This is a genomic window from Paenibacillus sp. PSB04 (assembly GCF_025809195.1).
Classification (GTDB): domain Bacteria; phylum Bacillota; class Bacilli; order Paenibacillales; family Paenibacillaceae; genus Paenibacillus_AQ; species Paenibacillus_AQ favisporus.
Genome location: NZ_CP081301.1, coordinates 6129684 through 6187354, shown reverse-complemented (window position 1 = coordinate 6187354; position 57671 = coordinate 6129684). Strand labels below are relative to the sequence as shown.

Sequence of the window (57671 nt, the reverse complement as noted above, 5' to 3'; positions counted from 1 at the left end):
CAGCGTTTGGAAGGAGATCGGATTCAATTCGATCGTGTATCTGGCGGCGATCGCAGGGATCAACCCCAGCCTATATGAGGCGGCATCCATCGACGGAGCGGGAAGGGTCAAGCAGGTGTTTATGATCACAATCCCGTCCATTATGCCGGTGGTCGTCATCTTTATGATCCTGGCGATTGGCAATCTGCTGAGCGCCGGCTTTGAAGACATTCTCCTGCTTGGAGCAAATCCGGTGCTGCGTGATGTGGCCAGCGTCATCGATACCTATGTGTACCGGGTGGGCATCACCAACCAGCGCTACTCGTACGCCACGGCGGTTGGCTTGTTCAAGGCTGTGATCAGCGTCGGCCTGCTGACCTTTGCCAACTACTTTGCCCGCAGGTCGGGAAACAGCTTGTGGTAAGCGCGGGAGACACCGCAGGAAACAGGGAGGCTGCAGTATTGTGAAATATACAAGTACCGGTGACCGGATCATGATGGTCTTCATTTATTTGCTGCTTATTTTACTGGGATTCAGCACATTCTACCCGTTCTGGAACGGACTGGTCATTTCGCTGAACAACGGCATGGACACGGCACTCGGCGGAATCACGTTCTGGCCGCGGGTATGGTCGCTGGAAAATTACCGGGTCGTCTTTCAGGATGACCGGATTGCCAACGCGTTTTTGATCAGCGTGCTCCGGACGGTCGTCGGCACCATTCTGTCGGTGCTGTGCACCGCCATCTTCGCCTACGGCATGACGAAGAAGGAACTGATCGGCCGCAAGTTTTACATGCTGATGTGCGTTGTGACGATGTATTTCGGCGGCGGGCTCATTCCGACGTTTCTCGTCGTCCGCGGTCTGGGCTTGATGAATTCGTTCTGGGTGTTTATCATCCCGGGTCTGATCAGCGTATGGAACATGATCATCTTTCGGACGTTTTTCATGGGGCTTCCCGGAGGCCTGGAGGAATCGGCCAAAATCGACGGCTGCGGCAACTGGGCTACTTTTTTCCGGATCATCCTGCCGCTGTCGGGACCGGTCATCGCCACGCTCGGGCTGTTCACCGCGGTCGCTCATTGGAATGAGTGGTTTCTGCCCAGCATTTACATCACCAACGAGAAGCTGCTGCCGATCCAATCCATGCTTCAGCAGATCTTGAGCACGAATATTATGACCGAGCAGATGTCCAAGCTGGACTCGGCTGCCCAGAGCAGGCTCGAAACGATGAAAAGCGTGACGACCAAGTCGCTTTCAATGGCGACGATGATGGTGGCGACGCTGCCGATTATCGCCGTGTACCCGTTTGTGCAGAAGTATTTCGTGAAGGGCGTCATGGTGGGATCGTTGAAGGAGTAGGGTTTGGAGCGATTGCTGCTTTGAACATAAATTTGACAATAGGGAAAAGGGGTTATCACGCATGAAAAGTTGGAGAAGATCGCTGCTCGTGGCCTTGGTGTTCCTGTGCACGACAGCCACGGCATTGGCGGGCTGTTCAGGCGGCGGCGGAGAGAAAACGGCCGACGGCGCTGCACCGAAGGCGGAGAACAAAACCGAAACGAAAGAAGGAAGCGGCAGCGCTTCGGAGCTCTTCCAGCTCGGCAGCGCGCCCGTCGACTTTACGTTCTACGGCCACTATGACTGGTATACGATGCCGACCTGGGGCGGGGACGTTGCGAGCAAATGGATTCAGGATAACAAAAAGGTCAATGTCACGGCCATCAACTCCGGCGGCAATGCGGCCCAAAAGCTCAACACGATGATCGCGTCCAAAGAGCTGCCTGACGTGATCTGGATGGAGCGCGGCGCCGATGTGGAGCGGCTGCGTGCGGCAGGCATGCTGGTGCCTTATGACGACTATCTGGACAAATATCCGAATTTGAAAAAATGGGCCGGTGACTCTACGCTCAACATGCTCCGCTCAAGCGACGGCAAGCTGTACCAATTCCCGAACTGGTATACCTCGCAGCCTGCGGGCAATGCCGGATACCTGATGAACAGCAAGGTGTACAAAGAGCTTGGTTCGCCAAAGCTGGAGACAACTGTCGATCTGTATAACTACCTGAAGAGCGTGAAGGCCAAGTATCCGAACATGGTGCCGTTCGAGCCGGATTTGGCCAAGGACGGGCAGGGGCTTGATATTTTGTACGGGGCGTTCGGGGAAGACCATCCGCCGGTGTATTTGAAAGAGAGAGCCGTGCCGGTCGACAATAAGCTGACGTCTATTTTCCAGGATCCCGTCTACCGCGAGTCCATGCAGTTTGCCTCCAAGCTGTTCCGCGAAAAGCTGATGGCCCAGGACGCATTAACCCAAACGAAAGACCAGATTCTTGAAAAAGCGTACAACGGCCGTTTTGCCATCGCAGCCGGAGCGAGCCCGACGGAATACGGCAGCAAGGGCGACGTGGAGCTCAAGAAAAAGGATCCGACCTCCGGCTACGAAATGATCTGGCCAGTGCATAAGGAAGGGCTGGACAAAAACAAGATTTGGACGGGAACCTACAATCAGCTGGGCTGGAACGTGGCCGTCATTACGAAGTCCGCCAAGGATCCTGAGAAAATCTTTGCGTTCCTTGACTGGCTGACCGGAGAGGAAGGAAGCCGGGTCATCATGTGGGGACCTGAGGGAACGCTGTGGCAGGGCACGGATGAAGAAGGATATCCGGTCTTTACCGACACATACACTAACGACATCCAAAAGCGCAGCGATATTATGGATGCGACGGTGAATCTCCAGTGGAACGGCAATACCGTCTATATCGACAAGTCGAAGATGAAATTCGAGAAGACGCTCCCGCCGGAAAAACAGAATTGGGAGAGCCGTTACCAATCCGAAATTACGTGGAAAACGCAGTATAACGCCACCGCCTTCGTCAACCTGAGCCCGATGCCGGATACCGAAGAAGGCATCATTCAGCAGAGCGTAGACGAAATCTTCTCCGAATCCCGTGCCAAAGCGCTGTACGCGAAGAGCGACGACGAGGTGCTGGCGATTCTGGACCAGGCGCAGAAGGACGCAGTGGCGGTCGGATACGACAAACTGCTCGAATACAAGACGCAAAAATGGCAGGAGAACCTGAAAAAAATCGGCGGTCAATAATCTAAATCTAGCATGTTCTAGTATAATGATACTAATTCTTCTATTCGCGAGGATGCCGTCCCGACCCGGGGCGGCTGCTCGCTTCTCCAGCGTCCGGGGCGTATTCAGGGTAGACGGCATGATCGCGTGGGACGGATGAACGGCTGTTTGTCTGGAGCCGGGATCTGACCATAGTATTCATTTTAATGATCAGGAGATGAGCTCATGTACAAGGTGTTGATCGTGGATGACGAGATTCTTGATCTGGAGGGTATGCGCTCTTTTATTCCTTGGGCAGAACTGAGGCTGGAAGTGACAGGCGCGGTGAACAATGGGTTTGACGCCTTGGCACTGCTGGAATGCCAGCCGGTCGATATTTTAGTAACAGACGTACATATGCCTAGCATGACAGGCCTGGAGCTGGCCAGAAAGGCACGGGAGTTCGCGGGCCGGCTTCGGGTCATTTTCGTGAGCGGTTACCAGGATTTTCACTATGTCAAAGAGGCGATTGCCCTGAATGCGTTCAGCTACGTGCTGAAGCCGATGGACGATACGGAGCTGACCGATGCGCTGCGCACCGTCGTGCAGCAGCTTGATCAGGAGAAACGGCGGCAGCAGAACGAACAGGCTTACCGGGAAATCGCCAAAAACGACTATCTATTGAAGCTTCTTGAAGGAGCGGAAGCCGAAGAGGCTGCCGGGGTGCTGCAGGAAAGCTACGGGTTTGACCGTTTAGGATGGCCGGTGCGTGCGGCTGCCGTCGAGCTGGACGACCTCAGCTGGAAGCTCGACCCGATGCCGGAACACCGCCAGCAGGAATGGTTCAACCGATTTTACGATTCGCTGGTTCCGCTGCTCACCGAGGCCCGGATCCGGCATGTGTGCAAAACTTCGCGACGGCGGATTTTCGTGCTGATCGAGGACGGGGTGGACTTACAAGCGCTGTCGGCTCTGGCAGATCGGATTCAAGAGCTGCATCCCTTCTCCGTCACGGTGGGCGTAGGAGAAGAAGCGATAAATCTTACCGGGCTGCGCCGTTCTTATGGTGAAGCCTTGGAGGCGCTGTCGTGCAAGCTGATTGCCGGCAAGGGCCGGGTCATCCGCTATGGGGAACTGAAATGGGACGATGCCCTTGAGCAGCCTTCCCAAACCGCCCTGCCGTTAGAGCCGCTGTATACCGCAGTAGTGAACTTCGATCTCGTCACGATCAGCGACGAAATCGACCGGCTGTTCGCCGCTGCGGCCGGGATGAGATCGAAGCTGAAAATCCAATATTTCGTCATGCACATCCTGCTTGGGCTCGAGCATCACCTCCGGGCGATCAACGAGAGCCTTGCGAACGCCCTTCAAGAGGAAACGGGAGGCAGTCCGGATGTGATGCTGCAGCTCGAGACGATCGACGATATCCGTTCCTGGCTGCGAAAACGGCTCTTTGCCGCCGCAGAGGTTATTCAGCGCCGTAAGCAGAAGAAAAGCTCGAAGCTCGTTGACGAAATGATCCGGTACGTGAAAGAGCAGCTGCACGAAAATGTGACGCTGAAGGAGGTCGCCGACCACCTGTGCTTTTCCCCAAACTATTTGGGAACGCTCTTCAAGGAAGTGATGGGCACGAATTTCAGCGAATACGTCATTCACCTGCGGATGGAGAAAGCGGGCGAGCTCCTCAGGGATCCAAGAGTGAAGGTCTACGAAGTGGCCGACCGGGTCGGGTACCGGTATATGCCCTATTTCAGCCGGCAATTTAAAGAAGTGTTCGGCATGACGCCGGGCCAGTTCCGGAGAAACGTATAATGAGGCGCGCGGCAATGAGGCCGCCAGGCGGGAAGCTGTTCCTGCCTTTTGGCGTCAAACTGTTTATCTCCTATTTGGTGCTGATCATCGTGCCGATTTTTATGTTCGGTTATATCGCCAATACAATCCTCGTCAACTCCTACCGCGAGCAAATGAACACGAATTTGACCGGGACGCTGAAGCAGATTCGCGACAACATCGCCTATAAAATGGAGGACACGCAGCGGCTGTCGGACTTGCTGTATTTTGACGAAAGCATGCCCTTGGAGCTGATGCGATACGAGGAGGGCTGGGTCAGCTACCAGACGACAAAAAAGCTCCTGATTCCGAAGTTCCGCCAGGTCACGGATTCGAGCAACCTGCGGATCTGGATGAGCATTTATTTAAAAAACGAAACGCTGCCAGAAATCTACAACGCCGACCCGCCAGGAACGGACCCTTTGACCAGGGGCAATCATTGGGATTTGTACCATTTGAACCGGATTGAGAACAAACCGTGGTACGCTGATTTTCCTCCGGAGGAATACGGCAAAACCGTCGTGTGGCGGCAGGTGGAAGACGATGACATGTTCGGGAGGATCTCGCTGCTGCGGCGGCTGGTCGATACCCGCGATCCGATGAAGCTGGAGACGATCGGGTTTATCCGGATCAGCGTGTATTTGTCCGAAATTTTCCGGAGCGTCGATGCGGGCAAAATCGGCAGCGGCAGCATGCTGTCGGTCAGCGGGGAGGGCGGCCGGCGAATGTTCGCTTCCGGCGAAAGCGGTCTGCTGCTGGCTTCCGAACCCGGGAGCAAGGCGGAATTCGATCTAGGCCGCTATACGATGCTGGAGGAAACGCTGCCGGAGCTCGGCTGGAATCTGGCGGCCTACGTACCGAACAGCGTGATAGAGAAGGACACGCGCAAGGTGAACCTGCTTACGCTGATCATTTGTCTGCTCAGCGTAGGCCTGATCTCCATTGTCGCCTACGGGGTGTCCCGCTTCTTTTCCAGGCGGGTGTCCAAGGTCGTATCAGTGCTGCAGCGGTTTCAGCAGGGGGATTTTCACAAGCGGATCCATTACCGGGGAAACGACGAGTTTACGATCATCGCCAGCTCGCTGAACAAACTGGGCGAGCAGACGGAGCATTTGATCCAGGAAGTGTACGTCACGAATTTAAAGAAAAAGGAAGCGGAGCTCGAGACGCTGCAGGCCCAGATTAACCCGCACTTCCTGTATAATACGCTCTCATCGATCAGCCGGCTGGCCAAGTTCGGGCAAGTGGATAAGCAGCACCAGATGGTGATGAACCTGGCGAAGTTTTACCGGCTGTCGCTGAATGAAGGGCAGACCGTCATTTCGATTTATCACGAAATCGAGCAGGCGCAGGCATACATCGATATCCAGCAGGTCAAGTACGGTGAGCGGATGGAGGTTCATTTTGACATCGACCCGCAGATCGTCAGGTTTATGACGGTCAAGCTGATTCTTCAGCCGTTCATCGAGAACGCGCTGCAGCATGCCTGGCGCGGGGACCGGATTTATATCCGGGTTGTCGGGCGGATGGATGCCGGGACCGGCTCGATCGTTTTCCAGATCATCGACGACGGCAGCGGGATGACACGGGAGCGGGTGGAGGAACTGTCCGGCTCAGGCTCAGGCCCGGGTGCAGGCGCGGCCGGGTCAGGCACCTCGCAGCAGCGCAAAGGTTACGGCATCCGGAACGTAAACGACCGGATCAAGCTGTATTTCGGCAGCGATTACGGCGTCTCCCTGTACAGCCGGCCGGGGATCGGAACCTGCGTGACGATCCGGATTCCGGTGCAGCCGCGCAGCCGGGGTGAACAACGGCAGAACGGTCATGACCATATCGGGAGGACCGGATGAGCTGGAGAGCGCAAGGGGAGAGAAGCAGTTGAGGAAGCCGAAGCTGTAATAGTCTTCCATAGCAGCCGTAAGCCGTACGGGGATGAGGGCGGAGCCGGATAAGCGCAGCCCCGAAACGACCGCGCAGGGGGAGTGGGGCTGCAACATCATATGCGTCCATAATCCGCCGAACAGGAAGTGGTAATAGACTGGTTACTTAGTGTAGGCTCATGGCATTAAAAAGGGAGCGATCCGATCACGGATTCGCTCCCTTTTAGTGTTTTTCGTTTACGTTCTTTCACGGCAACCCCATGCTGGTCACATGGCGGCAGGATGACTACAGTCGAGAATCGCAGAATGCTCTGTATGACGTCGCCCGGCGAATTACACCGGTGAAGGCGCCTGAACCGGCGGCTGTGCCTTGATCCCGCTGTCCGGGGCAGGCGCGGCTGCACCCGAGCCCTGCTGAAGCTGATACATTTGATAGTATCTGCCGCCGAGCTTCATCAGCTCGTCATGGCTGCCCTTCTCGACAATCTCGCCCCGGTGCAGCACCAGAATCTGATCGGCGCTGCGGATGGTCGAGAGACGGTGCGCGATGATGAACGTCGTACGGCCCTTCTTCAGCACCTCCAGCGCGGATTGGATCAGGCTCTCCGTCTCGGTATCGATGTTGGCCGTGGCCTCATCGAGGATGAGGATCGCCGGATCGAAGGCGAGCGCGCGCGCAAACGAGATCAGCTGGCGCTGCCCCGCCGAGAGCGTGCTGCCCTTCTCGACGACGGGCTCATCGAAGCCCTGCGGCAGATGCGCCAGGATCCGCTCGGCGCCAACATCGCGCAGCGCCTTTTCAACTTGCTCGCGCGAAATTTTGGCGTCGCCCAGGCTGACGTTCGAGGCGATCGTACCTGTGAAGAGGTACGGATCCTGCAGCACGATGCCCATATGATGGCGCAGCCACTGCTTCGGCAGTGCGGTCACTTCCTGGCCGTCGATGGTGATCGTCCCTTTTTGCGGGTCATAGAACCGGAACAGCAGGTTGATAATCGAGCTTTTGCCGGAACCGGTATGGCCGACCAAAGCGACCGTCTGCCCCTGCTTCGCTTCAAAATTGATGTTTTTCAAGACGTAATGGTCGTCCTTGTAGGCAAAGGAGACGTTCTTGAACTCGACGTTGCCTTTGTAACGCGGCATGCTTCCGTCCGTCACGTCTTCGCCCGGCTCATCCATCAGCGTAAATACGCGGCCTGCCGAGACCATGGAAGAATCCAGGGCGGCGAGCTGATTGACCATCCCGGTGATCGGCTGGAACAGGCGCCCCAGCACGTCGACGAAGGCGTACAGCACGCCGAGCGACACGGCGCTGCCTCCGGTCAGCGTGCCAAAGCCGAAGTACCAGAGGATCACGGCAAAGGAAAAGCTGCGCAGCACGTTGACCAGATTGTGTGTCGTTAATGCGTTCAAATTGAGCATTTTGTTCTGATGCTTCATATAGTCGTCGTTCAAGGCTTCAAACTCTTCGGACGTCTGCTTCTGCCGGCGGAATACGCGGATAATGGACATCCCTTGAATGGACTCATTGATGATGGCGTTAATTTCGCTTAAGCGCGACCGGATGATCGTGTTGTACTTGGTCGCGAATTTCCGGTAGAGCACGATCCATACGATCAGCAGCGGGACGACGAACAAGCAGACGAGGCCGAGCCGGACGTCCAGCAGGAACAAGGCGATATACACCCCGGTAATGTAGATGATCCCCGAGCTGAAGTTCGACAGCACCGCAACGAACAGGTCCTTGACCGCTTCGGTGTCATTGGTGATGCGGGAAACCACCTTGCCGGCAGGCAGTGTATCGAAGAAATACACCGGCAGCCGCTGCATGTGCGCATAGACGTCGGTCCGCAGCTTCTGGATGACTTTATTGGCGGAAGACTGCAGCCAGTACGTTTTGCCGAATTCCGTAAAGATGCTGATCACCAAGAAAATGCAGTACAGTCCGACGAGTTTCAAAATACCCGGTATTTCCAGCTTGTAGAAGGAATACAGCTCACTCGCGGACAGCTTGGCGGCAGGATAGGTCTCCACAGCGCCGCCGCGGCTGATCGTCAGCTGTCCGTTCTCGAATTTGCGCTCTCCGTCCGGATTGGCTACCGGCTGGCTGACAAAATAAAAGTCCCGTCCGGTTTGCAGCAGCCGGACCTCCTGGCCCTTGGCTTCTCCTTCCCCGAAGCGGTCGCCGCGCTTGTAATAATGGCCGTTATAGGATACGGCGTTTTCAGATGATGTCGTTTCAAAATACGGCTTTTCAATACCCAGCATATGATCGTCGATCATCGTCTTGGCGATAAACGGGCCGGCAAGCTCGGCGCCGACGCCGATCGCCAGGGCGATGATGGCCGCGATAAAGATGCCTTTGGCGCATAGGGCGTACTGGAACAGCCGCTTGCCTACGCTAGCTTTAGAATTCATAGGTTTACACCTCATTTTTAAGTGGACAAATTGTTTTCGACCTGCTGCCGTTCAAACTGCTCGCGGTACCAGCCGCCTTTGGAGAGCAGCTGCGCGTGGGTTCCTTGTTCAACGATGGCTCCTTCATCCAGCACCACGATCCAATCCGCATGTTCGATGGCGGACAGGCGGTGCGTGGAGATCAGCGTCGTTTTGCCGGAGCGCTGCTTGCGGATATTTTCGATGATCCGCGCCTCGGTCCGGGCGTCGACCGCGGAGAGGGCGTCATCGAGAATCAAGATCTCCGGATCGGAGATGAACGCTCTGGCCAGCGATACGCGCTGCTTCTGGCCGCCGGAAAGGGATACGCCTTTCTCGCCGACGAGGGTGTCAAGTCCGGCTGCGAGCGTGTGCAAGTCGTTATCAAACGCAGCTGTCGCGATTGCTTCCATAATGATGTCGTCTTCGGCCTGGAATTTGCCGAACTGGATATTTTGCCGGACCGATTTAGAGAACAGGATTTGTTCCTGCGGAACATAGCCGATCCAGCTGTGAAGCTGGTTTTGGGTAATGCGCTCGATCGGAACCTCCGAGATCAGAATATCGCCTGTTCCCGTCGGATACTCGTGCAGCAGCTGCTTCAAGAGCGTCGACTTACCGCTGCCGGTGCGTCCCACGACGCCGAGCGTCTGGCCCTTATGCAAGGTCAGGTTAATGTGCTTCAGATTGTCGACCGATGAGGTCGGATACCGGAACGTGACATCCCGCAGCTCAATCGTGTCGGGGCGCTCCACCCGAACCGGATCGGGCGCATCCTGAACGTCCGGCACGACCGATAACGTCTCATTGACCCGGTCGAGGGAGGCGCTGCCCCGTTGCATGACATTGATCAGCTCACCGATTGCAAACATCGGCCAGATCATCATCCCAAGGTACATATTGAACGATACGAGATCCCCCAGGGTAATTTGATTTTTAAAAACGAGATAAATGCCGAAAGCCAGGCCGATCACGTAGCTTGCGCCTACGCACAAGCGGATGGTCGGCTCGAACAGGGCGTCCAGCTTGGCGACCCGCATGTTTTTGCGGTACACATCGTCCGTAATTTCCTTGAACCGGCGCTGGTCCTCACGCTCCTGAACGTACGCCCGAATGACGCGCACCCCGGCGACCGACTCCAGCACCTGGTCGTTCATGTCGCCGAATGCGTCCTGCGCGGCCGTATACCGTTCGTGAATGACCTTGCCGTAAATTTTCATGGCCAAGGCGATAAAAGGCAGCGGCAGGATGGCGGCGAGCGTCAGCTTCCAGCTGATGAGAAAGCCCATCGCCAGCAGCACGACGCTGAGGTACACCGTCGAGTCTGTCATCACAAGCATGCCGAAGCCCGCCGTGTTGGCGACAGAGCGCAGGTCGTTGGTGGCTCTGGCCATCAAATCACCCGTCCGGTTCCGTTCGAAGAACGGAGGGACCATACGCAGCAGCTGGTTCATGTAGCGGGAACGCAGGATGCGCTCCACGAGGTTAGCGCCGCCGAACAGCTTGTGCATCCATATGTAGGTGATGATGTAAATCACGGTGAGCGTACCGAGAATCAGCACAATATACCGTGTCAGCGAAGTCCAAGTAATCGAACCGCGGACGATTTCGTCGATGGCGCTTCCGAGAAAACGCGGGGGAAACAGCTCGCCGATTCCGCAGAGGATCAGCATAATCAAACCGATCAGGTAACGCTTCTTTTCCTGGCGGAAAAACCAGCCCAGGTTTTTAAGTACGGAAAACAAAACTTTCACTTCCTCTCATGTCTAAAATGCCGGCAGTTCTTGCTTGCGGAGTTCATGGAAAATTAAAAAAGGCATACCATCCGTATACGGACGATATGCCTAGCAATCCTACATTTATCATGCGTACGGTTGAGTGTGAGCAGCCGTACCGCGGAAGGTTAATATTCAATGGCTCCAAGTGGCACGATTTCATCGCGCTCCTTAAGAAGGCCTCACCAGCAGGGCTGCTCCAGTATTCAATTGATAAAGATCTTGATGATGGTTGCGTGGATGGAAATTTATCATATTGAACACAGAACTCACCCTTTCTTGTTGATGTTGGTCTTGAGCCCGAGCAGGGAGCACTTACGTATCAAGGAAACGACCTTGCCGGGTTCATTTGGGAATAAATTGAAAACGGATCTCGTATGCAGAAAATTTTATCATCGCGTCAAGAGAGCTGTCAATTTATATTTTCAGGAATCAGCAAAAAAATGTTATGATGTACTTATGAACATACAGATTAGAGAGAGGGAGTGAAACCAGATGGAACTGCGGATCAGCCCAGACGCTGCACGCTGGTACAAACGAGAATTGAATTTGGCAGAGGGCGCGGCGCTTCGCTTTTTTCCCCGCTACAGCTCGGGCGGCGGACTGCATCCCGGATTTTCGCTCGGCATTTCCGTGGAGAACCCGGAGCATCCGGTGCTGAAGGAAGAGCTTGAGGGCGTCACCTTTTTTATAGAGGAACAGGACACCTGGTATCTGCAAGGATACGATCTGGTCGTCAATTATTTGGCAGCTTACGATGACATTGAATATGTATATGAAGCGGAGCGGGAACATAACACTTCCGCCACTTCATAATGATGTTGAACCGGCCGCACTCGCTAAACCAAGCGAATGCGGCTTTTTTTATTGCAAGCTGCAAGGCATGGCGCCATTCACGTCACTTCTTGGAGAAGCCGGAGGGGAAGGCGATCATGCGGTATTCATAGCGGCCGACCTCCAACCGGCCTGCGGTGACACGCTCGCCGCTCAGCTTGTCGAATCCTTCGCGAGGCAGGGTTACGCTCCCGCCTTCCCCGTTCATGTTGACGATGACCCATAACTCCTCCGTCTCCGATTCACGCGGCGCCACGATCGTGCCGGTCGTCACTTCCGCCATCCATGTTACGTTCGCTTCTTTCCCGTAATGGATCAGCATCCGCTCCAGCATCTCGCTGCCTTCGCCTCCTGCAGGCAGCGTGCCGAGCAGCACGATTCTGCCTTGCCCCCGCTTCATTTCCGTCAGGAAGGACAAGCCCGGCGATGGACCGCCGATGAGCGTGCCGACGCTTTTCGCCTCCGCAGGATATCTTCCCGGACGACCTCGCCGCTCCACAACTACGGTTAAAAAGCCGCGCCGTGATAAAGCTTATTCATCATTTGCGTTCCACTCCATTCCGCTGTATGGTTACCAACCCCACTTTAGAAAGGTGGCGCGGTGAAGTAATCGGATATTTTTCAGCGCGAATATCGCGGTATAACACTCTTTTGCCGGCTTTGCACTTTTTTAAAACATGCCGTAAACACGCGCTACAGGAGTCTTCAAAAATGTCTCATTGCCGGAAAAGAAAGTGCTGACTCATAATTAGGCCACAACGCTCGCGAGGCGATGAACACATATGGAGGTGGAAAGCGATGGAGCAGGCGACGGCCCAAGGGAATCTTCCGCAAGCGTCCAAGCCGGTGGTTTACCGCACGAGCATCGCGGCCAGGCTGCGCAGGGACAAATGGCTATACCTGTTAATGCTCCCCGGCTTGCTTTATTTTTTGATATTCAAATATGTGCCCATGTGGGGCGTGCTGCTGGCCTTCCAAAACTATCAGCCATTCACCGGGTTCTGGAAAAGCGAATGGGTGGGCTTCGAGCACTTCCGCCTGTTCTTTGAAAACCCCGAGTTTTTTATGCTGCTGCGCAATACGCTGCTGCTGTCGTTCTACAATCTGGTTTTCTTCTTCCCGGCTCCGATCATATTGGCGCTCCTGCTGAACGAAGTCAGGCTCGCGTTCTTCAAGCGGACCATTCAAACGATGATCTACGTTCCGCATTTTATTTCGATGGTTATCGTGGCGAGCTTGACTTACGTGTTTCTGACGACGGAGGGCGGCACCGTCAATGAGCTGCTCTTCCAATATACGGGCAACAAAATCCAGTTTCTGTCCGATCCGTCATGGTTCAGGCCGATGATCATCCTGCAAACGATCTGGAAGGAATGCGGCTGGGGAACGATTATTTTCCTGGCGGCACTGGCGGCCGTCGACGTGGAGCAGTACGAGGCGGCGACGATCGACGGAGCGAACCGCTGGCGGCAAATTTGGCATGTGACGCTGCCGGCGATCCGCAGCACGATCGTGATCCTGCTGATCCTGCGGATGGGCAGCGTGCTGGATAACGGCTTTGAGCAAATCTATTTGATGCTGAATCCGCTCAACCGCACGGTGGGCGAAGTGTTCGACACTTACGTGTACGCGATGGGTATTACGCAGGGCGCGTTCAGCTACAGTACGGCTGTCGGGCTGTTCAAATCGATCGTTGGCGTCACGCTCGTGCTCGGCACGAACTGGCTGGCGAAAAAATTCGGCGAGTCCGGACTGTACTAACCCATTCAGAAAGGGGAAATCCATCCATGGCCAAGCAATACAGGACCGCGGCCGGCGCTACGTTTGACGTGGCTAACTATATCGTCCTAACGCTGTTCGGGCTGGCCGCTGTGCTTCCTTTCGTCTACGTCATCGCGGGTTCCTTCGCCTCGGACGCGGAGCTGACGCAGAGGGCGGTGTTTTTTATCCCGAAAACCTTTACCTTAGCGGCTTATGAGTTTATCTTTTCAACGGGCACGATCGTCAAAAGCATCGGCGTTTCCATTTACGTTACCGTTATCGGTACGCTCGTCAATCTGTTTTTTACGGTCACGATGGCCTATTCCTTGGCCAAGAGAGGACTTTACGGCCGCAATCTGGTACTGAATCTCGTCATCTTCTCCATGCTGTTCGGCGGAGGGATGATTCCGACATACCTGGTCGTCAAGGAGCTGCACCTGCTCGATTCGCTGTGGGCGCTCATGCTGCCTGGTGCAATCAGCGCGTTTAACCTGATCATCGTCAAAAACTTTTTTCAGGAGATTCCGAAGGAAATTGAGGAAGCGGGCCGCATCGACGGCTGCTCCGAGCTGGGCCTGTTATGGCGGATCGTGCTGCCGCTTTCGATGCCCGTTCTCGCCACCTTCACCCTGTTTTACGCCGTGGGGCATTGGAACGATTTCTTTGCAGCGCTGCTGTATATTAACGATCCGGAAAAATGGCCGCTGCAGGTCATGCTGCGCCAGATCGTCCTGCTGTCACAGGCGGCTGCGGGCGATTTGAACTCGATGGACCCGAATTTTGTGAAACCGCCGGACCAATCGATCAAAATGGCCGTCATCGTCGTCGGCACGATTCCGATTCTGTGCGTGTATCCGTTCCTGCAAAAGCACTTCGCCAAAGGAGTTCTGCTGGGCTCGGTCAAAGGTTAAAGGTAAAAGTCAGGCTGTTCACCGTGTGATCCCGCCGAAATGCTCCGGAATTTATACACATCAGCACTGATTTTTCGCTTGGAGCCCGGGCGGTTTTGCAATATGATCTAACGTTAAAGGGAGGCTATTTTCGTGAAGAAAAAGAATAAGCAAGCGAAACGCGTGTCCACATTTCTTATTTTAAGCACGGTTTGCGCCGCAGCGCTCGCAGGCTGCTCATCCGGCAGCGGCGGCAGCAGCGAGGGCGCCTCGGGCGGCTCGTCCACAGCTCCTTCTGCAAACGCTTCCGCGGAGGCGGAGAAGCCGCTTAAGCTGAACATTATGCTCCCGATTTTTAAAACGAACTATCCGAAGGATGACAGCCCCGTCGCCGCCGAGCTCGAGAAGCTGACGAACACGGACATCCATTTCGAATGGGTGCCGAACGCTTCATACGGCGATAAATTCAACATTACGCTTGCTTCCGGAAATCTGCCGAAAATTATTTACGTGCCCGATTCGAAAGGTCCGAGCTTCGTGAGCGCCGTAAAATCAGGGGCTTTTTGGGACCTGACCGACAAGCTGAAAAATTATCCGAACCTCAGTCAGGCCAATGAAGTCATTCTGAACAACTCCTCGATTAACGGCAAAACGTACGGGATTTACCGCGGGCGCGAGCTCGGCCGTAACGGTGTATATTACCGCCAGGATTGGCTGGAGAAGGTGGGCCTGCAGCAGCCGAAAACGATCGACGATTTCTATAATATGCTGAAGGCATTTAAGGAGAAGGATCCGGACGGCAACGGCAAGGACGACACGTACGGTCTGGTGATGGTCAAATGGACGGCAGGCTGGGGAGCCGGTTTCGACCAGATCAAGCTGTGGTTCGGTGCGCCAAACGTGTGGGGCGAAAAGGACGGCAAGCTGGTGCCGGAATTCGAATACGACGAATATTTCGAAGCGCTCAAGTTTATGAAAAAGCTGTACGACGAGAAGCTCGTCAATCAGGATTTCGCCGTGATGGATTCGGCCAAGTGGACGGATCCGCTGGTCAATGGCCAAGCCGGCGCCATTATCGACGTCGTGGACGGAGCGGCCCGCGCCGACGACAAAATTCATGCCGCGCTAAAAGACGCGGGCAAAGAAGATTCCAGGGAGCAGTACGTGGACGTGTTCGGGGCCGTCACCGGTCCGGACGGACAAATTCATACGCTGCCGACTTCCGGTTTTGCCGGCCTGCTGGCCATCCCGAAATCAAGTGTAAAGAGCGAAGAAGAGGTCGACCGTATCCTGAAGTTTCTCGACCAGCTGAACGAACCGGACCTGCAGACGCTGACCAGCTTCGGGCTTGAAGGCAAACATTACAAGAAGATCGACGACAAGACGCTGGAGAGAAGCTCGGACTCGGTGCTGCTCGAGTCGGAAGTCGAAGGGCTGAATCAGATGGTGCCGTACATTCCGGAAGGCAAAGGGCTCCAGGTGGCCCAAACGCCGCTTCGCTTGAAGCAGACGGAGGTTCAATTGAAAAACCGGGACACGATCGTCGCCAATCCGGCGGAGCCGTTCATTTCCGAAGTGTACGCGCAAAAAGGGCAGCAGCTTGGCAACATCATTAACGATGCCCGGATCAAATTTATCGTCGGCCAGATCGACGAGAAGGGCTGGCGCGATGCGATCGAGCTGTGGAAAAAATCGGGCGGCGACGATTATGTGAAAGAAATCAACGAGCTGTACGCCGCCTCGAAGTCCTGACCGGCCCCAGCGTAAGTGACCAGTGCGGCTGTCCCAAGAGACGGCCGCCTGGGATACATAGGTCGAGCAGTGGTCGGCGGAGGCTGATTTCACAGCAACAAGCAGAAAGCCCCACGTCGTGGGGTTATTTCCGTATCCCCGGTTATTTGAACGATTTTCTCGGATTTCATGCTGGACATACCCGTGGTGCTGAGGTTACTGTTTTCTAAAGGTTTTTTTATGTATGGTTAATTGTATACGCTTACATATTTGAGGGGCATAAGGCTCGCCATAAAGGCGGGGACGACAAATTTTGGATATGGTTGGTGAGCTGACGATGAATGGATGGAAGTCGCTAATGGCCCGCTTATCTGGCGGTGGATCGGGCAGTTTTTACAGAAAAAGCCTGATTATGTTCTTGGTTGTGGCTGGCATCCCCGGAATCATCACCGGGATTCTTGTGTACTCCATGGCTGGCGGGAGGCTGGAGAAAGAACTGCTGAAGCTCCATAATGACCAGATCGAACAGCGGTCGCTGAACATGGATAAGCAGCTGTCCAACCTGGAAATGATGCTGGCGCACTGGGCGTTTGACTCGCGCTTTGATGAATCGCTGAGGGGCCACGACTTCGTGCGCGACTTTGAAAAAACGCGCGACATCACGAACACGCTGCTGGTGATGCAGGGCTCCAATACGATGATCCATAACGTCAGCCTTTATTTGCGCGGAGACCAGCCGATATTGTTTTATCCGGAATACTCAGCCTTGAATGACCGGCAGCTCATCTCCCGGTACGAACGTCTGATGGATGCGGGGAAGACGACGTATTGGACACAGCAGGCGCTTGACCCTGATCAGCAGGAAAAGCGGGAATTGACGTTTGTGCATCTCATCCCGGGGGGCAGCTCAAATCCGCTCGGGGCTTTGGTGGTCAGGCTGGACAACGATCAAGTCGCGGAGGTGCTGAGGACGTTGACTCCTTATGCTGACGGAGAGAACTTTCTGATGGAAGCGGGCGGCGGCCTCTACGTTTCCGCTAACGGCAACCGGATGGATTCGCCTTTTGTCAAGGCGGTCCGCGGTGAAGTGGAATCCGAGGGGAAGGCCCGAGGGTCCTTTCTCTTTGAATGGAACGGCAAAACCTATGCGGTCACGTACGGTTATTTCGCACGAATCATGGACAACTGGCTGTACGTGTCGGCTTCGCCGATTACGAACATTACGGCCCCGGTCGTGCTGATATCCAAAGTCATTCTGGTCGTCAGCGCAAGTGCTCTCCTGCTGGCGGTGCTGCTGGCGTGGCTCGCCTCGAAGCGGATGTATTCGCCGGTCAAACGGCTGATGGCGAATTTGCAGCCGCACGCTTCCTTAGCGGGAATGGGCAGCGTCGACGAATTTGCCATCATCGAGCGGCAGTGGCAGCACTTAAGTCGGGAGAGCCGGGAGCTGAACGCCAAGCTGCTCGAGCAGCTGCCCCACGTGAAGGAGAGCTTTCTCCATCAGCTGCTGCAGGGGTATTTGTACGCCTATTCGGAGGAGGATCTGCGCTCGCGTATGGAACGGTACAGATGGCAGGTGCACGGCAAGCAGTTCGTCGTGCTGTACGTTCACTTGACGGGCATCGCTGCCATGGAGGGGAAATTCAAGTTCGGGGACGAGGGACTGGTCACTTTTGCATCAGTCAACATGATTGAAGAGCTGGCAGCCGCCCATTTCGAGCAGAGCAGCACGATCAATTTCCACGATCTCGGATCGGGCGTGCTGCTGATCCTGCCAGAAGGCGAGCCGTGTGCAGAGCCGATCAAGGTGTTCAGCGAGGAGCTGACGCAAGCGGTCAACCGGCTGCTCAACATGCGCGTCACCATCGCCGTCAGCCGGACCATGAACCGCATCAGCGACATTCCGCTCGCCTTCGAAGGGGTGAAGCATGCCGCAAGCTTCCGCAACTTCGAGCATGACAATCAGATCATCGAGATGGAACAGCTGAACTACGAAGACGGGGCCGAGCCTCCGTATCCGTTTACGCTGGAGCGGGAGTTCCTGCAGGCGCTTCGCACTGGACAGGAAGCGGATGCCCGGGCTCTGCTCGCCGATTTTCAGGATGCGCTGTCTGTACAAGGAGCGAAGGCGATCGATGTCCAGCAGGGAATGCTCCATCTGCTCGGATCCGTACAGCACGCGATCCTTGTATCCGGCATCCAGCCGAACCGGCTGTTCAAAGGCGCCAACTTGTATGAGCAGCTCTCGCAGATGAAAGAGCCGGCCGCCTTCCGGGACTGGTTCGAGGCGAAGGTCATCGCTCCGTTCATGCAGGAGATGACGAACCGGTCGGACTGCCAGGTCAAACAGCTGATGGAGCAGGCGATGATCTACATGCAGCAGAACTACATGCTCGATATTTCGCTCGATAACTGCGCCGACCATATCGGCACGAATCCTTTTTTTCTGAGCAAGTCGTTTAAGCGGGTTACCGGCAAAAACTTTATCGATTATCTGACCGAGCTGCGCCTGGAAAAAGCGAAGGAGCTGCTGCGGGAATCGGAGCTGAAGATCAACACCGTCGCCGAGCAGGTCGGCTACCAGCACAGCTATTTTAACCGGATCTTCAAAAAGCTTGAAGGAATGACGCCAACCCGCTACCGTGAGCTGAGCCGGGCGGAGTAGGCGTCAGCGATACAGTTACGGAAGAAGCCGACAGCGGTTCAACAGGAAACCGCTGCCGGCTTTTTATGCTGCTGCCAGTTTGCGGAATCCCGCCAAGCACACTATTCAGGATGCATTCCCCGGTTGCCCGCCCTCCTGCAAGAATGTGCAAGCCGGGTGAAAACGTGCAATGCTGCCGCATCGGGCCCGCCAAGAAAGTGTCATTGCCGGGAAAACGGCCGTTCTCTACACTGAAGGCGTGATGACAAAAGCGGAAGCAAACGAATTGCCAAAAGGAGATGAGTCCATGAACGAAACCGGAGTAAACGTACGTTGGCTGAAGGACGCCCCGACGGTTCCGGCCGGGGTAACCTGGGGGATGCCGTGGAAGGAAGGAGAGCTGCGGAGAGAAGAGCCGCTGGCGCTGCAGGCTCAAGAGGGTGGTGAAGCTCCCACCCTGCAGAGCTGGCCGGCCGCGTATTGGCCGGACGGCAGTGTCAAATGGACGGCGCATGCGGCCGTTTTTCCCGCGGGAGCACCCTCTAGGTATGCCGTCGAGAAAGGGGGAGCAGGACAAGCGGCATCAGCACTTTCGTTGTCCGTTAACGAGACGGATGAAGGCATCCATGTGGACACGGGAGTTTTTTCTTTTCATATTCCGAAGAGCGGCAGCCGGATTATAGGCAGCATACACCGGGGCGGAATTCTCGTCTGCTCCGGCGGCGAACTGGTCGCCATCAAGGAAGGCGTGAGCGAGCTGACCGGCGTACGCACGATCCGGGAGGAGCGGTATCAATCCCGGATTTATTTAGCGAAGGTGGAGCAGGCTGGTCTGGTGAGAGCGGTCGTCAAGCTGACGGGCCGGCACCGCGCTGTGAACGGGACCGGGGAGTGGCTGCCGTTTTCGCTGCGGCTATACGCTTACGCGGGGCTGGAGTCCATCCGGATCGTGCACACGTTTTTTTACGACGGCAATCCGAACGAAGACTTCGTGAAGGGGCTCGGCATCCGTTTCGCGCTGCCGATGCGGGAGATGCTCTATAACCGCCACGTCCGGTTCGCCGGCGATACCGGCTTTTTGAGCGAATCGCCGAAGACGCTGCATACGCGCCGGACGAAAGGCAAATATATGGAGCTGTTCAAGCGTCAGCTGGATGGCCATACGCTCACCGGCGAACAAATGGACGACGCTTATTTTATGAATCTGCTGGACGAATCGGCTTGCTGGGACGGCTTTAAGGTGGCACAGCTCTCGGCCGATCATTACCGGATGGTCAAGCGGACGCAGCCCGGCTGCAGCTGGGTCAAAGCCGCCGAAGGCCGCAGAGCACGAGGCGTCGCCTACGTCGGCGGTCCAGGTGGGGGGCTGGCGCTGGCCATGCGCCATTTTTGGCAAAAGCACCCCGCCGGCATGGAAGCGCACGGGCTGACGGGAGAAGAGGCGCAGCTGACCGCCTGGTTTTGGTCGCCGGAAGCTCCTGCCATGGACGTGCGCCATTACGATACGAAGCCGCATGTCGAATCGTCGTACGAAGGCGCAGAGGAGATGAGGGCGACCCCTTACGGCGTCGCGAACACGAGCGAGCTGACGATCTGGTGCTGCGAATCGACCCCTTCGCCGGCGGAGCTGGAGGCTTACGCAGCGTATAACGAATCACCTCCGCAGCTTGCGTGCGACCCTGACTACCTGCACAGCCAGGGCGCATTCGGCATTTGGAGCCTGCCGGACCGGGGGACGCCGGTCAAAGCACGTCTGGAAGAGAGGCTGGACGGCATCATCGCATTCTACCAAAGGGAGGTGGAACAGCGGCGCTGGTACGGGTTCTGGGATTACGGCGATTTCATGCACAGCTACGATCCGGCCCGCCACGTCTGGAACTACGACCTGGGCGGCTGCGCATGGCAGAATACGGAGCTGGTTCCGAACATGTGGCTGTGGCTGATGTTTTTGCGCTCGGGACGCGAAGATATTTTCCGGATGGCGGAAGCGATGACGCGGCATACGAGCGAGGTCGACGTATACCATTTCGGCGAATACGCCGGTCTCGGCTCACGGCACAACGTCGTCCATTGGGGCTGCGGCTGCAAGGAAGCCCGGATCGGTATGGCCGGCCTGCACCGGTACTACTACTATTTGACGGGGGACGAACGGATCGGAGACATGATGGACGAGGCGAAGGACGCCGATTATACGACTGTTCACATCGACCCGATGCGGGCCTATTTTCCGAAAGACGAGCACAAGACGCATATCCGGGTCGGCCCGGACTGGGCAGCCTTCAGTTCAAACTGGATGACCCGCTGGGAGCGGCAGAAGGATTCATTCTACCGCGATAAGCTGCTGACCGGCATTGCATGCATCAAGCAGGCCAATTACGGCCTGATTTCCGGCCCGACCTACGGCTACGATCCGCAAACCGGCGTGCTGACGCCGATGGGTGACGACAACTGGGGCCGCCATTTGGCCCTCTGCATGGGAGCGCCGCAGGTGTGGTTCGAGCTGTCCGCCATGCTGAAGGATGAAGAGTGGAACGAAATGATGGCCGATTTCGGTATTTTTTATAACCTCTCACAGGAAGAAAAGGACCAGATCACAGGCGGGGTCATCAGCACGCAGCGGTTTGAGCATCCGGTGCTGACATTGGCGCTTGTTGCGTATGGGGCATGGTACCGGAAGGACAAACGGACGGCTGATTTTGCCTGGTCGACACTGCTTGGGCACCGGTTTGCCTGTACGGACCTTGAGAAAGACGCCGCAGCCGTCACTTATGTTAACGAGCTGCGCGAGTTTGAATGGATGAACACGAACGAGGCGTCGCAGTGGTCGCTGAACACGATCATCAGCCTGGCGCTGATCCCTGACGCTCTGCCGGAGGAGGCGGTATTGGCCGGGCAGAAAGCTCAGGTATGACGCTCGATGAGGAGGCCATTCCGGCCTCCTTGGGAAGGAGGTAAGCACATTCGATGCAAACGGATCCATCGACCGGGAGCGGGAACACACAGGACACCCGCAGCCCGCTTATTCCTGAAGGGTGGCACAGGATTTACAACAATTCGCTCGCGAAGCCGGAGCATGCTGCCGGGTTTCGCATGGAGGGAGAGGCTGCCGTCACGTTTCCTTTGGGCCGGATGCGGCTCGAGAGTGTGCTGGACGAGGCCGAGGGGCAGCGCGCCAATTTTGTGCTGTGGTGCCCGGAGGATTTTCCGGCGGAGGCCGCCATGTCCTGGGATTTTTGGCCGGTGCGCGAGCCGGGCCTAGCGATCATGTTTTTCAGCGCAAGCGGCAGGGAGGGCATGGATTTGTTCGACCCTTCGTTCAAGCCGCGAACGGGAGAATACGATCAGTATCATCATGGCGATATGAACACCTTTCACGTGTCTTACTTCCGGAGGAAATGGACGGAGGAGCGAAGGTTTCAGACATGCAATTTGCGCAAAAGCTACGGCTTTCATCTGGTCGCGCAAGGGGCCGACCCGATTCCAGGCGTGATGGATACGGCCGGCCCTTACCGGATGCTGATCGTCAAGGAGGGGAGGCGCATTACCTTTGCCGTCAACGATCTCCCCTTGTTTGTGTGGGAAGACGACGGAGTATCCTACGGACCGCCGCTTGGAGGCGGCAAGCTCGGTTTCCGCCAGATGGCGCCGCTGATTGCCGAGTATGCCAATTTAACCGTTTATGCCAAAAGCGATCCTTAACCGGCGTATCCTGATAGATCAGGCCGCTGGATGCCTATGGATTCGGCTTTGTGGAGAGCTGTCCGTAAAAATGGGGGCACCCCAAATCCAGACAAAACAAAAACTCCTTTCCGCCTGGAAAGGAGTTTTTGCTGCTGATCGAGACTTTATTAAATGTGCTGCGTATAGTTATCGGTTTCCACCGCAAACTGAAAATCCTCGATATCAAAAACATGCACAGGCACAGCAGCCTCGACGATCCGCTGGATCAGCTCGATCTGATCGGTGAGCACCGGGGCTTCCTCCCGCTGCGAGGACAGCAGCAGCTCCGTCTCTACCGGGTCGAACAGCTCGCCATAGGGAGCGGTGTCCATCGCGTTGATGACCGTAATCCGCGCCGATTCGCCAAGGAGGATCGAAGGACTCTTGGCCCAAGGCATATGGAGCGCTTTCTGAATTTTTTTCTTGTTCAGCGGTTCCTCGAAATAGGCGGTCAGCTCCTTGATTCTGGCCTTCACGTACCTGTCATCCTCCGCAGAGCTCATCAGCGGCTCGTCGCTGTCCTGAAGCTCATACAGCTCCAGCAGGCTGGTATAAGGCACGATATATTCAACCGGGACGCTCGTCTGGAGCAATTCTCCATAGATCGCCACCATGACCGCTTCTGTAACGAATTGTCTAGACATCAAGAACCTCCTGAATCCTAAGTATCTAACCCAAGCTGACCTTGCCGGGATAATGTATAATGATCGATACAGGAACAAAGTCCGATCTTACATTTAAGGATATCTAATCATTGAAGGGGGGAAATGTCAACTCATGAGCGTCAGGAAAAGGCAATTCAGCCCCGATCGGACTGATTATGGCCGCTGCTTTCCCGCCAGACGGAGAGGAGTGCTTCGGTTTGCCGCATGCCGCGGCCGGGTGGATGGGTTCCGCGCCAAGCAGCGGATGCGGCTGACCTGAACAAGGTATGATATAAGAGGCGCCCGGACTGCCGGCGCATATTCGCCTCTACCCACGCCATTAGCCTGATTGACAGCCAGAAAGGAGAGGGAATGTTTTTTGGAATACTGGAAAGCTTATTACCGGTTTGTTAAACCTTATACGAAATGGATTATTTGTACGCTGATCATCGGCATGATCAAATTCGGCATCCCTTTGACGCTGCCGATGATTCTCAAATATGTAGTGGATGACCTGCTGCTTAACCCGAAAATGACGGTATCGGAGCAGGTTACCCGGCTGTTTCTCATTTTAGGGGGCGCGCTCGTCCTGTTTATTATCGTGCGGGGGCCGGTCGAATATTTACGGCAGTATTTTGCCCAACTGATCACGAGCCGGATTTTGTTCGACATGCGGAACCGCCTGTATGCGCACCTTCAGCGCCTGTCGCTCCGCTACTACCAGAATACAAAGGTAGGCGAGGCCATCTCTCGTTTTATCAACGACGTGGAGCAGACGAAAAATATCGTTGAGGTCGGCATGATGAACATTTGGCTGGACATGTTCACGCTGCTGATAGTGCTGGGGGTGATGCTGTACCTGAACCCGGTGCTGACCCTGGTGTCCATCGCCATTCTTCCGCTTTACGGGATCGCGGTCAATGTGTTGTATAAGCGTCTCAAGAAGCTCACCAAGGACCGTTCTCAGGCGCTTGCCGGCATTCAGGCGTATTTGCATGAACGGATTCAGGGGATTTCCGTGATCCGCAGCTTTACCCTCGAGCGCTTCGATCATAAGCAGTTTACGGGCATCAACCAGAATTTCCTGAACAAAGCGCTGGCGCAGACGAGATGGAACGCGCTGACGTTCTCGATTATCAACACACTGACGGATATCGCCCCGCTGCTTGTGATCGGGTACGGCGGCTACCGGGTGATCCATCATGATTTGACCCTGGGCACGTTTGTCGCCTTTTTCGGCTATCTGGACAGGCTGTATGCGCCCCTCAAGCGTTTGATCAACTCATCCTCGGTGCTGACGCAGGCCTCCGCCTCGCTGGAAAGAGTGATGGAATTGCTGAAGGAGCCGTACGATATTGTCGATGCGCCGGACGCGAAAACCCTTCAGGGGCCGGTTCAGCATATTTCGTTTGACGAGGTGTGGTTTAAATACAATGAGGGCAGCGACTGGGTGCTCAAGGATATCAGCCTCGAAATCAAGCACGGGCAGACCGTCGCTTTCGTCGGTATGAGTGGAGGCGGCAAATCCAGCCTCATTTCGCTGATCCCGAGATTTTATGACATTCAGCAGGGCAGCGTGTCCATTAACGGGCAGGATATCCGGAAGCTGACCCTTGAAAGCCTGCGGGGTTCAATCGGTATGGTGCTGCAGGATAACTTCCTGTTCAGCGGGTCGGTGAAGGACAACATTCTGATTGGCAACCCCGAGGCGAGCATGGACGAGATTCAAGCGGCTGCGGTTTCGGCCAACGCCCATGACTTTATCATGAATCTGCCGGATGGGTATGAGACGGAAGTCGGGGAACGGGGCGTCAAGCTGTCCGGGGGGCAGAAGCAGCGCCTGGCCATCGCCCGCGTTTTTTTGAAAAATCCAGAAATTCTAGTGCTGGACGAGGCAACCTCCGCACTGGACCTGGAGTCCGAGCATCTCATTCAGCAGGCACTGCAATCGCTGGCTTCAAACCGGACGACGCTGATCGTCGCCCATCGGCTCTCCACGATCACCCACGCGGACCAAATTGTCGTGATGGAGCACGGGATGATTACGGAGCAGGGAACGCATGCCGAACTGATGGCTTTGGACGGAAGTTATGCACGGCTGTATAATGTGCAGCACCTGGAGGTTTAAACAAAAAAAGAAGAAACCCGTGTCTTCAAAAGACCGGGTCTCTTAACATTCGGAAGAGGCGTCCATAGCGGGCGCCTCTTTTTTAACTTTTGCCGATCAGCAGGGACAGCAGCCCGGCCGCAATCAAAGGCCCTACCGGGACGCCCTTGAACAAGGCGACGCCAAGTACCGTTCCGACGAGCAGGCCGGCGACGATGGTCGGATTGGCCGACATCAGGGAGGCACCGCGGCCGCCAAGATAAGCGACCAGCATCCCGATGGCGATCGCCAGCAGGGACTTCCAGTTCAGAAAGGAGCTTCCGAGCATTTGCAGGCTCATTTTTCCGCTGGCCACCGGTGTCATGACGCCGATGGTCAGGATAATGATGCCCAGTGTCAGCCCGTACTTCTCCAGCCAGGGAAACGCCTGCTGTAAATGCAGCACCCGCAGCAGCAGCAGGATGGTCATCGCCACGGTGATGGTCGTGTTGCTGCTGATTATGCCGAGGGCAGCGAGAATCAGCAGGATCAGTGATGTAAAATCCGTACGGAACATCTCCTTTCATTGGCAGCCGAAAGTACGCCTTTTTTTGATGTATATGACGACGCGGACTGTCTGCTGTGAAAATTGTTATTGATGAGAAGCCCGAACAGCGGCGATATGCTCGGCAATCAGCCCGCCGTGCTTTCGGCCGGTTTCGATAAAGACCTCGTTCGCATTGCGGCCGGACGCGATGACGCCTGCCACGTAAAGTCCGGGCACATTGCTCTCCATCGTTTCCGGGTTAAACAGCGGCTTCTCCATATCCCCGTCCAGTTCGACGCCGCAGGAAGCAAGCAGCTTCCGGTCCGGCCGGAATCCGGTTAAGGCAAGCACAAAATCGTTATCGATTTCGGTCGTATGCCCGTCTTTATCCTGGATGGTGATGGACGACTCCCGAATTTCGGTGACCTTGGATTGCACGTGAACCTCTATTTTCCCCTTTTTCACCATCGCTTCAAACACCGGGCGCACCCACGGCTTGATGTTCTCGGAAACCTCTTCGCCCCGGTAGACCATATGGATGTTCGCCCCAACGCGAATCAGTTCCATGGCCGCGTCAACCGCCGAGTTGCTGCCGCCGATGATCGCCACATTCATCCCCGTATAGGGATGGGCTTCACGGAAGTAATGCGTAACTTTATCCAGATCTTCCCCCGGTATGCCAATATAATTCGGGTGGTCGAAATAACCGGTTGAAATCACGACGTTTCTGGCTTCGTATTGATGTTTTTGTCCGCTGCGGTCAACGGTATGTACCACAAAGGAATGATCCGGCTGCCGTTCCACAGACAGCGCTTCTTCGTACTGGGAGATGGACAAGTCGTAATGATCCGCTACCTTGCGGTAGTAGGACAGGGCTTCGTACCGAAAAGGCTTCTCGTTCGGGGAAGGGAACGGAACATCACCGATCTCCAGCAGCTCCGCCGTACTGAAAAACTGCATGTGGGTCGGATACAGGTAAATGGAGTGGACCAAGCAGTGCTTTTCAATAATATGTGTCGATAGTCCGCGGCGTCCGCATTCGATGGCGGCCGATAGTCCGCATGGACCGGCTCCGATAATAATGACGTCTTGCATGAATTTCTCCTCCTCTGTCTATAAACCACTCACGTTTAATCGTATCGCAAATTTCCGGTAAAAACCACCATGGACAGCCAATAGAGGTCCGTACAAGACGGCATGCGGCTGATCTTTTTAGGTGAACAGGCTGCAAAGATAGTGTTTTTTACATATGCCGTTGACAAATTCGTTTGATCGACATAATATTAGATACATATTAAATTAGATGTTTATTAAAAATATGATTTCGGTATTTCGGCTGGTTCTCTGGCTTGATGGCCAGGAGATCATTTGCAGCCCGGTTCCTTCCGGAAAGCGCTCGGTATATTTTACCCAACCTTTCACGGGATTTATCAAAGGAGGTCCGGCCGAACATCGAATGAGCAATGAAGGGAGCTGACATGTATATGAGTAAAGCAGACGAAATGCAGAAGGGAACCTCCGATCCGGTGAACGAGGCCATGAAGGCGGCAGTGTTGAGAAACTTTTTTGCGGCGGACGGGAGGCTGGCGCAAATACCAGCCCAGTACAAGAAGAAATTGATCGCCATGCAGCATCTGGTGGAGAAGCTTGAGCCGGGGCGCCGTTATACAGAGAAAGAAATCAACGCGTTTATACAGCAGTTTCATGATGATTACGCAACGATCCGGCGCGAGTTTATCATTCACCGGTACATGTCTCGGGATAACGACATTTATGAAATGAACCCCCGGGAACAATGGACGAAGTGGGAGCAGGTTTGATCCCGCCTGGAAATTAAGGCTTGACATGAAACAAGCATTCCGTATATGATGGCAGCAAATGACAGGAAAGGAGACGATATAAAATGATGAAGAGCATTGTATGGAACTGGACCACTCTAACATTTTATATATGGTCTCCTTTGACGGCTGGATAATCGATCGGATTTGAGGACTCACGTCTGATCATACGGCATTTCATCAGCAGGCATGGTTTCATGTTTGCCGAATAAGCCGCGGAGACCTACATGGGTTGCCGCGGCTTTTTTGCGTTCGGTAACGTTTCGGTATGGCATCACAGATTTTGGTATGCCTTTTTCCGGACGTTTCGGTTTGCGCATAAAAGGGAAATGCTCTCTGATTGATTCAGAAGTCATGCCCCCGGAGCCTAAGCTTCGGGGGCTTTTTGTCATTCATTCACAAATTGGAGGGATTTTTACTTGAATTTAGAGCATTATGGATGGAATACGAATTGGCAGCAGAAATGGCTGCAGCGAGATCGCAAACAGCACGTTCCTGGCCGCATCGTCAGCGACTTCGGTCAAATGTACCGGGTCTGGACCTCAGCCGGGGAAGTATGGGGAGAAGTATCGGGCAGGCTGAAGCATGAGCATCAGGACCGGAGCGAGCTGCCGGCTGTAGGCGACTGGGTGGAAGTTCAGGAGCTGGAGCAGGAGGAGCGGGTGATCATCCACAGCGTCTTGGAACGTAAAACCTGTATCTCCCGGCAGGCCGCAGGGGTCGCTACCGTTAATGAGCAGGTCATCGCCTCCAACGTCGATACGCTGTTCCTGGTCAGCTCGCTCAATGACGATTTTAACGTCAGGCGAATGGAAAGGTATTTGATCATGGCCTGGAACAGCGGCGTGACCCCGGTTATACTGCTCAGCAAGGCCGATCTATGCCCGGACGCGGAGCTGAAGGTCGCTGAGATGGAAGGGGCGGCGCCGGGGGTGCCGGTTCACGCCATCAGCGCGCTGGAAGATATGGGACGGGACATCGTCTCCGCTTACTTGGGAGAAGGGATCACCGTGGCGCTGACCGGCTCATCCGGCTGCGGCAAATCGACCATCGTCAACTGGTTGGCCGAAGCCGGCGTGCAGAAGACTCAAGGGATCCGCGAAGATGACAGCCGCGGGCGCCATACGACGACGCACCGCCAGCTGTTCCTGCTGCCCCAAGGGGGCATCATGGCCGATACGCCCGGCATGCGGGAACTGCGGCTGTTCGAAGACGAAGGAGGCCTGGCCCAAGCGTTTTCCGACATCGAGGAGATCGGCGGCCGATGCCGCTTTGCGGACTGCAAGCATGAAGGCGAGGCGGGATGCGCCGTCCGGGAAGCGGTGGAAGCAGGCGTACTGGAGGAGCGGCGGCTGTCCAATTACCATAAGACGCAGCGGGAGCTGAAGTTTCAAGCGGTAAAAGAAGCACGAAGCAGACGCAAGGCTGATCCGAAGGGGCGGGGATCCAAAAGTGGTGCCCCGCGCAAATCCTCATCCTATTGGACGAAGCAGCTGATGGATGAATAAAGCAACAAAAACCACGATGGATACCATCGTGGTTTTTTGGGCTGGAGATCGTTGTCCAGCTTCAGTGCAAATCATTTTATAAGCAGATAAGCAGGATTAGAAGTTCTTGGCGGCTTCGACAGCTTTGGCTACACCGGCTTCAACCAATGCGGCAGCCTGATCCGGAAGCTGGTTATGGCCTTCCACGATAATGGTCGTTACATCTTTGATCCCGAACAGACCCATGCTGCGCGAAACGAAGTTGACGGCCATTTCGCTGGCAGCGGCAGGGCCTTCGGAATAGATGCCGCCTCTCGCATTGATGATAGCGACCTTCTTGTCGCCAGCCAGACCTACAGGGCCCTCCGGCGTATATTTAAAGGTTTTGCCTGCACGGTTCAGGTAGTCCAGGTACGAATGAAGCACGGCCGGAACGGTCATGTTCCACAGCGGGAAGCCGAAGACGATTTTGTCGGCGGCCAGGAACTGATCGAGGTAGCGGTCGGCGATCGCTGCCGCTTCACGTTCCTCAGGTGTCGTTTCGATGCCGTTAGCGGTTTTATACAGACCGGTAATCGTCGTATGGTCGTAATAGCGCGGCTGCTCGGCAAACAGGTCCAGCTCCACGATTTCGTCCTCTGGATGAGCTGCCGTATAGGAATCCTTGAAAGCATGATACAGCTTCACGCTGATCGCCTGGTCAATGGGACGGTTATTTGCTTTGATAAAAAGTACAGTAGACATGGTGTAAACTCCTTTAAGTATAAATTAGTCACTAACTATGATAAATATAGTAGATTAAAATGTTTAAAAAGTCAAAAAAATATTTTTTGAGCAGAAACAGATGTCGAATGATGACGAAAATATTTTTATGTAAAAGCGCTTTCTTTTCTGGTCATAATGGGACTAGTCATTCCAATATATAATAGTAAGGATCAGGGAGGTGGGGGAAGGATGGGCTTTTATCATCTGTTTTGGGGATTTCTGTTTTTGTTTGATTTCCAAATCAACGGTTTTGACATTTTACCCGACGTGATCGGCTATCTGCTGTTCTATGTTGGGCTGGCCAAGCTGAACCGGCGCTCCGAGCATTTTCGCAAAGCCGGGAACACGGCGGCTGTCCTGCTTGGTGTGTCCGCTCTTGCCTTTGTTTTGTCGGTCTTGCCCCGGGCTTCCGCGGCGATCGGAATTCCGCTGGGCCTGGTCATCCTCCTTCTGAATTTGTACATGGTGTTCCATATTTGTCAGGGAATCGGCGCTTTGGCTGGAAGGAGAGGTCTGTATCAGTTTCAAAGCATGGCTCTCCAGCGCTGGCGGTGGTATTTGCTGCTCGTGCCCGCGATGTTCGTCGTCCTGCTCATCGCTGCCCTGCTGCCAGCTGCGGCGCTCATTCTCGGGCTCGTGCTGATTGTGGCGTCTTTTGTCATAAATGTTCTAATGATGCTGCTGATGAGGGAAGCCGAGCATCACCTGCGCCGCTAGGCGCTGATTAAAGGCGGAAACGGTTGGGTATATATTCAAAACAGGAAGAAACTTCCTGGGTTTATAAGGAAAATTCAATGACAAGGAGAGGATGGGCATGTCCATTGACCGCTTTATTTTAAAAAAATTGGACTCCTGCCAAGAAGAACATACGCGCGCCAATCTAGTGCAGCTGTTCAAAATCCGCATCCAGAAAGCAGAAAGAGCAACCGGTTTCCATATGGGCAGACACTAGTTCATGACGATCAGGGGAGCCTTCACGGAATACTGGTTTACGATATCGATCTTTATCCTTTTGCAAGGTCCCCCGAAAATGCGGAAATAGCTTTAATGAAGGAGCCCCACTTTGTGGGGTTATTTTGTGCCCTTTTACCCGTCTGTGCAACCTTTCTATCCACCAAGCCGTCAAACAGATCAGATTGGAAAATATTACGCATGGAGTGGATGCATCGTGAACAAATTGCTGCAGGGAGCCGTTGTGATCGCGGCGCTGATCGGCCTGGCCGCTTCACCGTCGCAAATCTACGCGGACGATTCCTTTAAGGATTTAACCGGAGTCCAGGAGAAAGAAAAAATTGAGAGCCTTCATGCCCGTGGATTGGTACAGGGGATGACTGGCGACGAATTCCGGCCGCAAGCCGGCCTGACCGCGTCGCAAGGCGTAACGATGATCGTCAAATCGCTGAAGCTGAATCTGGATGGCATCGCATTTATTAAGAAGCCGGAGGCAAAAGACGTGTTCACCCGCGTCGCCAATGACGCCTGGTACGCTCAGCCTTTTATCGTCGCCCATTATAATGAACTGGATATTCCGGCTATCATCGAACCCGGCCGGACGCTGACCCGTGAAGAGTTTATTCACTATCTGGTTCAGGGCATCGAGCGCACCGGAGCCTATCCTTTGCCGAAAATATACATTCAAATTAAAGACGAGGCGAGTATTAGCGGAGCTTATCAGGGGACGATCGAGCGGGCTCTGGTGTATAAGGTTGCGGTTTTGGATCCCGAGGGAAACATCCATCCGAAGACAACGATAACCCGTGCCGAGGCGGCAGCCATGATCTACGAGGCGGTTGCTTTTGTGGAGTCCCATCAGCAGGTGAAGTCCCAGCCTTAATATAAAAAAACACCATCCCTCTTAATAGAGGGACAGTGCTAGGGTGTCATTTTCGCTCTTGCTGTGAAGAATGGCTTCGGAACCTTCAATTTCAATGCTGATCAGCGAATTCAAGCATTTCTGAAGTGCTCTTTTTCCGTTTTGAATCTTATTTTCCAAGGTGCCACTCAGCAGCTTCATTATTTTCGAAACAGGTTGTTTGCAGTCGGTTGTAAAATATACGGGTACTACTTTGTTTTGGAAGTTAATTAGTATTCTCATAGAAATCACCTCATTCGTGTTATTCCATACCTGTATTCTACCTGCCAAATATTAAAAAAACCTTAAAGAAAACTTATAAATAGTTAAATTGCACACAATTTTTCGGAAGTGAATATAATTAGAGGCTTCCGATTTTTTGTGTGTTTTCAAAACCTGCGGCCCTAAAATTACGCCTAAGGCTATAAATCTTTTAGGAGGGAACTTGCCTTTCTTGAATCTGCCTGTGAAACTGGGTATCAGGTATTATTTTCAGAGTGATAAAATAGGACCAGTATCTCCTTGAAAATGGATATAAAATCAGTTACATACAGATAAATCCATCTAAAAATAGTTCATAGGAACTATAAAACTATAGAATGTCGAGAATTAAACTAGTTAAAATGTCACAAATTGACAGGATTATGCACTGATGTTACATTATCATAAGGTTACAAAGTTTTCATATTTTCGCTTGGGTCTGCTGAATGTTGCTTCAATTACAATAAATAAGCTATTTCTACTATGGCAAGAAGGAGTGGACACCTTTGATTCTAACCGTGATGATCAGCGGCCAGGAAAGAGACTGGTTTGATGTCGAAGTGCCGGATGACTGCCCGGCGGCCCACCTAAAGGACTTGCTGGGCGTTCGAATCTATGGGGAGGCTCCGCCTGAAGGCTCGCAATATATATTAGAAGGCAAATTTCCCGAGGGGCTCTGGTTCCCGGTAAAGGATGCCCAGGACGTAGCTGAAGCAGGACTTAGGGAAGGCTGTATGGTCCGAATCCAGCGGGCCTTTTCGACCACGACGGAAGAGGCGCCGAGCTTCGGCAGAAGAAATTTGTTTCAATATGAATGGAATCGGGTAATGGAAAGTTAAAAATGTTTTTTTTGGATTCCTGAACACTAGTACTTATTGCATGGGTAACCTGAAGGATTTTGGATGCCAAAAGAGGGGTTGACGCATTATGAATGTGTTATATCAACGTTCGCCCAGAATCAAACCGACGATCAAGGAACAGCGGCTGGACATCCTGAGGCCGCCGGGCGAGCCGAGTAAACCATCATTTTCTTTGGTTTCGATCATCCTCCCGGCAGTGATGACCATCTTCAGCATCGGTTTGTTTATCTACATGAACCTTACAGGGAATATAGCGAACAACACGTACGTCATGTTTCAAATGGTTTCTGTTGTCATGATGCTTACATCATATACGATCCCTTTCATCGCTTATCTGGGAAACAAAAGGAAATATAAAGAACAGCTGAACGAACGCATCAGCATGTATTATGCGGAACTGGACAAGCTCAGGAAGGAGCTTGCCGCAGGGCAGAAGGAACAAGTGGACGTGCTGTACGATATCCATGGAGACCCCGATGTCTGCTTTCATATCGTAAAAAACCGGAACAGTTCCTTGTGGGAACGTTCACCGGAAGACGACGACTTTCTGCATACACGGATTGGTACCGGCAGCCTGCCGTTTCATACAAAGGTAAAGGCGCCGAAGCCCGAAGGCTACGTCAAGGATCCGCTTCTCGAAGCGGCGCAGTCGCTCGAAGAAGAGTTTCAGACTGTGCCGGGATCCTCTATCGTATTGCCGCTGTTTCAGGCTAAAGTCATCGGGATCGTCGGCGATCGCGAGTCCGTCATGAACGCGCTTCGGGTGGTCGCTGTCCAGCTGGCCGTGCGGCATTCGCCGGATGAGGTGAAGCTGGCGGCGTTTTATGAGGAGAAGGATGCCGGAGACTGGGATTGGATGAGATGGCTGCCCCATGTCTGGGACGAGGACAGATCATCGCGTTATATGGCGGACCGCCGCAGCAGCGCCCACCAGCTGGCGGATGAATTGTTTCAGCGGCTGGTAAGGCGCAAGACGTCCCGTGCTTTTTCCGGCCGGAAGATCGCAGCCCAGCTGCCGGCCTACGTTGTCGTTCTGGCGGGGAGCGGGCTGATCGAAGAAGAACCGCTCCTGCCGCTGCTGCTGGAGGACGCTGCCGACGTCGATGCCTGCACGATCATTATATCGGACCGCAAGGAAAAGCTGCCGATGCAGTGCCAGCTGATCGTTGATATGTCCCAGGGAAGCGGCCAGTATTCGCTGAAACGGGAAGACGGTTCTTTTGAATTGCAAAGCTTTGAGGCCGATACGATTACGCTGGAAAAGGCGGACGCGCTCGCCCGCTATATGGCCCCGATCCGGCTTAAGCGTTCGTCGGCTTCGGAGATTCCATCCCTGCTGTCCTTGTTCGACATGCTTGGCTTGGAAGACATCCGGGCGTGGGATGTACGCAGCAGGTGGAGGCACAACCGTTATCCGGAGAGCTTTCCCGTTCCAATCGGCGTCCGGGCCGGGGGCAAAAAAGTCATGCTCAACATTCACGATAAGATCGAACGGAACGGTCACGGCCCTCACGGCCTGATCGCAGGCACGACGGGATCCGGCAAAAGCGAAGTGATTCAATCGATCGTCGCTTCGCTGGCTGCGGAATACCACCCGCATGACCTGGCTTTCATGCTGATCGATTATAAGGGCGGCGGCATGTCCAACACGTTTAATCATCTTCCGCATGTTGTCGGAACGATCACGAATTTGAACAGCAGCCTGATCGAAAGAGCCAAGGTCTCGCTGAAGGCCGAGCTGGTCAGACGCCAGAAAATACTTAACGAATCGGGCAATCTGCAGCATATCGATGAATATTATAAGCTGCTTAGACAGCGGCAGGGACAACCCCTACCGCATCTGGTCATTATTATAGATGAATTTGCCGAGCTGAAGCGGGACCAGCCCGAGTTTATGGATGAATTGATCAGCATAGCGGCGATCGGCCGCACGCTGGGCGTTCACCTGATTCTGGCCACCCAGAAGCCGGCGGGAGTCGTTGACGAGAAAATATGGAGCAATGCGAGGTTCCGCATCTGCCTCCGCGTTCAGGATGAAAGTGACAGCCGGGATATGCTGAAAATTCCCAATGCCGCCTGGATCACCAAACCGGGCAGGGGCTACCTTCAGGTTGGCAGTGACGAAGTGTTCGAGGAAATGCAGTTTGCATGGAGCGGGGCGCCTTATTTGGACCCTGAGGCCTCCCTTGAGAAACGGGCGGTAAGCGAAGTCGGGCTTAATGGCAAGCGGGAATGCCTGTTGTCCGGAGGCATGAACGCGGCCGAAATGCTGATGCAGCAGCCGAAGCGACAGCTGCAGGTTTTTATAGATCAGCTCGCCCGGACTGCGGAAGAAGAGGGAATTATCCGCCTGCAGGGCCCGTGGCTTCCGCCTCTTCCGGAGTATTTGGAGCTGGATGCCGTCATGCAAGGGACGCATGGGGACAACATTGATGACATCACCGGCATAGCCGGCCTGATGGACGATCTGCCGAACCAAAGCCAGAGGCTTCTGACCATCCCGATGCAGCAAGGACATTGGGCTGTGTACGGGATGCCGGGCCTCGGCAAATCGACCTTTGTCCAGTCCCTTCTGATGTCGCTGGCAAGATTGTACTCGCCGGCGGATTGGAACGGTTACGTTGTGGACATGGGCCGGGTCATGCGCGATTTTGCAGGGCTTCCCCACATCGGGGCGGTCATGACGGCCGAAGAGGAGGACCGGATCAAGAGGCTCTTCCGGTTTCTGATGAAGACGGCAGCCCACAGGAAAGAATTGTTCGCCGAAGCAGGCGTAAAGACGGCGGCCGCTTACAGACCGTTCCGTCCTGGTTTGCTGCCTCAACTGGTCATCGTCATTGACGGCTATTTGAACTTCCGCAACATCTACCCTGAGGAAAACGAAACGCTGGAGTTTCTCCTCCGTGAAGGAGCGGCTCTAGGCATGACATTTGTCGTTACGGCCAACCGGATTTCTGATATATTCGAGAAAGTGCGGAGCAGTCTGACGAACGCTTTGACCTTCGAGCTGGCCGACTCCGCCGATTATTATTATGCTGTCGGCAGACCGGGACGGATACCGGGCAGTCTGCCGCCGGGAAGAGGTTTGGTGAAGGGGTACCAGCCGCCACTGGAATTTCAGGCGGCGTTGCCGGCTGTTGGAAAAGATGAGGTGCAGCGTACGGAAGCGCTCCGAAACCGGATCCAGCTGATCCGCTCCCTGTACCCCGAGCAGCAGGCTCCGGAGATCGGGAAGCTGCCTGACCGTGTCACGCTCAGGGAGCTGCTCCCGCCGGCAGCCGGTTACGACCGGGATCTATTGAACGGCGGCAGCCTCAAGGTGCCGCTCGGGCTGGCAACCGATGACCTGGACCCTTTCGGGATCGACCTGCAGGAAGGTCCGCATTTTATCGTAGCAAGTCCAATGGAAGGGGGAAAAACCTCCTTCCTGCTGAGCTGGATGCTGTCCCTCGCACACCGCTATCCGCCGGAAATGCTGCAGATGTATACCATCGATACCCGTTATGGGAACCGCGGGCTGAGCCAATTGGCGGAACTTCCGCATATTCAGGCTAGCGCCAACCGCGAGGAAGAGCTTGGACCGCTGATTCAGCGGCTGTATGAACAGGTCCAAGCGCGGAGTCCAGGCCAGGAAGCGCCGGCTGCCGTGCTTGTGATCGATGATGCGGACCTGTTGGCGAAACAGCTCCAGGATTTTACAGTGAAAGAGCAGCTGACGGCGATCGTCCGCCAGGGCCGCGACCGAAATGTGCATGTGATCGTTTCAGGCGTGCCCGCTGATTTACCGACGTTCGGCGCAGACTGGTTTAACGATATTAAATCCTGCCAAAGCGGATTTTTGTTCGGGACTTTAGACCCTAACGATTTATCGTTCTTTCGTATTCCGTTTTCGGAAGCGAGTCATACCCAGGGGAGCTTGAAAATCCTTCCGCCGGGACAAGGGTACTATATTAAACGGAAATATTTCAGGGTTAAGGCCGCAATTCCGTTTGATGACTATTGGAACAGCCATCGCTGGGTTGCCGAAATTCGCGACCGATGGCATGTTGTCGTTTGAGGGGAGGTGGCTCATAATGTTGACGATTCATGCTTCCAGACAGGACACCATTACACTTGATAATAAAGAATTCTTTTTTCTTGCCGGGATTCTCGGTTCGGACCGGCTTCTCGGCGTAGAAGACCCATTTCAAGGTTATCTGGCCGAAGAGATCTCGGAAGAATGGGATATTGTGAAAGCCTCTTTGCTGGCAAAGGGTTACCTCATTGAGGAAGAGAACGGCATAGAATTGTCTATGCCGCCCAAAATCTTTTCCAGAGTGGCGATTGCCGGCTTGGCGCAGCGGTCCTGCTGGCTTAAATATGTTCAAAACGACGAAACGTTCGAAGGCTATCTTCATGTGACCAACGAGCGTGTCGTTCAAGTATGCAAATCCGCAGAGGACTGCCAGTACAAACTGGATGAGCTCGGGACTGTCGAGGAGGCCTGCCGCACGCTGGTGGAGGAAATGGACCTGAAAAACTTCGCGCCGATGGAGGCGCCGGCTTTGCTTCTCTCTAAAAAGAAGTTCGCCCATCTCTTCAGCCATACCTCGGAAATTCCGTTCGAAGAGCTCGGCGACCAGCTGGTAAAGGCAACAAACGATGTGGAAGGTTCGATCGCGCTTGCCAAATGCATGAAATACCGCACGGGTGAAGGTGAGCTGCAATTGTCGACTTGGACCGGTAGCGGCTGGGAGTCGCAAAATGCGGCGTTTATGGTCAATGACACGATGAACTGGCTCGTACGTATGAGCATCAAAGGGGATCAGGACTGGCTGACGGCCATTCCGGCGAGCAGGGAGCAATTTGAGGAAATGCTGCTTCAGTGGCTGAAGCAGCCTGCAGAATTAAATGGAAGGTGAGAGTCCGTGCGTATTTCTGTTGAACCGGAGTCACTCCGGTCTTTAAGCCGTCAGTTAGATAGAGGCAGTGAACAAATTCGGGAAATGACGCTCGCCTTGAATCAGGCACTTGGGAACTTTAGGGGAGAAGCGGCTTTCCCGCAATCCGTAATGGACGAATGGCAGTCCGCACACCGGCAGGGAGAACAGATTTATGCCATGCTGAAGGATATCGGCAAATGGATCGAATCCAAGGCATCCGAATTTCAAACCGCAGACGAGCAGCATCATTCCATTCTGAACGATACCTTGATGTACTCAAGCCCCGCACTCATGTTCCAGTCGGCGGCCGTCTCCGGGAGAGAACCGATTCTGCCTGGATATGGGCTGACAGACGGGACGGTCTCCAATCCGTTATCCGCTGTTCAGGCCGTCCATGCCGAAGCGGGGGGCAGTTACTCGGGTTGGAACAGCCACGGGACGGCTGCCGCCGGAGCGGCGGCTGGGTTAGTGACTTTGATGGCTGGAGTTGTACTTCCTGCTGCTAAGGACGCTCGATTGGGTATAAACAAAAACGAGCATGCCGGAAGTGCCAAGTTTTTGCTGGAGCGGGCCGCTAACAATCCTACAGCCTGGAGGTTCATCGACCCCAAGGCAGCGGGCAAAATCCGAACCCTGGGACAAGGACCGGGCGGCCATTCGGGAAATGAAGGCCCTCCGGGAACCGGAACAAAGCGTGAGCTGCAGCAGGAGAGCGGGGAAGAGGACAGGGCTCCCGGCCATCTCATGATCAACAACGGTATAGGTCTGGGTGCGATAGCTGGAAGTACGGCCATCGGGGCTGCGGTCGGATCCGTCGTTCCGGCAGCTGGAACCGCTGTAGGGGCATTTGTCGGTCTGGCCTCCAGTCTCGTCATTTCGGCTGTAACCGACATCGAAGTCGCCGGTAAAACGCTGAGAACGCATGCCTCAGGCGGGATGGACTTGGTGTCCGACTCCGTCAAGGCGGTTACCCAAGGGGCGAGCATACTGGCGGACCAGGTGAAGGACAAGCTGAAATCGCTGGGCATGCGTTTTGCCTGAAACCGGACCCAGCAGTAGACATGAAGCACCCTGTTATTTCTATCTGCATCTGATTCTATCACCGGATCATGATTAACGGCTGCTTACCCATGAAGAATACATACTTAAATGAGAGGACGGACAAGCGATGGATAATGGGACTCCTTCACAAGCTTTACTTCCGCTCGGATCTGTGGTTCTTCTAAGAGGAGCACAGAAGAAGCTGATGATTTATGGACGTAAGCAGATTCATCAGGAAAACAATCAGATGTATGATTATTTGGGGGTCGTATACCCGGAAGGATATATTGATCCGAATTATACATTTTTATTTAATCATGAAGATATCGACAGTATTGAATTCAAAGGCTTTTTTAACAGCGAAGAGCAAGAGTTCCAAAAAATACTGTCGGAGGTATCCGCGACAAGCTAAGCCAAATGGCATTTGTGATGTGCAGCCAAAGTTTAAGATACCCGAGGAAAGCATAGAAAACCGATATAAAGGGAGGGACCATCATGTCAGGACGTATTTTGATTTCACCGGAACAGGTGGAGGCGGTCGCCAATCAATTTAAGCAGAGCGGAGAGCAGAGCCAGCAGCTCGTAGCGAGCTTGTCCCAAGCGATCCAGGGGATGGAGGGGCAATGGGAAGGCCTGACGAAGCAGCGGTTTTTCCAGGAGTTTCAAGAAGCCGGCAGACAGATGCAGTCATTTGTCCAGATTCTGAACAGCATCAGCCATGAACTTGGGGCCATTGCCCAGAAATTCCGCTCTATCGATGAAACGAGATAATTTTAGCCATTCAAGTTACGGTTCGTTTACAGTAGAATGATATCGTAGGAATCATCAACCGGGTGTATTTACTCCCGGTTTTCTTTCAGTCCACAAAGTTTAAGTGAAAGGGGGGTGTCCATGTCTTTTCAACCGAATGCGGGAGATGAGATGGTTATTAACGGGGTGCTGTACCGCGTTGGCCAGCATCCTGCCGCTCCCGGGTTAGCTTATGCGCAGGCAGGAAGGCAGGGGATCGTCTATCAGCTGATTCCTGCCAGCGGGCAGCTTCATGAAGCCAAAGCATTAAAAGTGTTTTTTCCGAAGTATCGTATTCCTGCGATGGTGTACCAGTCCGAAATGATGGAAATGTACAGCGAAAGTCCGGGTTTGCAGGTCTGCAGACGAGACGTGCTCACTCCCGAAAGAAACGAAAGCCTGATTGCCGAGCATCCGGACCTGCTGTATGCGGTGCTCATGCCTTGGATATACGGGCATACCTGGTTCGATATTATGACCGACCAGCGCCGGCTGCTTCGCGGGGAGAGCCTTGCGTTGGCCAAAGGGCTGGCGGCCATCGGATCGGGGATGGAGCAGCGCGGCTTGGCGCACTGCGATTTGTCGGCACCCAATGTCATGCTTCCGTTTTTTTCTGAAGTGGAATTGCCGGAACCGCGAAGCGTGGTCGAACTGGTGGACATTGAGCAGATGTACAGCCCGAAGCTGGACAGGCCTGATGTGCTGCTGGCGGGTTCACCGGGGTATGCCGCGCACCGGACGGTGCAAAGCGGGTTGTGGAGCGGTTATGCCGACCGGTTCGCCGGTGCGGTCATCATTGCGGAAATGCTGGGTTGGTGCGATCCCCAAGTTGTGGAGAAGGCCTGGGGGGAAAGTTATTTTGATCAGCCTGAACTGCAAAATCCGTGCGAGCGGTACTTTATTCTGAGAAATTCCCTGGAACGGAACTGGGGAGCGAAGACGGCGGAGCTGTTTGCGCGGGCCTGGGAAAGCCAGGATTTGAGCAGCTGCCCGACGTTCGGCGAGTGGCTGGTGCTGCTGTCGACGATGACGGAGAACAGCGAAAACGCGGAAGAAAGCGTTACGGAGAAACAGGATGCGGTTCAACCGGTGGAGTCTCCGGAGCCGTTGGTTTCCGTTTCCTCCCCAGCTTTGCGGCCGCCGGCGGTGCCCCCTGCCAGAAGTTTCGTGGCAGCGGCCGCTGAGCGGGCGGCTGCCCTGACGAAGGGGGAAGGAGCCGCGTCCGGTGATCAGGATGTCGTCAACAGGCTGTTTCACCAGGCCAGAGAGCTTGAATCTAGTGGAAATCTAAGCGGTGCTCTGGAGGTGTACAAGTCCGCCCACCATTTTGTCAGCGAAGGCTCACCGATGGAAATCGAGCTGGAAGCTGCGATACGCGGTCTGGAATCCGAGCTGAATCCGCCAGGCCCCGATCGGAAACAAGCTAAGGTCGCTTTTTACCAGTCGCGTAAATGGCTGACTTCGGCGGTGGTTGTCATCCTGCTTCTCGCCGGGACGGCGTTTGCCGTCAACCAAATCGTTGCCGACCATTCGCCCGGGAAGCACATGGAGGCGGGAGCCGGCACGAAGCCAGGTGGCGAGAAATCTCCTGCGATCCCGGATACAGCGCAGACGGATCAAAAGCAGGAGGAAGCGGACCGGCAGGCCGAGCTGCAGAAGCAGGAAGCCGCGCGGAAAGAGGAAGAAGCACGGAAGCAGGAAGAAGCCCGGAAACAGGCGGAAGCGCAGCGCCTGCAGGCCGAGGCCGAGCAGAAAAAGCTTGAGGAGGCGCGCAAAGCCGAAGAGCGCAAGAAACTGCAGGATCAGTACGCGGTCCAAGCGAAATATGACGCCTATTTGCAGCAGCAGAAGGAAAAAGCAAAGAAAAAGGCTGCCGAGCGGAAAAAGCTGCAGGAAATGTACCAGAAGCAAGCGCAGTACGAAGCCTATCTTGCTTATCAACAGCAGAAGGAAGCGAAGGCGAGGGCGGAAGCGGAAGCGGCCCGCAAAGCAGCCGAGGCGAAGGCGCAGCAGCTGAAGCAGAAGCGCTCCGGCCAGGTCGTCCAGCTGATCGCTTACTACAATCAGGCCTTTAACGCCCAGCGGGGCGGCAACATTGAACGAGCGCGCTCCTATGCCAAGGATTTCGCCCGCCTGTATGAACAGGATGCGGCGTATTTCAAGTCCGTCGGCAAGGTGGGAACCCGGGCGTCGGCTATCTACAAATTCCTGTCCAATGGCTCTTACTCGCTGCCTGACGTTTAGACATAGAAAATGACCAAGGATTATTTACAAAGGGGAGTTGTTTACTGATGAACTATACGATCCAGGCTTCCCAGCGGACTCCGGCGCTGATCATCTATCTGATCGACATCAGCGCATCCATGAATATGCTCATGGACGGCAAACGGCGCATCGACGTGGTGTACGAAGCACTGTCGCTTGCAATCCGCCAAATGGTGTACCGTTCCACGAAAGGGAACCGGCTGACGCCCCGGTACCGGATTGCCATCCTGGCTTACAGTGACGACGTATACGATCTGCTGAACGGGATCAAAGGGATCGACGAAATTGCAGCGGTCGGCTCCCTGCCGGACTTGACCCCGAAGCGGTTTTCGGATTCGGCCAAAGCTTTTCAGCAGGCAGAGAAAATATTGCAGGCCGAGCTGCCGCGCATGCAGGACTGCCCGGCTCCCCTCGTCTGCCACATGACGGACGGGGTGACAACCGGAGAGGATCCCGAGCCGATCGCAAGGCGCATCATGAGCATGAGTGTGCCTGACGGGAACGTGCTTGTGGAGAACATCTTCATTTCCGATCACATGCTCGATCAGCCGATTGCCCAGCCGCGCCGCTGGAGAGGCATCCTGCCGGATACACTCCTTCACGATGAGCATGCGGTGAAGCTGAGAAACATGTCATCTCCGCTTCCGGAGAGCTATCGGGACATGCTGGTCGAAGCCGATTATCTGCTTGCCCCGGGGGCGCTGATGATGCTTCCGGGAAGTTGTGCGGAGCTGGTATCCATCGGTTTTCAAATGTCGGCGGCCACGCCGGTAAGAGCTTAGGAGGGATCCGCCTGTGAAAATAAATTCGGCAGCAACCGGTGACATGTTTACGTTTATCAGCTCCCAGGCCCAAGAGCAGCCGCTCGCTTCCCATTCGGGACGGGTACTGTGCAGGTACGCTTACGGACGGGCGATGGAGACGCTGCTGCAGGGAGAGAACGGACAGGATTTCGTCGGTGTGCAGACGTACGGTGACGTGTGCAACTTTGTGCTGTGTGACGGCGTCAGTATGAGCTATCAAGGTGATTTTGCCGCCCGTTTTCTCGGCAACACGCTGCTGGATTGGCTGGACCATACGCGCGACTGGTCTTCGGCTGGATTTACGGACTTCATGACGTCCATCACCGAATCGGCTTCGGCGCAGCTTCGGCGGTTAGCTCCGCCGGGCGGGGTCCCCTCCTTACTTCGGGAGGTGCTGGAGGACAAGCAGCGTATGGGCAGCCAATCCATGTACATTTGCGGGCGGATTGAGCTGCCTATAAGCAGAAAGAAGCAGGGGAGACTGTGGATGGCGTGGCAGGGAGACTCGCGGCTGCGCTTTTGGAAGGACGGTCTGGAAGTCAGCGAGCACTTTGATGACACCTTTCGGACCAATGAGCGGTGGTCCACGCTAACCGGTCCGGTCGGCGGCAAACCGCATGTGTACCAAACCCGGCTGGATTACGGCATGCCGATGCGCCTGCAGCTGTATACCGACGGACTCGCCGATCTGGACCCGATCCATCAGGTGCTGCCGGACGAGCTGATCCAGATTTTGCTCGATGCGCCCCATACCGAAGGGCTTCAGGATGATGCCGCTTTTCTTGAATTGCAGTGGTCGTAATGAACGGCTTGCTGCTGGCTGACCCTTTGCGGGTATAAAATTTGTTTGCTGCGCGATGATTAAGCTGACCTCCTTTATGGGTAATCTTGAGACAGATAACTATATTTGATGAGGATGAAAAAGGAGAGATAGCGATGAGTCAGCAGCAATACAACAGACAGCGATTCGAAGGGAAAACGGCGATTGTGACCGGCGCAGGCTCCGGCATCGGGAAAGCGGCGGCGATCAAACTGGCGCAGGAAGGCGCTAACGTGGCCTTATTTGATCTGATTAATGAACGGACTTCCAAGACGGAAGCGGAAATCAACGCGATCCGTGAAGGAGCGGCCCGGGCTTTTGACGTAGATACTTCGGATGCGGCACGCGTGGAGAAGGCGGTGCTGGAAACCGCCGAGCTGTTCGGCTCCGTGGATGTGGTGTTCGCGAACGCTGGCATCAACGGCGTGCTGGCCCCGATTGAGGAAATGAAGCTGGAAGACTGGCAGCAGACGCTGAGCGTCAATCTGAACGGTACGTTTTTGACGGTGAAATACGCGATTCCGCATCTGAAAAAAAATGGCGGAAGCGTCATTATCACCAGCTCGATTAACGGCAACCGCACCTTCTCCAACTTTGGCATGTCGGCTTACAGCACGTCCAAAGCCGGGCAGGTCGCTTTCGCCAAGATGGCGGCGCTGGAGCTGGCCAAGTTCAAAATCCGCGTCAACGTTATTTGCCCCGGCGCGATCTCGACCAACATCGATCAAAGCACGGAGAAGACGGAAGAGCTGAAGGAAATCGTCATCCCGGTCAAGTTTCCGGAAGGAAGCCAGCCGCTCGCCGACGGGCCGGGTCAGCCGGAAGACGTGGCGGATCTGGTGGCCTTCCTGGCTTCGGACGAGTCCAAGCATATTACGGGGGCGCAGATCATTATCGACGGTGCGGAATCGCTGCTGGTTTAACAGCTTTTCGGTATATATCAAACGGCAGCTCAAGCGGTGAATGCCCTTGAGCTGCCGTTTTTGTTGCGCCCGTATCGTGCGATCTGTGCGAAAGCGAAAGCAAGCGGGCGCTGCGGCCGCGGGGGGCATAGTATAACAGGACAGGCACCCCTTTAACTTTCGTACAACCGGGCAAGGAGGTCTTCCGTTATGACGATCGGCTCGGCTGGAATGAGGCTCAAATCAAACCGGCCGATCAGCTCCTGGGGAGCGGCCGGGCCCGGCGTGGGCACGAGTCCGCCGATCCAGGCCAGCCAGCCGGTAAGCTTGGCCGGGGATACCCCCTGCTCCCGAAGCGCCGCCAGGCTCGTGTTCCCGTGCCGCTTCGCCAGGCGTTTGCCATCCGTTCCCATAAACAGGGGAACGTGGGCAAAGGCAGGAATCTCCCAGCCCAGCGCCTGGTAGAGCTGGATCTGCCGCGGCGTTGAATCCAGCAGGTCGGCGCCCCGCAGAACGTGCGTGACCTGCATCATGGCGTCGTCCACGACGACAGCCAGCTGGTAGGAAAACATGCCGTCCGCCCGCTTAACGATAAAGTCGCCGGTGGCTGCCGGATCAAAGCTGTGCCGTCCGCTGACGCCGTCGATGAATGTCACCGGCACCTCCCCGACCCGGTACCGGATGGACGGCTGCTTCAGCTTGGCCTTGGCCTCCCTCTCTTCCGGGCTGAGATTCCGGCAGGTGCCGGGATAGGCCGGCCCTTCCGCGGCGAGTCCGTGCGGTGCGCTGGCCGCGGACAGGAGATCGGCCCGGCTGCAGAAGCAGGTGTACAAGGCGCCCTGCTTCTGCAGCTTGCCTAAGGCATCCTCGTAATGCTGAAGCCGTTCGCTTTGCGTATAGGGAGCATAGGGACCGCCGACGTCGGGGCCCTCGTCCCAGTCGATGCCAAGCCAGCGCAGGTCGTCCAGGATCTGCCGGGCCAAATGCGGCTTGGACCGGGGCTTGTCGATGTCTTCCATGCGGAGGATGAAGCTTCCGTGCCCGGAGCGGATTTGCAGCCAGGCCAGCAGGGCTGTCCAGGCATTGCCGATATGCATTTCCCCGGAGGGGGTCGGGGCAAACCGTCCGCGCAGCTTCGGGTTGGTTGGGTTCATGATGCTGTCTCCTTTCCCCAATCATCAGTCAGGTCGGTCAATCCGAATGGATACATTTTATAGCAAACCTGAATAGATATCCAGCGCATGCAGGCTTTATAATAGAGGGATACAGCGTAGTCGGGCGATCGTCAGGGCCCGATCCTTACCTTACATAAAGAGAAAACGGGTGGAATTATGACAGAATTGGAGCTGCCGGTACTTCAGGTCATGCCGGAGCTGAAAGAAATATTGAACCGCCGCACGTCGGCGCTGCTGATTGCCGAGCCGGGAGCAGGCAAAACGACCCAAACCCCGCTCGCCTTCCTCCATGAAAGCTGGCTGGACGGCCAAAAAATCGTCATGCTGGAGCCGCGCAGGCTTGCGGCCCGGTCGGCCGCCGCTTATATGGCCTCGCAGCTGGGCGAGAAGGTCGGCCAAACCGTCGGCTACCGGGTCCGGATGGACAGCAAGACCAGCGCGTCCACACGGATCGAAGTCGTGACGGAAGGAATATTGACGCGCATGCTGCAGCGCGATCCGGAGCTTGGCGGCGTCGGCATGATCATCTTTGACGAGTTCCATGAGCGAAACATTCATGGCGACCTGGGGCTGGCGCTTGCGCTGGAATCCCAGGCGGTCCTGCGGGAGGACCTGCGCCTGCTGATCATGTCGGCCACGCTGGAAGCGGAGCCGGTAGCCGCGCTGCTGGGCGGAGCGCCGGTCGTTCACTGCGCGGGCAGGCAGTATCCCGTCGAGACGGTCTATGCCCCGCCGGCGGCGGGCACCCCGCTTCATCAGGCCGTGGCTGCGGTCGTTTCGAGGGCCTTGTCCGTCCATGACGGGGACATGCTCGTGTTCCTTCCCGGCGCAAGGGAGATCGGACAGGTTCGCCGGGAACTCGAGCAGAGGGGGCTGCCCGCGGGCTGTGTGATCCGTCCACTGCACGGCCAGCTCCCGCAGCAGGAGCAGGATGAAGCCGTAGCTCCGGACAGGCAGGGGCGCCGGAAGATCATCCTCAGCACCTCGATCGCGGAAACGAGTTTAACGATCCAAGGGGTCACGATCGTGGTCGACGCCGGGCTGATGCGGACGCAGATGTTTTCTCCGCGGACCGGCATGTCCGGACTCACAACGGTCAAGGTGTCCAAGGCATCGGCGGATCAGCGGAGAGGCCGCGCCGGGCGGACGATGCGGGGGACCGCCTACCGGCTGTGGAGCCGGGAAGAGCAGGACTTTCTCCCAGAGCGGAGTACGCCGGAGATTCTGCAGACCGATCTCGCCCCGTTGGCGCTTGAGCTTGCAGCCTGGGGGGTGAAAGACCCGCTCAGCCTGCAGTGGCTTGATCCGCCGCCCGCAGCGGCGTATGGGCAGGCGGTAGAGCTGTTGAAGCGCCTGGGAGCTCTTGATAGCGGAGGCGGGATCACCGGACTGGGGAAAAAGATGTCCGCAGCCGGGATGCATCCCCGTCTGTCGCGGATGGTGCTGCTGGGTGCCGCGCAGGGACATGGGTTGCTGGCGGCCATATTGGCAGCCCTTTTGCAGGAACGGGACCTGTTCCAGGGACAAAGTATGGACCGGGACGTCGATATCCGAAAGCGGGCCGAAGCCGTAGCTGCGTGGATGCGCGGCGGCCGGGGTACGCTGTCCGGCCTTGCGGACGAAGGGCGAATCCGCCGTATTGAGCAGGAAATCCGCGGTATCCGCGCTTCAATGGATCTGGATGCCGATGCGGTGATCAACGAAGAATACGCGGGTCCGCTGCTCTCCTTGGCCTATCCCGACCGGATCGGACAGAACCGGGATAACGGCAGGTTTCTGTTGACTTCGGGAAGGGGTGTAGAGATCGGGCAGGTTCAACTGCTGAGCCGTGCGCCGTATATTGTGGCAGCCAGCGTGGATGACGTCAAAGGGGCGGAGGGCCGGGTGCTTCTGGCCGCACCTCTTCCGGAGGAGGAGCTGTTCGCACTTCATCAGGACGACATCATCCGGGAAGGAGCGATCGCCTGGGACCGGCAAATCCAGGGGGTCAAAGCAAGGCAGGTGACGAGACTGGGAGCAGTCATCCTCCGTGAATCGCCGGACCCCGCGCCGCCGTCAGAGGCCGTAGCCGAAGCGCTGCTGGACGGCATTGCCGTCGAGGGTCTGGATATCCTGCCGTGGAACAAGCCGTCAACACAGCTTCGACAGCGTCTGCAATTCATGCATCTGATGCATGCCGACTGGCCGGATTTTTCCGGAGAGACCCTCTCCGGGACCCTGCGGGAGTGGCTTCAGCCATACCTGCACGGGATGAAGAAAAAGAGCGATCTGCAGCGGCTGCATATGTCCGCCGTCCTTGAACAGAGCCTGACGTGGGAGCAGCGGAAGCAGCTGGATGAGGAGGCGCCGACGCACATCACCGTACCGAGCGGTTCGCGAATCCCGGTGGACTACAGCGACCCGGCCAAGCCGGTGCTTGCCGTGAAGCTTCAGGAAATGTTCGGATGGCATGAAACGCCGCGCATCGGCAAGGGGAAGACGCCGCTAACCCTGCACCTGCTGTCCCCGGCTCAGCGGCCGGTGCAGGTGACTTCGGACCTGGCCAGCTTTTGGAAGCAGGGGTATTTTGACGTCAAAAAGGATCTCAAGGGCCGCTATCCCAAGCATTACTGGCCGGACGACCCGCTCGAGGCCGTACCGACAAGGAGAACCAGGCCCCAATAATGTTATGGTCTCACAATCGGTTCATTGTTGTTTGCAAACCTCTGGGCAGGGGTAATAGAAGGCATAACAACAATGAATGGAGGGTGAACATGATGGATCATGGCAAAAAAATTGTTGGCGTTTTTGAGAGTGAGCAGGAAGCGTCCCGGGCGATCACCGAACTGCAGGATTTCGGTTTCCCGCCTGAGGATATTTCCGTCGTAACGAGGGACCGGGAAGATTTGCAGACGATTACGGAAGATACCGGTACGAAGGCGCCGGAAGGCGTGGCCGCCGGTGCAGCCACGGGCGGTATGCTTGGCGGCGTGGCCGGGCTGCTGGCGGGGATCGGCGCACTGGCCATCCCGGGAATCGGGCCGATTCTTGCGGCAGGCCCGATTGCCGCGACGCTGGCCGGTGCTGCGGTAGGTGCCGGTGCCGGCGGACTCGTCGGCGGCTTGATCGGCCTTGGTATTCCGGAGGACGAGGCCAAAGAGTACGAAACTTATGTGGATAAGGGTAAAATTTTGGTTATCGTCGATGCCAGAGGCCGCGACCGTGACATCTACGATGTATTCAACCGAAACCGTTCGCTGAATGCCGAGCGCTATAATAGGGATCTCGGACTCGTGACCGACGATACCGCTTCCTTGACCGATAACGATCACCTTCGCCCGTAATGGCATAAAAAAGACGGCTCCTTCAGGGGGCCGTTTTTTTACGTTCAGACCATTTTAACGGCCTTATAAGCCCACTTCAGGTCCTGCTCCCACTGTGCCGAAGCGTCCGGCAGAATCCAGGCTTTACGGACGCAGTACTCCGTAAGCCGCTGCAAAAATTCAATAGCCGTTTGCAGCTCGTTGGCTATACTGTCCTGAATAAGCGGCGGATTTTCCAACAGGCACTGGGCAAGTAGAGAAATCCGGACTTGTGTATCCTGCATCAGGTCGGCTGCAATATATTGGTCATTGAGCGCCTTTAGGCCGGTCAGGCTCTCCAGAAGGGGATTCATGGTCGTCACCTGCTTGGAATGAGGATGAAATCGCTTGGGATTGCCCGTAAAAAACGTCGTGAAGCTGTTCGAGCACCGATTTGCGCATTTGGGCGCTGATTTTCAGCAGATCGATGAGAGCGGAGTCGGAAACGAGCTGCGCCAAGGTCTCGGACTTGATGATGCCCAGCGTCTCATGCCTGATCAGTTTTTGCAAGGAGGCGTTCGGAGCGGCACTTCCGGCCATCTTACGGCTGCTGTCCATCATTACACCCCCTGTCTTTTTGGAATATTGTTGTCTGGATCTTAAGATGCTATGCATCGGATAGGTTCACTTAGTATAGACTCTAAGGCGCAAAGAAACTTGTAAATCAGGTGTTGACAAAAAACGAATTATGAATTATCTTAAATTTAAGATATTTACCAAACAGAAATGAGGCTGATCTAATGCAGCGGTTATGCCGATATTAGCGGGATGAATGAAGGAAGTTTGTTAGAAGATACAGCGGAGGGTTGTTTGGAAAGGACGATGCTTTTTTTTAAACTATTATCTCAATATTAAGAAAATTAAATTTAAAAAATGGAGGCTGTTAAAAATGGTTGCATGGGGATTGTTGATTATTCGTTTGGTGATTGGACTTACGTTTGCCGGGCATGGCGCGCAGAAGCTGTTCGGCTGGTTTGGCGGAGGCGGCTTAAAAGGGACAGCCGGGTGGCTCGCATCGATGAACTTGAAGCCGGCTTTCTTACTGGCGCTGATTACGGGAATCTTTGAATTTGCAGGTGGATTGCTGTTTGCTGCGGGGATCTGGACTCCGCTCGCGGCGATCATGATTGCTGTAACGATGATCGGCGCCATCGTCACCGTCCATGGCAAAAACGGATTTTGGGCGACCTCGAACGGATTTGAGTATAATCTGATCCTGATCGCCGCGGTCGTCGGCGTGGCATTGACCGGTCCGGGTGCATACAGCCTGTTCCAGTAAGGACAGCTATCGTAAAATATATAAGTGTGGTGGTCGGGTGTGTACTCCATTGAATTGGATGTTTCGTTAGTAACGGATATGCAAGTCAATCATTTAGATGAATCGTGATGGATGTAAATTTAACAAAAGGTAGGAAAGGATGGGATGAGCATGCATGTACGGCGCTATTTGCCCTCGATGCAGGGACGCGGAGCATTTGACGGAGGAAAGATCACAGAGCAGAAGCCGATCGGTTTCTCTGGGGAGGGATCGGTCATAAACCGGATCGGCCCGCTGTTTTATTGGGCATGGGCCCACACTCCGGAGGAAGGACATATTCCTCTTCATCCCCATTTTGGATTTGAAATTATGACGTACGTCATCCAAGGGAAGGCTGAACACGGGGATTCCCTCGGTACCCGCAGCACGGTTGGTTCCGGCGGAGCCCAGCTCATCCGGGCGGGGTCCGGAGTCAGCCATGAAGAGCGTCTGATCGGTCCGGATATGGAGAGCTTTCAAATTTGGTTTGAGCCGGATCTGAAAGTATCGAACAAGCGGGAACCGTCTTACGAGCAATGGGAGCACGAACAGTTTCCGGTAACGGAAACGGCCGGCGGCACCGTGAAGCAGATCGTAGGGGGAGACGCTCCGCTTAAGCTCAGCGTGGATGCCGGAATGTGGGACGTTCAGCTGGAAGCCGGCGGCACCTACAGCCAGATCCTTCATAAGGGGCGGGCGCTGGCTGCGCTCGCGCTTCGGGGCGGCGGCCGCTGGAGCGGTGAGCTTCCGGGCGTACATGACGAAACGTTTGATCCGCGCGACTTTATGCTGCTAAGCACAGATCATGACGAAGAAATCACGGTTCAGGCCCAGGAAGGCCCGCTTCGGATGCTGCTGATTGAAGTTCCGGAACGCGTGGATTACGCGCTGCTTCCTAAACGCTATTAACGATGCGGCCTCGGTACGTATTATCAGCCAGGCTGTAAGTTCCAAAGAACGCTTTGCCAATTCTTTCTGGCAGGCGTTCTTTTTTTCGTTTAGGATGGAAAAGGGTAAAGTAAAGAAAATGAGTTGTGGTCAGGAAAGTGATCTTTTTAAGCACCAGGAGGAAAGTATGTCAAAGAAAGCGAGAATACTGGAAATAGAACTGCTGCGGGGGCTGGCCTTCTTGGCTGTGGCCATGCAGCATGCGATCGCCCACTACTCTATCGTCGGCGGGGTGGCCATGGAGGACGGGGTTATCATGACGCTGCTGCTGATGGCAGCTAAGTTTGCGGTGCCCGTTTTCATTTTCATCACCGGGATGGTGCTGTTCTACAATTATGACGGACCGCTGCGGTATGGCGTTTTTATGCGAAAAAGGTTCAGCGATGTACTGGTTCCCTACATCCTGTGGTCGGCTGTTTATTTTGGCATCAGTCAGCAGTGGAACTTCGGGTCTCCCGAACAATGGGGGAAATGGGCGATGATGCTGTTCACCGGTAAGAACAGTTATCATTTATGGTACGTGGTCATGATCATGCAGTTTTATTTGCTGTTCCCTGTCTTTCGGATGCTGATCCGCCGGATCATGCAGGCTGCTCCGCATCGATTGTGGACGGCCCTGCTGGTGCTCAGCGGTTTGGCTTATCTGGTGCTGCTGTACTTCCGGCCGGATATCAGCGCTCTGCTGACAAAAGCGGATATTCCGTTTCTGACGCCGTTTTTTACGGCCTACGCCGATCGTAACTTCGTCTACTTCATGTTTTATTTTATTCTTGGGGCGGCAGCGGGGATGTACCCCGAACGGTGGAGATGGGCGGTAGAGAAAGGCGGAGTTATTTATACGGCTGTCTTTTGGATCTTGTTCGGATATTTTACGTATAAGCTGGTGGCCAGCTTCCAAACGGCGGACGGGCTGAACATCAATTTTAATGCAGTTTCGCTGCTGCGTCCGTTGATTGCGGTGTTTCTGGTAAGCTCGGTTTTCGTCATTTACAGATACGCGCTCCAATGGACTCGTCAGGCAGGTCCGCGGGCGCAGCGGGCGATGTCCCTGCTCGGTAAATATTCGTACGGCACTTATCTGGCTCATGCCCTCATGCTGCGCTATACGTATTCCTTTGATGCCTGGTGGTTTGCGGGATGGAACGTGGCAGTGCGGATGCTGATGTCTTTCATCATTTGCGTGCTGCTGTCGTATCTCCTCATCGTGGTTTTATCTTACCTGCCATTCGGCAAGTGGACGGCTGGGGTCTCTTCCTTGAGAAAAAAAACAAGCCCGCCAAAAGCAGCCTGATTCCAGTAAGCTGATCCAGCGATCCACCAACGCGAGTGGACAAGCATCCCAGCAGCCCGGCATCGCCCGCGATAAATCGCACCTTGCGACCCAATCGCTTAAACACCTTGTATCATTAAAAAAAGCTTTGAATTCTCAAAAAGCCTTGAGTTCTGCCCCGGCGGATCCAAGGCTTACTTATTTGCCAACCTCATAATTACATAATTTCAACATATGAAAAATTCACAATAGAATAAGCCCAACGCGCACCGAATCTTGCACCTTTGGAGCCATTCTGCCATGCCCGGCGTACTTAACTCATTCAAGTCCAAGTAAAAAGGAAGGCGCCAAACCGACTTAGACCGTTCCAGACCGATCTACTCTGATCCAAAACGGACCCGGAAAACGGTTCAATCCCGTTCCACGGTATTCTCAGTAAGCCCGTTGCATTTAATTTGCCGCAGATTTTCCCAAAGTGAAACCTTCATGCTATGCGATTTGGAAAATAGTCGTTTATAATGGAGGTAAATTGGTTAATGAAGGAAATAGGGAAGAAAGCGAGGAAGCTGGCATGGCCTTTATGATTGCCCAGCGGGCATTTATTAAAGCTTACCTGATTACGATGGTGGAGCAGCACCGCGGATATGGTTATCAGATGCTGGAGGAGCTGAGACAGGAGTTTAAGAGCTACGGCTATTCTCCACCGCAGAGCGAGATTTACCGAGCCCTGCACGAACTGGTGCAGGAGGGCATTTTCTACCGGACCAAGCAGCTGAAGGGCAGCGATCCGCGGGTGGATTTTCAGGAAATTGTATTGTACCACTTTACAGACGATGGAGCCGAGAAGGCCAAGCTGTATAAAAAACAGGTCAAAACCGATCTGGACCGCTGTCTTGGCATTCTGCACAAGGCGGTTAACGACAATTACCAATAAGACCCGGAAGGGAAGGAGGCGTAGGGGATGCAGGAAAAGCTGCGTTTTGGGGTTTTAAGCACGGCCAGTATCGCGAGAAGCGCTTTTATTCCCGGCGTCCAGAACGCCAGACGCGCCGAGATTGCGGCGGTGGCCAGCCGGGATTACGCCAAAGCCAAAGATACGGCGGAACAGTTTAATATACCGAAGGCGTATGGAACCTATGAAGAACTGCTGAAGGATCCCGATATTGATGCGGTCTATATTCCACTTCCCAACCATTTGCATAAAGAGTGGACGATCAAGGCGGCAAAAGCCGGCAAGCACGTGCTGTGCGAGAAGCCGTCTGCGCTCAGCCCCGAAGAAGCTTCCGAAATGGTCGAAGCGTGCAGGGAAGCGGGGGTGATTTTCTCCGAAGCGTTTATGTACCGGTATCATCCGAAGCATCGCAGGGTCCGGGAAATCATCGAGGAAGGCGAAATCGGCCAGATCCGGGCCATTCACGGGTGCTTCACGTACAACCACATCGAAAATAAGGAGAATGTGCGGTATAAAAAAACGATGGGCGGCGGGGCCATCTATGATGTTGGCGGCTACCCGATTTCGGCGGCTCGCATGATCCTTGGCGAGGAGCCGCTGGCCGTGTCGGTCCAGGCGCTGTTTTCGGCGGAACACGATCATGTGGACGTCATGGCAACCGGTCTGGTGGAGTTTCCGAACGACGTCGGGCTGACCTTTGACTGCGGCATGTGGGCCGCGCCCCGGTGCACGCTGGAGATCGTCGGGTCGCAAGGACGGATCGAGCTGCCGGTTGCATTTGGCTGGGAGCAGAGCGAGGAGCCGGCCCAGATTATCGTCCATGTTGGGGATCAGCGGCGGGAGGAACGCTTCGGTGTGCTGAGCCATTTCATGCTGGAGGCCGACGCCTTTGCCGCAGCGGTATTGGACGGAACGCCGCTCCCTTATCCTCCGGAAGATGCGGTACGGAACATGAAGGTTGTGGAAGCGTGCCTGAAGTCAGCCGAGACGAAACAGAAGGTTTTCCTGCAGTAAGCGTTCATCTGTAAGCACTTCGGGAGGCGAGACACAAGACACAGGACAATAAAAGCCCCGGGTTCTCTGGTAGAGATCCCCGGGGCTTCGGTTCGTGTGTACCGGCTTTACATGCCTTCATCATAATCGGTGACGTCACGCTTGGCTGCCATGGCCGGCGTGTTAGACGTGCCGTACTCTTCGACGGACTCCCATGCGTCCGCGTCATCAAAACGGCCGTCATAGCGCTGCCGGTTCTCGCCTGCGCCGGATGGCGGCGGAGTGATCACCTCTTCTTCGACCGGCCGGTCGCTGCTGACGTCCCGATTCGGCGTATGCTCCACGCAATAAGCGGTGTACGGGATCGCCTGGAGACGCTCGAACGGAATGTCTCGGCCGCATTCGACGCATTGGCCATACTCCCCGCGGTCCATGCGCCCAAGGGCGCTGTCGACCTGTTCCAGTTCATCCTGCAGCGTGTCGTTGACGGCCAGGTCCCGGCCGCGTTCGAACACCTCCGTGCCCACATCGGCGGGGTGATTATCGTAAGAGGACAGCTCGCCTGTGGAATCGGCGAGCGAGTCGCCCAGCAGGGCATTGTCCTCACCATTCGCGTGAAAGTGGTGTTCCAGCTCCTTTTTGCGTTCCAGCAGTGCTGATTTGAGCTCCTGCTGCTGATCATGGGTTAAATGACTCATGGATAAGACTCCCTTCTGACAGTAGAATAAGGTATCTGTACTCTTTCCTTACCCTAAAGGCGCGGGGAGCAATCATGCCGTGTCCGTCCGCTCCAGCTTAACAGATCTAGACGGTATCCGTTCCGTCCAGAGCGCAGGGCAGATCACCGATCTCGAGCTGTAAGGTGGTATGGCCGATACCGAATTGCTCGCGCAGCTCGGCGGCTGCCTGCTGCAGAAATTCATCGCCGTTGCAGGGCTCCGTTACCACGAGATGTGCCGTGAGCGCCGTTTCCGTGGTGCTCATGCCCCAGATGTGCAGATCATGCATGCTTTTGACCCAGGGCAGGGAAGTCAAGTAATTTCGGATGGCCGCAATATCTGTGCCCGGAGGCACGCTGTCGAGAGCCATATTAAGCGAATCCTTCAGCAGCCCCCAGGTGCTGATGCCGATAACAAGCACAATCAGCAGACTGACGACCGGGTCGACCCACAGCCAGCCCGTTGCGGAAATGACGATCCCTGCGATGACTACGCCGAGCGATACGCCGGCGTCCGCAGCCATATGCAGGAACGCCCCCCGGACGTTCAGATCCCCCCGGCGTCCGGAAACGAACAGCAGCGCCGTCAACGCGTTGATGAGGATGCCGACAGCCGCCACCCAGATGACGTCCACGCCGTCGACCGGCTGCGGGTGGATAAGGCGGCTGATCGCGCCCCAAGCGATGAGCGCGATCGCCGCGAGCAGGAACAGGGCATTGAAGAGGGCGGCGAGGATGGAGGAACGGCGGTAACCGTACGTGCGCAGCTCCGTCGCTTTCTTTCGGACGAGGAGGCTGGCGACCCAGGCCAGCACGAGAGCGAGGACGTCGCTTAAATTGTGTCCGGCATCGGCTACGAGCGAAAGGGAATGGCTGATCAGGCCATAAGCTGCCTCCAAAATGACGAAGGCCGTGTTGAGCACGATACCGATCAGAAAGGCACGGTTATAATCTGCCGGTCCGTGTGCATGCGAATGCGAGTGCGAGTGTGAATGTTCGTGAGTGGTTGAGTGGGAATGATGGTGATGATGACCGTGTGCCATAAGCGGCTCCTCCTTTTGAATACAAAGCGAAATTGCATCCATGGTTTTAATTAATATTAACATATGAGCATCTATTCATATAATAACATATTTCACGCTTGTGTCAATTTGTGCCATCCTTTAGGATGGCCATTTTTCTTTGGAACATTCTCCAAAAAAGCGGGGAACGGTTTTCATCCCAGGCAAGGATGTGATATAAAAAATATAGGGTGTGGGAGTAATACAGGACATCCTCCCTTTGCGGGGCTAGAGATTTGGAGGTATTCGTCAAATGGATGAACATATGCAGCGCCGATTGGATAAACAGAAGAAGCTGTTCAAGCAGCTGGGCATTCATCTGGATGCACTTTCCATCCATGAAAAGGTGTTCAGCAACAAGCTTCGGGGTTACGATCCGGAAGAGGTGGATGCCTACCTGGATGAAGTCATAAGCGATTACGAGCGGTTTTATGCGATCATTTCCGATCTGATGGATAAATGGCAGGAGCAGCAAATCACGCTGCGCGACTTGAAGGCAGGCTCACGGCCGGAACCGGACCGTTTTGCCATCGATCCGAAGGTGATAGAGGATATCGTATTGAAAATGGAGTACAACCTTAGACAGCTCAAAAGCAAGATCAGGCCAGATCCTGACTTTTTCGTCGATTAATCCATTACATACAGACATACTGCGAGAGCCCTTCCGAATATCATGGACAGAAATCATGATTCGGAGGGCTTTTTATGTTTGCGCTCAAAACGGGAAGTGTATTTTTTGCATCTATGCTCCGATAGTCAAGGAAAATGAGCCGTCCCTGTTGAATTCATCCAACCACGCGAAATGTAAAGGAGAGGGACCGTATGAAATTCATCCTTATTTTTGGCCCGCAGGCCGTAGGCAAAATGACCGTAGGACAGGAACTCGAAAAAATAACGAAGCTGAAGCTTTTTCATAACCATATGACGATTGAGCTGGTTTCGCCGTTTTTCAGCTACGGTTCGGAAGCCGGGAAACGGCTGGTTGGACTGTTCCGGAGGGAGATCTTTGAAGAGGTTGCCAAGAGCGACCTTGCCGGCCTTATTTTCACGTTTGTATGGGCGCTGGACATGAAGGCGGATTGGGATTATGTGGAGGAGGTCTGCGGGATATTCGAATCCAGGGGCGCGGAAGTGTATTTCGTTGAGCTGGAGGCTGATCTAGACGAGCGGCTCTCCCGCAATCTTAGCCCAAACCGGCTGCAGCATAAGCCAACGAAACGGAACACGGAGTGGTCCGAAAATGAGCTGAAGACATCGATGGAAAAATACCGGCTAAATTCATATGATGGCGAGATCAAGCGGGAGAACTATTTGAGAATCAACAATACGGATTTGAGCGCAGAAGAAGTGGCGCGCCAGATTAAGCATGAATTCGGGTTATAGTGTTTCACTACGGCTGCAAGCTGCCGCAATCCAGTAACTTTTTCTTCTCCGTGACGTTCTTTAAATATAAGCAGCATATTGCTGGAAGGGCGCATGGAAGAAACAATGGTC

51 protein-coding genes (1 of these 51 only partly in view) are annotated in these 57671 nt (G+C 54.9%); 38 read left to right on the top strand and 13 right to left on the bottom strand.

Features of this window, described 5'->3' with window-relative positions:
- The 5 genes from K2F33_RS28425 to K2F33_RS28405 form a co-directional block, all read left to right on the top strand.
- On the top strand, nt 1–403 hold the 3' end of the coding sequence (locus K2F33_RS28425; RefSeq protein ID WP_263882476.1) for an ABC transporter permease. The gene continues 488 nt to the left of window position 1, outside the view; the window shows 403 of its 891 coding nt (coding positions 489–891); its start codon lies off the left edge, out of view; the stop codon is at nt 401–403.
- A 70-nt stretch (nt 404–473) separates the two neighbouring features.
- Entirely contained in the window at nt 474–1340 is an 867-nt protein-coding gene (locus tag K2F33_RS28420; RefSeq protein WP_089550132.1) for a carbohydrate ABC transporter permease, read from the top strand.
- Nucleotides 1341–1401: 61 nt separating this feature from the next.
- The gene (locus tag K2F33_RS28415) at nt 1402–3081 is read left to right on the top strand and encodes an extracellular solute-binding protein (RefSeq protein ID WP_263880231.1); all 1680 of its coding nucleotides are present in this window, start codon (nt 1402–1404) and stop codon (nt 3079–3081) included.
- Nucleotides 3082–3285: 204 nt separating this feature from the next.
- Nucleotides 3286–4851 (top strand): helix-turn-helix domain-containing protein, encoded by a 1566-nt coding sequence (locus tag K2F33_RS28410; protein ID WP_263880230.1) that lies wholly within the window; start codon nt 3286–3288, stop codon nt 4849–4851.
- Nucleotides 4851–6719 carry a sensor histidine kinase gene (locus K2F33_RS28405; RefSeq protein WP_263880229.1) on the top strand — a complete coding sequence of 623 codons (1869 nt, stop codon included), beginning with the start codon at nt 4851–4853 and terminating at the stop codon, nt 6717–6719. The genes K2F33_RS28410 and K2F33_RS28405 overlap by 1 nt, the downstream gene beginning before the upstream one ends.
- Nucleotides 6720–7082: 363 nt before the next feature.
- Here the strand turns inward: K2F33_RS28405 and K2F33_RS28400 are convergent, their stop codons facing one another.
- Together K2F33_RS28400 and K2F33_RS28395 are read right to left on the bottom strand one after the other, a co-directional pair.
- On the bottom strand, nt 7083–9167 hold the full coding sequence (locus K2F33_RS28400) for an ABC transporter ATP-binding protein (RefSeq protein ID WP_263880228.1): 2085 nt from the start codon (nt 9165–9167) through the stop codon (nt 7083–7085).
- Nucleotides 9168–9184: 17 nt separating this feature from the next.
- The gene (locus K2F33_RS28395) at nt 9185–10930 is read right to left on the bottom strand and encodes an ABC transporter ATP-binding protein (RefSeq protein ID WP_251674633.1); all 1746 of its coding nucleotides are present in this window, start codon (nt 10928–10930) and stop codon (nt 9185–9187) included.
- A 525-nt stretch (nt 10931–11455) separates the two neighbouring features.
- On the opposite strand from K2F33_RS28395, the gene K2F33_RS28390 reads away from it, so the two are divergent.
- Nucleotides 11456–11776 carry a HesB/YadR/YfhF family protein gene (locus tag K2F33_RS28390; RefSeq protein WP_263880227.1) on the top strand — a complete coding sequence of 107 codons (321 nt, stop codon included), beginning with the start codon at nt 11456–11458 and terminating at the stop codon, nt 11774–11776.
- A gap of 82 nt (nt 11777–11858) precedes the next feature.
- Here K2F33_RS28390 and K2F33_RS28385 read toward each other — a convergent pair whose 3' ends face one another.
- Nucleotides 11859–12293, bottom strand: a complete 435-nt coding sequence (locus K2F33_RS28385) for a Beta-galactosidase C-terminal domain (RefSeq protein ID WP_145134835.1) — start codon at nt 12291–12293, stop codon at nt 11859–11861.
- A 299-nt stretch (nt 12294–12592) separates the two neighbouring features.
- Between K2F33_RS28385 and K2F33_RS28380 the strand changes: the two genes are divergently transcribed.
- The 6 genes from K2F33_RS28380 (at nt 12593) to K2F33_RS28355 (ending at nt 22519) form a co-directional block, all read left to right on the top strand.
- Entirely contained in the window at nt 12593–13555 is a 963-nt protein-coding gene (locus K2F33_RS28380; protein WP_163872735.1) for an ABC transporter permease, read from the top strand.
- 26 nt (nt 13556–13581) lie between these two features.
- A complete protein-coding gene (locus K2F33_RS28375; protein ID WP_105443577.1) occupies nt 13582–14466 on the top strand; it encodes a carbohydrate ABC transporter permease in 885 nt (294 codons plus the stop codon).
- A 132-nt stretch (nt 14467–14598) separates the two neighbouring features.
- Nucleotides 14599–16197 carry an extracellular solute-binding protein gene (locus K2F33_RS28370; protein ID WP_263880226.1) on the top strand — a complete coding sequence of 533 codons (1599 nt, stop codon included), beginning with the start codon at nt 14599–14601 and terminating at the stop codon, nt 16195–16197.
- Between the two features lie 298 nt (nt 16198–16495).
- Nucleotides 16496–18841 carry a helix-turn-helix domain-containing protein gene (locus K2F33_RS28365; protein WP_263882475.1) on the top strand — a complete coding sequence of 782 codons (2346 nt, stop codon included), beginning with the start codon at nt 16496–16498 and terminating at the stop codon, nt 18839–18841.
- A 286-nt stretch (nt 18842–19127) separates the two neighbouring features.
- Nucleotides 19128–21731 carry an exo-rhamnogalacturonan lyase family protein gene (locus K2F33_RS28360; RefSeq protein ID WP_263880225.1) on the top strand — a complete coding sequence of 868 codons (2604 nt, stop codon included), beginning with the start codon at nt 19128–19130 and terminating at the stop codon, nt 21729–21731.
- A gap of 53 nt (nt 21732–21784) precedes the next feature.
- Nucleotides 21785–22519, top strand: a complete 735-nt coding sequence (locus K2F33_RS28355; protein WP_263880224.1) for a DUF1961 family protein — start codon at nt 21785–21787, stop codon at nt 22517–22519.
- 149 nt (nt 22520–22668) lie between these two features.
- Here the strand turns inward: K2F33_RS28355 and K2F33_RS28350 are convergent, their stop codons facing one another.
- A complete protein-coding gene (locus K2F33_RS28350; protein ID WP_076167894.1) occupies nt 22669–23184 on the bottom strand; it encodes an ADP-heptose synthase in 516 nt (171 codons plus the stop codon).
- 133 nt (nt 23185–23317) lie between these two features.
- Here K2F33_RS28350 and K2F33_RS28345 point away from each other — a divergent pair, with 133 nt between their 5' ends.
- On the top strand, nt 23318–23464 hold the full coding sequence (locus K2F33_RS28345) for a hypothetical protein (protein WP_186320103.1): 147 nt from the start codon (nt 23318–23320) through the stop codon (nt 23462–23464).
- Between the two features lie 99 nt (nt 23465–23563).
- A complete protein-coding gene (locus K2F33_RS28340) occupies nt 23564–25312 on the top strand; it encodes an ABC transporter ATP-binding protein (RefSeq protein WP_145134827.1) in 1749 nt (582 codons plus the stop codon).
- Nucleotides 25313–25394: 82 nt separating this feature from the next.
- Here the strand turns inward: K2F33_RS28340 and K2F33_RS28335 are convergent, their stop codons facing one another.
- A complete protein-coding gene (locus tag K2F33_RS28335) occupies nt 25395–25847 on the bottom strand; it encodes a DUF441 domain-containing protein (RefSeq protein ID WP_076167888.1) in 453 nt (150 codons plus the stop codon).
- A gap of 75 nt (nt 25848–25922) precedes the next feature.
- Nucleotides 25923–26912, bottom strand: coding sequence for a YpdA family putative bacillithiol disulfide reductase (locus K2F33_RS28330; protein WP_076167886.1), 990 nt, complete (start codon nt 26910–26912; stop codon nt 25923–25925).
- Nucleotides 26913–27301: 389 nt separating this feature from the next.
- Here K2F33_RS28330 and K2F33_RS28325 point away from each other — a divergent pair, with 389 nt between their 5' ends.
- Nucleotides 27302–27637: a DUF2087 domain-containing protein gene (locus K2F33_RS28325; protein ID WP_240913008.1), complete on the top strand. Its 336-nt coding sequence runs from the start codon at nt 27302–27304 to the stop codon at nt 27635–27637.
- Between the two features lie 437 nt (nt 27638–28074).
- Nucleotides 28075–29163, top strand: a complete 1089-nt coding sequence (gene rsgA / locus K2F33_RS28320; RefSeq protein ID WP_263880223.1) for a ribosome small subunit-dependent GTPase A — start codon at nt 28075–28077, stop codon at nt 29161–29163.
- Between the two features lie 96 nt (nt 29164–29259).
- Here rsgA and K2F33_RS28315 read toward each other — a convergent pair whose 3' ends face one another.
- Entirely contained in the window at nt 29260–29886 is a 627-nt protein-coding gene (locus K2F33_RS28315; RefSeq protein WP_263880222.1) for an FMN-dependent NADH-azoreductase, read from the bottom strand.
- A 210-nt stretch (nt 29887–30096) separates the two neighbouring features.
- On the opposite strand from K2F33_RS28315, the gene K2F33_RS28310 reads away from it, so the two are divergent.
- From K2F33_RS28310 to K2F33_RS28300, 3 genes are all read left to right on the top strand, one after another.
- Entirely contained in the window at nt 30097–30624 is a 528-nt protein-coding gene (locus tag K2F33_RS28310) for a hypothetical protein (protein WP_263880221.1), read from the top strand.
- Nucleotides 30625–30721: 97 nt separating this feature from the next.
- Nucleotides 30722–30859, top strand: a complete 138-nt coding sequence (locus tag K2F33_RS28305) for a hypothetical protein (protein WP_163872756.1) — start codon at nt 30722–30724, stop codon at nt 30857–30859.
- A gap of 216 nt (nt 30860–31075) precedes the next feature.
- Nucleotides 31076–31741 carry an S-layer homology domain-containing protein gene (locus K2F33_RS28300; RefSeq protein WP_263880220.1) on the top strand — a complete coding sequence of 222 codons (666 nt, stop codon included), beginning with the start codon at nt 31076–31078 and terminating at the stop codon, nt 31739–31741.
- A 21-nt stretch (nt 31742–31762) separates the two neighbouring features.
- Here the strand turns inward: K2F33_RS28300 and K2F33_RS28295 are convergent, their stop codons facing one another.
- A complete protein-coding gene (locus K2F33_RS28295; protein WP_076167876.1) occupies nt 31763–32002 on the bottom strand; it encodes a hypothetical protein in 240 nt (79 codons plus the stop codon).
- Between the two features lie 524 nt (nt 32003–32526).
- On the opposite strand from K2F33_RS28295, the gene K2F33_RS28290 reads away from it, so the two are divergent.
- From K2F33_RS28290 to K2F33_RS28245, 10 genes are all read left to right on the top strand, one after another.
- On the top strand, nt 32527–32859 hold the full coding sequence (locus tag K2F33_RS28290) for a hypothetical protein (RefSeq protein WP_212969038.1): 333 nt from the start codon (nt 32527–32529) through the stop codon (nt 32857–32859).
- Between the two features lie 88 nt (nt 32860–32947).
- Entirely contained in the window at nt 32948–36937 is a 3990-nt protein-coding gene (gene essC, locus K2F33_RS28285) for a type VII secretion protein EssC (RefSeq protein ID WP_263880219.1), read from the top strand.
- Between the two features lie 16 nt (nt 36938–36953).
- Nucleotides 36954–37781: a hypothetical protein gene (locus K2F33_RS28280; RefSeq protein ID WP_263880218.1), complete on the top strand. Its 828-nt coding sequence runs from the start codon at nt 36954–36956 to the stop codon at nt 37779–37781.
- Between the two features lie 6 nt (nt 37782–37787).
- Nucleotides 37788–38843: a WXG100 family type VII secretion target gene (locus tag K2F33_RS28275; RefSeq protein ID WP_263880217.1), complete on the top strand. Its 1056-nt coding sequence runs from the start codon at nt 37788–37790 to the stop codon at nt 38841–38843.
- Between the two features lie 127 nt (nt 38844–38970).
- The gene (locus tag K2F33_RS28270) at nt 38971–39255 is read left to right on the top strand and encodes a DUF4176 domain-containing protein (RefSeq protein ID WP_163872766.1); all 285 of its coding nucleotides are present in this window, start codon (nt 38971–38973) and stop codon (nt 39253–39255) included.
- Nucleotides 39256–39338: 83 nt separating this feature from the next.
- On the top strand, nt 39339–39614 hold the full coding sequence (locus K2F33_RS28265; protein ID WP_076167864.1) for a WXG100 family type VII secretion target: 276 nt from the start codon (nt 39339–39341) through the stop codon (nt 39612–39614).
- 120 nt (nt 39615–39734) lie between these two features.
- Nucleotides 39735–41876: a protein kinase family protein gene (locus tag K2F33_RS28260; RefSeq protein ID WP_263880216.1), complete on the top strand. Its 2142-nt coding sequence runs from the start codon at nt 39735–39737 to the stop codon at nt 41874–41876.
- Nucleotides 41877–41923: 47 nt separating this feature from the next.
- The gene (locus tag K2F33_RS28255) at nt 41924–42679 is read left to right on the top strand and encodes a vWA domain-containing protein (RefSeq protein ID WP_076167860.1); all 756 of its coding nucleotides are present in this window, start codon (nt 41924–41926) and stop codon (nt 42677–42679) included.
- 13 nt (nt 42680–42692) lie between these two features.
- Nucleotides 42693–43502: a hypothetical protein gene (locus tag K2F33_RS28250; RefSeq protein WP_240913011.1), complete on the top strand. Its 810-nt coding sequence runs from the start codon at nt 42693–42695 to the stop codon at nt 43500–43502.
- 134 nt (nt 43503–43636) lie between these two features.
- Nucleotides 43637–44443, top strand: coding sequence for an SDR family oxidoreductase (locus K2F33_RS28245; protein WP_163872772.1), 807 nt, complete (start codon nt 43637–43639; stop codon nt 44441–44443).
- A gap of 152 nt (nt 44444–44595) precedes the next feature.
- Here the strand turns inward: K2F33_RS28245 and gluQRS are convergent, their stop codons facing one another.
- Nucleotides 44596–45576: a tRNA glutamyl-Q(34) synthetase GluQRS gene (gluQRS, locus tag K2F33_RS28240; RefSeq protein ID WP_263880215.1), complete on the bottom strand. Its 981-nt coding sequence runs from the start codon at nt 45574–45576 to the stop codon at nt 44596–44598.
- A 177-nt stretch (nt 45577–45753) separates the two neighbouring features.
- Here gluQRS and hrpB point away from each other — a divergent pair, with 177 nt between their 5' ends.
- Both hrpB and K2F33_RS28230 read left to right on the top strand, forming a co-directional pair.
- Nucleotides 45754–48261: an ATP-dependent helicase HrpB gene (gene hrpB, locus K2F33_RS28235; RefSeq protein ID WP_263880214.1), complete on the top strand. Its 2508-nt coding sequence runs from the start codon at nt 45754–45756 to the stop codon at nt 48259–48261.
- 89 nt (nt 48262–48350) lie between these two features.
- The gene (locus K2F33_RS28230; protein ID WP_373309538.1) at nt 48351–48920 is read left to right on the top strand and encodes a general stress protein; all 570 of its coding nucleotides are present in this window, start codon (nt 48351–48353) and stop codon (nt 48918–48920) included.
- Between the two features lie 44 nt (nt 48921–48964).
- On the opposite strand, the gene K2F33_RS28225 is transcribed toward K2F33_RS28230, so the two are convergent.
- Both K2F33_RS28225 and K2F33_RS28220 read right to left on the bottom strand, forming a co-directional pair.
- The gene (locus tag K2F33_RS28225; protein WP_076167850.1) at nt 48965–49252 is read right to left on the bottom strand and encodes a hypothetical protein; all 288 of its coding nucleotides are present in this window, start codon (nt 49250–49252) and stop codon (nt 48965–48967) included.
- Nucleotides 49206–49499 carry a hypothetical protein gene (locus tag K2F33_RS28220; RefSeq protein WP_263880213.1) on the bottom strand — a complete coding sequence of 98 codons (294 nt, stop codon included), beginning with the start codon at nt 49497–49499 and terminating at the stop codon, nt 49206–49208. The genes K2F33_RS28225 and K2F33_RS28220 overlap by 47 nt, the downstream gene beginning before the upstream one ends.
- Before the next feature lie 328 nt (nt 49500–49827).
- On the opposite strand from K2F33_RS28220, the gene K2F33_RS28215 reads away from it, so the two are divergent.
- The 5 genes from K2F33_RS28215 to K2F33_RS28195 all read left to right on the top strand — a co-directional run bounded on the left by K2F33_RS28215 (nt 49828) and on the right by K2F33_RS28195 (nt 54419).
- On the top strand, nt 49828–50217 hold the full coding sequence (locus K2F33_RS28215; RefSeq protein ID WP_076167846.1) for a DoxX family protein: 390 nt from the start codon (nt 49828–49830) through the stop codon (nt 50215–50217).
- Nucleotides 50218–50361: 144 nt separating this feature from the next.
- Nucleotides 50362–51144 carry a pirin family protein gene (locus tag K2F33_RS28210; protein WP_412973950.1) on the top strand — a complete coding sequence of 261 codons (783 nt, stop codon included), beginning with the start codon at nt 50362–50364 and terminating at the stop codon, nt 51142–51144.
- A gap of 166 nt (nt 51145–51310) precedes the next feature.
- Nucleotides 51311–52474: an acyltransferase gene (locus K2F33_RS28205; protein WP_263880212.1), complete on the top strand. Its 1164-nt coding sequence runs from the start codon at nt 51311–51313 to the stop codon at nt 52472–52474.
- Nucleotides 52475–53024: 550 nt separating this feature from the next.
- Nucleotides 53025–53387 carry a replication termination protein gene (locus K2F33_RS28200; protein ID WP_076169519.1) on the top strand — a complete coding sequence of 121 codons (363 nt, stop codon included), beginning with the start codon at nt 53025–53027 and terminating at the stop codon, nt 53385–53387.
- 27 nt (nt 53388–53414) lie between these two features.
- Nucleotides 53415–54419, top strand: a complete 1005-nt coding sequence (locus K2F33_RS28195; RefSeq protein WP_076167842.1) for a Gfo/Idh/MocA family protein — start codon at nt 53415–53417, stop codon at nt 54417–54419.
- Nucleotides 54420–54526: 107 nt separating this feature from the next.
- On the opposite strand, the gene K2F33_RS28190 is transcribed toward K2F33_RS28195, so the two are convergent.
- Together K2F33_RS28190 and K2F33_RS28185 are read right to left on the bottom strand one after the other, a co-directional pair.
- On the bottom strand, nt 54527–55096 hold the full coding sequence (locus K2F33_RS28190; protein WP_076167840.1) for a TraR/DksA C4-type zinc finger protein: 570 nt from the start codon (nt 55094–55096) through the stop codon (nt 54527–54529).
- 106 nt (nt 55097–55202) lie between these two features.
- Nucleotides 55203–56159: a cation diffusion facilitator family transporter gene (locus tag K2F33_RS28185; protein ID WP_263880211.1), complete on the bottom strand. Its 957-nt coding sequence runs from the start codon at nt 56157–56159 to the stop codon at nt 55203–55205.
- Nucleotides 56160–56430: 271 nt separating this feature from the next.
- On the opposite strand from K2F33_RS28185, the gene K2F33_RS28180 reads away from it, so the two are divergent.
- Nucleotides 56431–56808 (top strand): DivIVA domain-containing protein, encoded by a 378-nt coding sequence (locus tag K2F33_RS28180; RefSeq protein WP_076167836.1) that lies wholly within the window; start codon nt 56431–56433, stop codon nt 56806–56808.
- A gap of 191 nt (nt 56809–56999) precedes the next feature.
- Nucleotides 57000–57560, top strand: a complete 561-nt coding sequence (locus K2F33_RS28175; protein ID WP_212983264.1) for an AAA family ATPase — start codon at nt 57000–57002, stop codon at nt 57558–57560.
- Nucleotides 57561–57671 lie beyond the last annotated feature (111 nt).

Excerpts from the sequence above, each read along its gene's own strand:
- K2F33_RS28420 (WP_089550132.1), top strand. The coding sequence starts at position 474 with ATGATGGTCTTCATTTATTTGCTGCTTATTTTACTGGGATTCAGCACA.
- K2F33_RS28415 (WP_263880231.1), top strand. The coding sequence starts at position 1,402 with ATGAAAAGTTGGAGAAGATCGCTGCTCGTGGCCTTGGTGTTCCTGTGC.
- K2F33_RS28410 (WP_263880230.1), top strand. The coding sequence starts at position 3,286 with ATGTACAAGGTGTTGATCGTGGATGACGAGATTCTTGATCTGGAGGGT.
- K2F33_RS28405 (WP_263880229.1), top strand. The coding sequence starts at position 4,851 with ATGAGGCGCGCGGCAATGAGGCCGCCAGGCGGGAAGCTGTTCCTGCCT.
- K2F33_RS28400 (WP_263880228.1), bottom strand. The coding sequence starts at position 9,167 with ATGAATTCTAAAGCTAGCGTAGGCAAGCGGCTGTTCCAGTACGCCCTA.
- K2F33_RS28390 (WP_263880227.1), top strand. The coding sequence starts at position 11,456 with ATGGAACTGCGGATCAGCCCAGACGCTGCACGCTGGTACAAACGAGAA.
- K2F33_RS28380 (WP_163872735.1), top strand. The coding sequence starts at position 12,593 with ATGGAGCAGGCGACGGCCCAAGGGAATCTTCCGCAAGCGTCCAAGCCG.
- K2F33_RS28375 (WP_105443577.1), top strand. The coding sequence starts at position 13,582 with ATGGCCAAGCAATACAGGACCGCGGCCGGCGCTACGTTTGACGTGGCT.
- K2F33_RS28365 (WP_263882475.1), top strand. The coding sequence starts at position 16,496 with ATGGTTGGTGAGCTGACGATGAATGGATGGAAGTCGCTAATGGCCCGC.
- K2F33_RS28360 (WP_263880225.1), top strand. The coding sequence starts at position 19,128 with ATGAACGAAACCGGAGTAAACGTACGTTGGCTGAAGGACGCCCCGACG.
- K2F33_RS28355 (WP_263880224.1), top strand. The coding sequence starts at position 21,785 with ATGCAAACGGATCCATCGACCGGGAGCGGGAACACACAGGACACCCGC.
- K2F33_RS28350 (WP_076167894.1), bottom strand. The coding sequence starts at position 23,184 with ATGTCTAGACAATTCGTTACAGAAGCGGTCATGGTGGCGATCTATGGA.
- K2F33_RS28345 (WP_186320103.1), top strand. The coding sequence starts at position 23,318 with ATGAGCGTCAGGAAAAGGCAATTCAGCCCCGATCGGACTGATTATGGC.
- K2F33_RS28335 (WP_076167888.1), bottom strand. The coding sequence starts at position 25,847 with ATGTTCCGTACGGATTTTACATCACTGATCCTGCTGATTCTCGCTGCC.
- K2F33_RS28330 (WP_076167886.1), bottom strand. The coding sequence starts at position 26,912 with ATGCAAGACGTCATTATTATCGGAGCCGGTCCATGCGGACTATCGGCC.
- K2F33_RS28325 (WP_240913008.1), top strand. The coding sequence starts at position 27,302 with ATGAGTAAAGCAGACGAAATGCAGAAGGGAACCTCCGATCCGGTGAAC.
- K2F33_RS28315 (WP_263880222.1), bottom strand. The coding sequence starts at position 29,886 with ATGTCTACTGTACTTTTTATCAAAGCAAATAACCGTCCCATTGACCAG.
- K2F33_RS28310 (WP_263880221.1), top strand. The coding sequence starts at position 30,097 with ATGGGCTTTTATCATCTGTTTTGGGGATTTCTGTTTTTGTTTGATTTC.
- K2F33_RS28305 (WP_163872756.1), top strand. The coding sequence starts at position 30,722 with ATGTCCATTGACCGCTTTATTTTAAAAAAATTGGACTCCTGCCAAGAA.
- K2F33_RS28295 (WP_076167876.1), bottom strand. The coding sequence starts at position 32,002 with ATGAGAATACTAATTAACTTCCAAAACAAAGTAGTACCCGTATATTTT.
- essC (WP_263880219.1), top strand. The coding sequence starts at position 32,948 with ATGAATGTGTTATATCAACGTTCGCCCAGAATCAAACCGACGATCAAG.
- K2F33_RS28280 (WP_263880218.1), top strand. The coding sequence starts at position 36,954 with ATGTTGACGATTCATGCTTCCAGACAGGACACCATTACACTTGATAAT.
- K2F33_RS28270 (WP_163872766.1), top strand. The coding sequence starts at position 38,971 with ATGGATAATGGGACTCCTTCACAAGCTTTACTTCCGCTCGGATCTGTG.
- K2F33_RS28265 (WP_076167864.1), top strand. The coding sequence starts at position 39,339 with ATGTCAGGACGTATTTTGATTTCACCGGAACAGGTGGAGGCGGTCGCC.
- K2F33_RS28260 (WP_263880216.1), top strand. The coding sequence starts at position 39,735 with ATGTCTTTTCAACCGAATGCGGGAGATGAGATGGTTATTAACGGGGTG.
- K2F33_RS28255 (WP_076167860.1), top strand. The coding sequence starts at position 41,924 with ATGAACTATACGATCCAGGCTTCCCAGCGGACTCCGGCGCTGATCATC.
- K2F33_RS28245 (WP_163872772.1), top strand. The coding sequence starts at position 43,637 with ATGAGTCAGCAGCAATACAACAGACAGCGATTCGAAGGGAAAACGGCG.
- gluQRS (WP_263880215.1), bottom strand. The coding sequence starts at position 45,576 with ATGAACCCAACCAACCCGAAGCTGCGCGGACGGTTTGCCCCGACCCCC.
- hrpB (WP_263880214.1), top strand. The coding sequence starts at position 45,754 with ATGACAGAATTGGAGCTGCCGGTACTTCAGGTCATGCCGGAGCTGAAA.
- K2F33_RS28230 (WP_373309538.1), top strand. The coding sequence starts at position 48,351 with ATGATGGATCATGGCAAAAAAATTGTTGGCGTTTTTGAGAGTGAGCAG.
- K2F33_RS28225 (WP_076167850.1), bottom strand. The coding sequence starts at position 49,252 with ATGAATCCCCTTCTGGAGAGCCTGACCGGCCTAAAGGCGCTCAATGAC.
- K2F33_RS28220 (WP_263880213.1), bottom strand. The coding sequence starts at position 49,499 with ATGATGGACAGCAGCCGTAAGATGGCCGGAAGTGCCGCTCCGAACGCC.
- K2F33_RS28215 (WP_076167846.1), top strand. The coding sequence starts at position 49,828 with ATGGTTGCATGGGGATTGTTGATTATTCGTTTGGTGATTGGACTTACG.
- K2F33_RS28210 (WP_412973950.1), top strand. The coding sequence starts at position 50,362 with ATGAGCATGCATGTACGGCGCTATTTGCCCTCGATGCAGGGACGCGGA.
- K2F33_RS28205 (WP_263880212.1), top strand. The coding sequence starts at position 51,311 with ATGTCAAAGAAAGCGAGAATACTGGAAATAGAACTGCTGCGGGGGCTG.
- K2F33_RS28200 (WP_076169519.1), top strand. The coding sequence starts at position 53,025 with ATGGCCTTTATGATTGCCCAGCGGGCATTTATTAAAGCTTACCTGATT.
- K2F33_RS28195 (WP_076167842.1), top strand. The coding sequence starts at position 53,415 with ATGCAGGAAAAGCTGCGTTTTGGGGTTTTAAGCACGGCCAGTATCGCG.
- K2F33_RS28190 (WP_076167840.1), bottom strand. The coding sequence starts at position 55,096 with ATGAGTCATTTAACCCATGATCAGCAGCAGGAGCTCAAATCAGCACTG.
- K2F33_RS28185 (WP_263880211.1), bottom strand. The coding sequence starts at position 56,159 with ATGGCACACGGTCATCATCACCATCATTCCCACTCAACCACTCACGAA.
- K2F33_RS28180 (WP_076167836.1), top strand. The coding sequence starts at position 56,431 with ATGGATGAACATATGCAGCGCCGATTGGATAAACAGAAGAAGCTGTTC.
- K2F33_RS28175 (WP_212983264.1), top strand. The coding sequence starts at position 57,000 with ATGAAATTCATCCTTATTTTTGGCCCGCAGGCCGTAGGCAAAATGACC.